General features: G+C 37.0%; 54 protein-coding genes (2 of these 54 cut by a window edge). 35 read left to right on the top strand and 19 right to left on the bottom strand.

Annotated features, from left to right (window positions below; translation table 11 throughout):
* The 19 genes from ACTS4L_RS00565 to ACTS4L_RS00475 all read left to right on the top strand — a co-directional run.
* A protein-coding gene (locus ACTS4L_RS00565) for a hypothetical protein (RefSeq protein WP_440616495.1) crosses the window boundary here: on the top strand, positions 1–460 show its end. 980 nt of this gene lie to the left of the window's left edge; only the last 460 of its 1440 coding nucleotides appear in the window; its start codon lies beyond the left edge, outside the window; the stop codon is at positions 458–460.
* Positions 450–956: a hypothetical protein gene (locus ACTS4L_RS00560; protein ID WP_440616496.1), complete on the top strand. Its 507-nt coding sequence runs from the start codon at positions 450–452 to the stop codon at positions 954–956. The genes ACTS4L_RS00565 and ACTS4L_RS00560 overlap by 11 nt, the downstream gene beginning before the upstream one ends.
* 20 nt (positions 957–976) lie before the next feature.
* The gene (locus ACTS4L_RS00555; RefSeq protein ID WP_440616497.1) at positions 977–2605 is read left to right on the top strand and encodes a GspE/PulE family protein; all 1629 of its coding nucleotides are present in this window, start codon (positions 977–979) and stop codon (positions 2603–2605) included.
* Positions 2602–3747, top strand: a complete 1146-nt coding sequence (locus ACTS4L_RS00550) for a hypothetical protein (protein ID WP_440651589.1) — start codon at positions 2602–2604, stop codon at positions 3745–3747. The genes ACTS4L_RS00555 and ACTS4L_RS00550 overlap by 4 nt, the downstream gene beginning before the upstream one ends.
* A gap of 106 nt (positions 3748–3853) precedes the next feature.
* Positions 3854–6229: a hypothetical protein gene (locus ACTS4L_RS00545; RefSeq protein ID WP_440616499.1), complete on the top strand. Its 2376-nt coding sequence runs from the start codon at positions 3854–3856 to the stop codon at positions 6227–6229.
* 146 nt (positions 6230–6375) lie between these two features.
* Positions 6376–7410, top strand: a complete 1035-nt coding sequence (locus ACTS4L_RS00540) for a hypothetical protein (protein ID WP_440616500.1) — start codon at positions 6376–6378, stop codon at positions 7408–7410.
* A 309-nt stretch (positions 7411–7719) separates the two neighbouring features.
* Positions 7720–8508, top strand: coding sequence for a DotH/IcmK family type IV secretion protein (locus tag ACTS4L_RS00535; RefSeq protein WP_440616501.1), 789 nt, complete (start codon positions 7720–7722; stop codon positions 8506–8508).
* A gap of 3 nt (positions 8509–8511) precedes the next feature.
* Positions 8512–9654 (top strand): TrbI/VirB10 family protein, encoded by a 1143-nt coding sequence (locus tag ACTS4L_RS00530; protein ID WP_440616502.1) that lies wholly within the window; start codon positions 8512–8514, stop codon positions 9652–9654.
* 78 nt (positions 9655–9732) lie between these two features.
* Positions 9733–10521, top strand: a complete 789-nt coding sequence (locus ACTS4L_RS00525) for a hypothetical protein (protein ID WP_440616503.1) — start codon at positions 9733–9735, stop codon at positions 10519–10521.
* 44 nt (positions 10522–10565) lie between these two features.
* On the top strand, positions 10566–13487 hold the full coding sequence (locus ACTS4L_RS00520; RefSeq protein ID WP_440616504.1) for a hypothetical protein: 2922 nt from the start codon (positions 10566–10568) through the stop codon (positions 13485–13487).
* Positions 13480–13950: a type IVB secretion system protein IcmW gene (locus ACTS4L_RS00515; protein WP_440616505.1), complete on the top strand. Its 471-nt coding sequence runs from the start codon at positions 13480–13482 to the stop codon at positions 13948–13950. Before ACTS4L_RS00520 ends, ACTS4L_RS00515 begins: the two co-directional genes overlap by 8 nt.
* Positions 13940–14566, top strand: a complete 627-nt coding sequence (locus ACTS4L_RS00510; protein ID WP_440616506.1) for a DotI/IcmL family type IV secretion protein — start codon at positions 13940–13942, stop codon at positions 14564–14566. Before ACTS4L_RS00515 ends, ACTS4L_RS00510 begins: the two co-directional genes overlap by 11 nt.
* A 56-nt stretch (positions 14567–14622) precedes the next feature.
* Entirely contained in the window at positions 14623–15078 is a 456-nt protein-coding gene (locus ACTS4L_RS00505) for a hypothetical protein (protein ID WP_440616508.1), read from the top strand.
* Entirely contained in the window at positions 15075–18080 is a 3006-nt protein-coding gene (locus ACTS4L_RS00500) for a DotA/TraY family protein (RefSeq protein WP_440616509.1), read from the top strand. The genes ACTS4L_RS00505 and ACTS4L_RS00500 overlap by 4 nt, the downstream gene beginning before the upstream one ends.
* 147 nt (positions 18081–18227) lie before the next feature.
* A complete protein-coding gene (locus tag ACTS4L_RS00495; RefSeq protein ID WP_440616510.1) occupies positions 18228–19247 on the top strand; it encodes a hypothetical protein in 1020 nt (339 codons plus the stop codon).
* A 107-nt stretch (positions 19248–19354) separates the two neighbouring features.
* On the top strand, positions 19355–19591 hold the full coding sequence (locus ACTS4L_RS00490; protein WP_440616511.1) for a hypothetical protein: 237 nt from the start codon (positions 19355–19357) through the stop codon (positions 19589–19591).
* A gap of 108 nt (positions 19592–19699) precedes the next feature.
* Positions 19700–20836, top strand: a complete 1137-nt coding sequence (locus tag ACTS4L_RS00485) for a hypothetical protein (RefSeq protein ID WP_440616513.1) — start codon at positions 19700–19702, stop codon at positions 20834–20836.
* A gap of 36 nt (positions 20837–20872) precedes the next feature.
* Positions 20873–21631, top strand: a complete 759-nt coding sequence (locus ACTS4L_RS00480; RefSeq protein ID WP_440616514.1) for a hypothetical protein — start codon at positions 20873–20875, stop codon at positions 21629–21631.
* Positions 21632–21791: 160 nt separating this feature from the next.
* On the top strand, positions 21792–22583 hold the full coding sequence (locus ACTS4L_RS00475) for a hypothetical protein (RefSeq protein ID WP_440616515.1): 792 nt from the start codon (positions 21792–21794) through the stop codon (positions 22581–22583).
* 16 nt (positions 22584–22599) lie between these two features.
* Here the strand turns inward: ACTS4L_RS00475 and ACTS4L_RS00470 are convergent, their stop codons facing one another.
* Together ACTS4L_RS00470 and ACTS4L_RS00465 are read right to left on the bottom strand one after the other, a co-directional pair.
* Positions 22600–24105, bottom strand: coding sequence for a hypothetical protein (locus ACTS4L_RS00470; RefSeq protein WP_440616516.1), 1506 nt, complete (start codon positions 24103–24105; stop codon positions 22600–22602).
* A gap of 68 nt (positions 24106–24173) precedes the next feature.
* Entirely contained in the window at positions 24174–24932 is a 759-nt protein-coding gene (locus tag ACTS4L_RS00465; protein WP_440616517.1) for a hypothetical protein, read from the bottom strand.
* Between the two features lie 289 nt (positions 24933–25221).
* On the opposite strand from ACTS4L_RS00465, the gene ACTS4L_RS00460 reads away from it, so the two are divergent.
* The 3 genes from ACTS4L_RS00460 (at position 25222) to ACTS4L_RS00450 (ending at position 27639) form a co-directional block, all read left to right on the top strand.
* Positions 25222–25941: a LuxR C-terminal-related transcriptional regulator gene (locus tag ACTS4L_RS00460; protein WP_440616518.1), complete on the top strand. Its 720-nt coding sequence runs from the start codon at positions 25222–25224 to the stop codon at positions 25939–25941.
* A gap of 77 nt (positions 25942–26018) precedes the next feature.
* Entirely contained in the window at positions 26019–26885 is an 867-nt protein-coding gene (locus tag ACTS4L_RS00455) for a helix-turn-helix transcriptional regulator (protein ID WP_440616523.1), read from the top strand.
* Positions 26833–27639, top strand: a complete 807-nt coding sequence (locus ACTS4L_RS00450) for a helix-turn-helix transcriptional regulator (RefSeq protein ID WP_440616519.1) — start codon at positions 26833–26835, stop codon at positions 27637–27639. The genes ACTS4L_RS00455 and ACTS4L_RS00450 overlap by 53 nt, the downstream gene beginning before the upstream one ends.
* A gap of 22 nt (positions 27640–27661) precedes the next feature.
* Here the strand turns inward: ACTS4L_RS00450 and ACTS4L_RS00445 are convergent, their stop codons facing one another.
* From ACTS4L_RS00445 to ACTS4L_RS00390, 12 genes are all read right to left on the bottom strand, one after another.
* Complete coding sequence (locus ACTS4L_RS00445; protein ID WP_440616520.1) at positions 27662–28873, bottom strand: PAS domain-containing protein; 1212 nt, start codon at positions 28871–28873, stop codon at positions 27662–27664.
* A 29-nt stretch (positions 28874–28902) separates the two neighbouring features.
* Complete coding sequence (locus ACTS4L_RS00440; protein WP_440651587.1) at positions 28903–33432, bottom strand: non-ribosomal peptide synthetase family protein; 4530 nt, start codon at positions 33430–33432, stop codon at positions 28903–28905.
* Positions 33433–33589: 157 nt separating this feature from the next.
* Complete coding sequence (locus ACTS4L_RS00435) at positions 33590–34168, bottom strand: hypothetical protein (RefSeq protein ID WP_440617338.1); 579 nt, start codon at positions 34166–34168, stop codon at positions 33590–33592.
* Positions 34155–35234 carry a secretion/conjugation apparatus DotM-related subunit gene (locus tag ACTS4L_RS00430; RefSeq protein ID WP_440617337.1) on the bottom strand — a complete coding sequence of 360 codons (1080 nt, stop codon included), beginning with the start codon at positions 35232–35234 and terminating at the stop codon, positions 34155–34157. Before ACTS4L_RS00430 ends, ACTS4L_RS00435 begins: the two co-directional genes overlap by 14 nt.
* Positions 35234–35521, bottom strand: a complete 288-nt coding sequence (locus ACTS4L_RS00425) for a hypothetical protein (RefSeq protein ID WP_440617335.1) — start codon at positions 35519–35521, stop codon at positions 35234–35236. The genes ACTS4L_RS00430 and ACTS4L_RS00425 overlap by 1 nt, the downstream gene beginning before the upstream one ends.
* The gene (locus tag ACTS4L_RS00420; protein ID WP_440651585.1) at positions 35518–37869 is read right to left on the bottom strand and encodes a type IV secretory system conjugative DNA transfer family protein; all 2352 of its coding nucleotides are present in this window, start codon (positions 37867–37869) and stop codon (positions 35518–35520) included. Before ACTS4L_RS00420 ends, ACTS4L_RS00425 begins: the two co-directional genes overlap by 4 nt.
* Positions 37862–38119: an IcmT/TraK family protein gene (icmT, locus tag ACTS4L_RS00415; RefSeq protein WP_440617331.1), complete on the bottom strand. Its 258-nt coding sequence runs from the start codon at positions 38117–38119 to the stop codon at positions 37862–37864. The genes ACTS4L_RS00420 and icmT overlap by 8 nt, the downstream gene beginning before the upstream one ends.
* A gap of 23 nt (positions 38120–38142) precedes the next feature.
* The gene (locus ACTS4L_RS00410) at positions 38143–39264 is read right to left on the bottom strand and encodes a type IV pilus twitching motility protein PilT (RefSeq protein ID WP_440617329.1); all 1122 of its coding nucleotides are present in this window, start codon (positions 39262–39264) and stop codon (positions 38143–38145) included.
* Positions 39265–39273: 9 nt separating this feature from the next.
* A complete protein-coding gene (locus ACTS4L_RS00405) occupies positions 39274–40029 on the bottom strand; it encodes a type IV secretory system conjugative DNA transfer family protein (protein WP_440651583.1) in 756 nt (251 codons plus the stop codon).
* Between the two features lie 2 nt (positions 40030–40031).
* Positions 40032–40517: a DotD/TraH family lipoprotein gene (locus ACTS4L_RS00400; protein WP_440617326.1), complete on the bottom strand. Its 486-nt coding sequence runs from the start codon at positions 40515–40517 to the stop codon at positions 40032–40034.
* A gap of 51 nt (positions 40518–40568) precedes the next feature.
* Positions 40569–41003: a hypothetical protein gene (locus ACTS4L_RS00395; RefSeq protein ID WP_440617325.1), complete on the bottom strand. Its 435-nt coding sequence runs from the start codon at positions 41001–41003 to the stop codon at positions 40569–40571.
* Between the two features lie 85 nt (positions 41004–41088).
* Positions 41089–41676: a hypothetical protein gene (locus ACTS4L_RS00390; protein WP_440617324.1), complete on the bottom strand. Its 588-nt coding sequence runs from the start codon at positions 41674–41676 to the stop codon at positions 41089–41091.
* A 281-nt stretch (positions 41677–41957) separates the two neighbouring features.
* Here ACTS4L_RS00390 and ACTS4L_RS00385 point away from each other — a divergent pair, with 281 nt between their 5' ends.
* A complete protein-coding gene (locus tag ACTS4L_RS00385; RefSeq protein ID WP_440617323.1) occupies positions 41958–42560 on the top strand; it encodes a hypothetical protein in 603 nt (200 codons plus the stop codon).
* A gap of 52 nt (positions 42561–42612) precedes the next feature.
* Here the strand turns inward: ACTS4L_RS00385 and ACTS4L_RS00380 are convergent, their stop codons facing one another.
* A complete protein-coding gene (locus ACTS4L_RS00380; RefSeq protein WP_440651581.1) occupies positions 42613–42768 on the bottom strand; it encodes a hypothetical protein in 156 nt (51 codons plus the stop codon).
* Between the two features lie 302 nt (positions 42769–43070).
* Complete coding sequence (locus tag ACTS4L_RS00375) at positions 43071–43820, bottom strand: response regulator (protein WP_440617322.1); 750 nt, start codon at positions 43818–43820, stop codon at positions 43071–43073.
* A 413-nt stretch (positions 43821–44233) separates the two neighbouring features.
* On the opposite strand from ACTS4L_RS00375, the gene prfB reads away from it, so the two are divergent.
* The 3 genes from prfB to ACTS4L_RS00360 all read left to right on the top strand — a co-directional run bounded on the left by prfB (position 44234) and on the right by ACTS4L_RS00360 (position 47863).
* Positions 44234–45329 (top strand): peptide chain release factor 2 gene (gene prfB, locus ACTS4L_RS00370; RefSeq protein ID WP_440617320.1). Its coding sequence is split into 2 segments (ribosomal slippage): positions 44234–44305 and positions 44307–45329, totalling 1095 coding nucleotides; the frame shifts between segments, so codons are not numbered across the junction.
* A gap of 142 nt (positions 45330–45471) precedes the next feature.
* Entirely contained in the window at positions 45472–47010 is a 1539-nt protein-coding gene (gene lysS / locus ACTS4L_RS00365) for a lysine--tRNA ligase (protein ID WP_440617319.1), read from the top strand.
* Between the two features lie 190 nt (positions 47011–47200).
* The gene (locus ACTS4L_RS00360) at positions 47201–47863 is read left to right on the top strand and encodes a hypothetical protein (protein WP_440617318.1); all 663 of its coding nucleotides are present in this window, start codon (positions 47201–47203) and stop codon (positions 47861–47863) included.
* Here the strand turns inward: ACTS4L_RS00360 and ACTS4L_RS00355 are convergent.
* Positions 47860–48555: an HAD family hydrolase gene (locus tag ACTS4L_RS00355; protein WP_440651579.1), complete on the bottom strand. Its 696-nt coding sequence runs from the start codon at positions 48553–48555 to the stop codon at positions 47860–47862. The genes ACTS4L_RS00360 and ACTS4L_RS00355 overlap by 4 nt on opposite strands.
* A gap of 95 nt (positions 48556–48650) precedes the next feature.
* Between ACTS4L_RS00355 and bla the strand changes: the two genes are divergently transcribed.
* From bla to ACTS4L_RS00315, 8 genes are all read left to right on the top strand, one after another.
* Positions 48651–49526: a class A beta-lactamase gene (gene bla / locus ACTS4L_RS00350; RefSeq protein ID WP_440617316.1), complete on the top strand. Its 876-nt coding sequence runs from the start codon at positions 48651–48653 to the stop codon at positions 49524–49526.
* Complete coding sequence (locus ACTS4L_RS00345) at positions 49523–49903, top strand: hypothetical protein (protein ID WP_440617315.1); 381 nt, start codon at positions 49523–49525, stop codon at positions 49901–49903. Before bla ends, ACTS4L_RS00345 begins: the two co-directional genes overlap by 4 nt.
* Before the next feature lie 178 nt (positions 49904–50081).
* The gene (locus tag ACTS4L_RS00340; RefSeq protein WP_440617314.1) at positions 50082–50270 is read left to right on the top strand and encodes a hypothetical protein; all 189 of its coding nucleotides are present in this window, start codon (positions 50082–50084) and stop codon (positions 50268–50270) included.
* A 1-nt stretch (position 50271) separates the two neighbouring features.
* Positions 50272–51204 (top strand): RluA family pseudouridine synthase, encoded by a 933-nt coding sequence (locus tag ACTS4L_RS00335; RefSeq protein ID WP_440617342.1) that lies wholly within the window; start codon positions 50272–50274, stop codon positions 51202–51204.
* A gap of 391 nt (positions 51205–51595) precedes the next feature.
* Positions 51596–54415 carry an excinuclease ABC subunit UvrA gene (gene uvrA, locus ACTS4L_RS00330; protein ID WP_440617313.1) on the top strand — a complete coding sequence of 940 codons (2820 nt, stop codon included), beginning with the start codon at positions 51596–51598 and terminating at the stop codon, positions 54413–54415.
* Between the two features lie 17 nt (positions 54416–54432).
* Positions 54433–54591, top strand: a complete 159-nt coding sequence (locus tag ACTS4L_RS00325) for a hypothetical protein (protein ID WP_440617312.1) — start codon at positions 54433–54435, stop codon at positions 54589–54591.
* Positions 54592–54698: 107 nt separating this feature from the next.
* Positions 54699–54953, top strand: a complete 255-nt coding sequence (locus ACTS4L_RS00320) for an AbrB/MazE/SpoVT family DNA-binding domain-containing protein (protein ID WP_440617311.1) — start codon at positions 54699–54701, stop codon at positions 54951–54953.
* Positions 54937–55311, top strand: a complete 375-nt coding sequence (locus ACTS4L_RS00315) for a type II toxin-antitoxin system PemK/MazF family toxin (protein WP_440617310.1) — start codon at positions 54937–54939, stop codon at positions 55309–55311. Before ACTS4L_RS00320 ends, ACTS4L_RS00315 begins: the two co-directional genes overlap by 17 nt.
* Here the strand turns inward: ACTS4L_RS00315 and htpX are convergent.
* Both htpX and ACTS4L_RS00305 read right to left on the bottom strand, forming a co-directional pair.
* Positions 55308–56366, bottom strand: a complete 1059-nt coding sequence (htpX, locus tag ACTS4L_RS00310) for a zinc metalloprotease HtpX (protein WP_440617309.1) — start codon at positions 56364–56366, stop codon at positions 55308–55310. The genes ACTS4L_RS00315 and htpX overlap by 4 nt on opposite strands.
* 3 nt (positions 56367–56369) lie before the next feature.
* On the bottom strand, positions 56370–56948 hold the full coding sequence (locus ACTS4L_RS00305; protein ID WP_440617308.1) for a LemA family protein: 579 nt from the start codon (positions 56946–56948) through the stop codon (positions 56370–56372).
* Positions 56949–57085: 137 nt separating this feature from the next.
* Here ACTS4L_RS00305 and ACTS4L_RS00300 point away from each other — a divergent pair, with 137 nt between their 5' ends.
* Positions 57086–57671, top strand: the 5' portion of a protein-coding gene (locus ACTS4L_RS00300) for an alpha/beta hydrolase (protein WP_440617307.1). Its footprint extends 107 nt past the window's final position; 586 of the gene's 693 nt are visible here — the first part of the coding sequence; it begins with the start codon at positions 57086–57088; the stop codon falls past the right edge of the window.

The raw sequence follows: 57671 nt of genomic DNA, 5'->3' as shown, positions 1-57671 counted from the left end.
TGATGTAAGTGCGGTTTATGTGTTAAACAATAAAAAGCATAAAGCTGCTCTAACAAAGGCAGCATTTAATCATATTCAATCATTACAAGCAACTTCAGTGACTGAGTCGGTTGATAACATGACTAATGTGGGCTTGAAGTTTGTATCTGATGATCATTCTTCCACTAATCAATTGATATTAGGTTTAAAAGAGACAGTGGCTGCAAGTGGCTATCGTTTTAATCGATTTGTAGAGGAGTTGAAACTAAGAGGGATAGATTTCAAATTAGTCCCTCCTCAGTCATCTTATGGCATTGCTAAACATGGGATAACTGTTATAGGGCATAGCATGCGTGAGCTTATAACATTAACAGCAATGGCAAAGGAATTAAGTACATTTGTTATAGTCAGTATTGAAATACAGAACAATCAAGGCAAACCAGTTTCTTGGATTGTTAAAGGAGAAATCTATGAAGCATAAACAATCATCTGCTACTTATCTGCGCTTTTTGCGATTTTCAACTCTTTTATTTGCATTGAGCGCCGTCACGATTTATGGGCAAACAAAAAACTCGGAACAAACCTATGCTATTGATTCTAGCAATCACTATTATCAGAGCATTCAAGCACAGGATCACTTACATGCGCAAATTCAGCAGCAGGCGCTCGAAAATCAGGTGATGCAACAAAAGATAGCAAATCATAAATTGCAGCGTCAACTAGCTGCTGCCAGTAAATCTAAAGGAGTGTTGAACACTACTTCAGTTAGATATGGTCATGGTGAGTTAAGTGTCAGTGAGATCTCACAAATTGGTGATATATGGGAAGCTGTTATATGGTTTCAGGCAAAAAAGTATGCGCTTAGTGTTGGTCAGTTAGTTGGTAAGCGTTACAAGGTGGAGTCTATTCACCCTGACAGCGTGACTTTTGTCGATCTTGCAAATAATACTCAAACCTTTAGCGTTAATATTGATTAAATTTTTGGGTGTGTATGGTTATGAGTAAGAGCTATCAAACGATCGATGATATTTATGGTGATATTTATCAGTCATTAGAAAATAGTAATGATCGTCCTGCTACTTCGGTGCATGAACTAGATTTTGTGATTCAAGATGTGATTCAAGCATCAGCTAAAAAAGAGCAACATGTTTTTGCAAAGGCGCTTAAAAACGGACAGCAAGAAATTGGCGTTGTATTTATTTCTAATGAGGTTCCCAAGGCGCGATATGAACATATTAAAAAGCAAGGGAAAAACTATCTCAAAGATGATCTGACCATTACGGTTCAGCCTGTTGTTGCCTCATTACTAGATGAACTTATTACGTTGTCTTTGAGAGATGAAATTGACACAGGTATTTTAAGTGAATTTTATACCATCGTAAAAGAAGCAGTAGATCACAAAGCATCTGATATCCATATTGAAGCAACGGCGACACGAGTTGAGTTAAAGCATCGTATTAATGGGCTGGTCTATCTGCATAAAGCGTATGATGCCGAGGTGATGCTTAAGATCTTGCGAGCAATTTATAATACCAAAGGACATTACGGTACAGTTGATAAACAGTTAGATCTATACAACAAAGCACAACAGGCTGTCATTGATCAGCATATTGATGGAGTCGTTTATCGCTTGCGTTTTCAAAGTACGCCACTATACCCATACGGTTATAATGTGGTGATGCGAGTGTTATCTATGGGGAAAAAACAGAACCAGACAATACACTCGTTAGGCTATGCACCTGAGCAGGTTGAGCTGATGGATAAGGCACTGGTTTCACCAGAAGGCGTGATTATTTTCTCAGGTGAAACTGGTTCAGGCAAAAGTACATCATTATCTGTGGTTCTGAAGCTAATGGTAGACCGCAGTCGTCGTCAGAAGAAAATACTAACGATTGAGTCGCCGCCTGAATATATTATTGATGGTGCTTGTCAAATCCCCGTGCATGAAACAGCGGATGATACCAGTCAAATGACATTGGAGAAATTTAACCATACGTTTAAAGCAGCCATGCGCCTAGATCCAGATGTTATTATGGCGGGAGAAATACGTGATAGATCATCTGCCGTATTATTGCAACAAGCCGTGCAATCTGGACATAAGGTCTTGACAACCCTGCATGCCCAGAATGCTTTTTTGTGTGTTGAGCGTTTAATGGGTATTGGCATTGACAAGGAGGTGTTATTGTCACCTAAATTCTTATCAATGATTGTTCATCAAACACTTGTGCCAATCGTTTGTCCTGAGTGCTCTTGGGGTTATGAAAAATATCGATCGATTTATCCAGATTGTAAGGTGCTGTATCGACTAGAGCACATTATTCATCAATATGGCAATGATGATAAAGTGCTTCAAAATGTACGCTTTGCCAATCGTGAAGGGTGTGACCACTGTGATCATAAAGCCGTTATTGGTCGTGAGGTTGTTGCTGAGGTGCTTATACCCACAGAAGCGTTATTGGAAAAAATGCGTTTAGGTCGAATGAGTGAGGCAAAAGAAATATGGTATCACATCGGTGGGCAAAATATGGCTGCTCATGCTTTTGCAAAGGTGTTATCAGGTTTACTGTGTCCGACGATGTATGAGTATAAAATGGGACGTCTGGATGAAATGGAGGTAGGGCAATGAAAGGCTTTGCCATGAAGTCAATCTTTGATCGCTTCAAGTTGAAATTTGGGCAAGATAAAAGTCAAATGAATGTTAGAAATATTAGAAATTACAATATCTTCTTGATTTTTGTTTTGCGTTTATTTTTTTCTAATCGTGTGCGAGCCTCGTTATATCAAAATATTATTCTGGTGATGAGCAATAGTAGCTTGAGTATTTACGGCACACTGGTGGCTCTTAAAGAGAAGTATACATACTATCGATCGTTTAATAACAGCATATTGTCAATGATTTTAAATGATTGGATTAGACGAATTGAGTATGAGGGAATGGCGTTTGATGAGGCGATTAAATCTTATGTTCCAAGAAATGAGCATATGATGATTAAGGCGAATTTTGATGACCCTATTAATGCGCTTGATTATGCCAGTACATTGACAAGAAAGTTTGCATTATTAACTAAGAAAATTGCAATTGGAATGATTATGCCAGTCATTGCAACATTGATTTTAATTGCGGTCATTATTGGTTGTTCGCTTAAGGTCATTCCAATGCTATTGGAATCACTACCTGCTGATAATTTATCTGGCAATATTGCAGATTTTATTGCATTGAATAACGCTATCACCAGTCATGCATGGTATATTGTTTCGATCGCTATTGTGTTGATTATTACAGTGCCAATAATAATTAAGCGCTGGACTTTTCGCATGCGCTATCGCTTATTCGATAAAATATGGGGGTTTACTGAGTATAAGAGGATTCAAGCGACAAGCATTCTGATTTCATTAGCATCACTGCTGAGTTCTGGCAAAAGTTTTAATATGGCATTTATGTTGATTGAAACAAATTGTTCATATTATCTCAAACCATATATTGTCAGGATAAGAGAAATGATGTCGCAAGACGGGCTTTCAGCTGGTCGCGCGCTAGCGAGTGTGAATCTTTTTAATAACAATACATCACTGCTGTTGGATATTTATACCGATGCGGGGGCGATTGAGGAGGGGTTACTTGCGTTGAGTGACCGTGTTCTGGAAACTGAAATCAATGCGATTGTGGCAAAGATGAAAATGCTAGGGTTTGTGATTTTAGGTTTATCAATGGGCTACATCGGTTTCTTTTATTTTTCAGTGGCGACATTATCAGACAGTATGCGCTAAAAAGTTCTTAAGGATGGGGTGTTTATTATAGGGGAATTGTCTATAAATGGATGGCGTGGAATTCTTTAGCGCTGTCTTTATTACTAATTTCATTATGGGAGCTATTATGAAAAAAATATGTATAGTATTGTTTGCATTAGGCGTAATGCCTCTGGGTAACGCAATTGCCTTAGAGAGTAAAGCAGTGGGAGATGAGATACGACAGTTGCACTTGGATGATAGTGCATTAAATACCTTGGAGGGTTTAAATAAGATTAAAAACAATCAATATTTACAGAATTTGCTATATAGCCGTGTTAGTAAAATGGATAAAGGAGATCAATACAATTGGTATCAGCATTCAGAGTTTGGTAAATTTATCTTATCTAATGCAGGTCAGTATTGGATAGAGACCCATGCTGGTGATGAATGGTTGAAACAGGCTCAATGGCTTCATTGGCTGCAAGAAAATGCAAAAAACACTTGGGTTTTTAACAACGCAGCCATTAGTTGGCTTAATTCCCCTGCTGCTTTGAGATGGGTTGATAAACACTTTGGAAAAAATCAGTTTTCCAAATTAATGGCATACTGTGCTGATATACAAAGTGCTCAGTATAAATCAGATTGTGAAATATTAAAAAACACTAAAGCGGGCAAAGCTTTTTATGATCATTCAGAGTCAAGGTCTTCAGATCATTTATTCACTTCTAATGCCCTGCAAAATTCATCAATGCAAGATAGTGGGCAAACTGATAGTGGTTTTGATAATAAAGGGTTTGATGATGGAAAGCCTTCTTTTGGTGAACTAGATCGTAATACGTCACCTTACAAAGCAGATATTCTTAATGCGAGTAATGTATCAATAACAGGAGGAGCAGTTGCGGCGTCAGCGGCTATTCCTGCAGCAGTTGTCTGGGGTAGATTGCAGGATAATAGCCAAACAGAGCAATCAGAGCAAGACGCTAATACCCTAGCTGCTGTAAATAAACTAAAAAAATGTCAGCGTAGTGCAGATACTGTCGAGTGTTCCTTAACAGAAAGGGCAGATGTAAGAACTTTAATCAACGACATTGAACGCTCATGGGATATCCGTATTAACAACCAGTCATTGACGGTTTTATTCAATAATCAGCTACTAGAAGGTGTTGGTAGGGAATATGACTTAGGTTCAGCGATGTCTCCTGTTCATATGTCAAACGTGCTCACGCTGATGTATAGTCAAGCAATTGAAAGAGCAAATCTAGCAGGGCAAAGCACAGTCAATATACCAGGCCCTATAGATAATGATGTTAATAATAGTGAAATTAATGATTTTCTGCGTGAACTTGGTGATGCTGCTAATGAAATTGGTGATGATATTGTTATTGGAAATAATATTATTAGGATTAGCCATGCTGATATGAATGACTCTGCTGGTAGTGTATCTGTGGCTGGGGCAATCAACAATATCGTTAATGTTGCCCATGGGCTGGAAGCCGATCAGACGCGATTGTTTCCAATATTAAGAGATGGTCATTTTTATTTGATTGCAATCCATAGGACTGAGAATGGTGATTATCAAGTCTTGGTATTTGACTCGGCAGGTATAAATACTCAAAACTCATCCTTAGCTAGGGGCGTTATTGAGCAACTGCAACAGCAAACTCACGAACGTGTGACACCATTGGTGTACTCTAGAGGAATACAGGCAGGTAATGATTGTGGATTCTATGTGACCTATCTTATGCATAGATTAATAAATAGAGGCTTCTCGCGTGTTGTACATGATCTGGGGCTTGTAAATGGTGCGCAAGATAGTTTATTTGAACTAAATCCGCAGAGTGTACAACAGCGTAATAGAGTATCTATTTGGTTGCGTAATTACTTTACTCAGTTGTATCAACTTGTTGAAAATTATAATCGTGATCAGCCACAAGATGAGGTCGGTATTAGTTTCCTTAACGATATACAAAGAACCATTGGCTTTAACGGTCTTACATCGCTTATATTATTGGCTTATCAAACCAATAACTCCCCCTATATTAACGATGCGCATAGTGATGATGTGCTTAGTGAAGTCGTTTTGCAAAGCATTGAAAATCATTTGAGTAGAAAATTATCTGAGCATGAAAGGCGTTTAATCTTAGAATCGCATCAAGGTGCTGTAGCACCGTTGACGAATACTTTTATTGAAAGTGCGTTCGCAAGGGGGATTGAAATTGGGCTAGATTCTACGAATAAAAAAGAAGTTGTCAATGTGGTTTTAGATGAAGACGCACCAAATAATAGTCATATCAAGTTAGGTCTGACTGTACCGATTATAGCTGCTGAAACGGGTAGTGCTGTTGGAGATCTCGTTGCTTCCACAAATATCTCTCTCGAGCAAAAAGCGAAGAAAATGACAAAGGGCAAGCACCAAAGAAAATCAAAAAACCAAGGTTATCAAATTCCCGTTAGACAAAGTCTGGTCTACAAAGATATCAGTATGCGCTTTGAGGCAAAACCGGATAGTCGGCGTGTATAAAAACCACTAGGACTGCTTGTCCGTTATATCGAAGTTAAAGGCTTTATTGAGAATAATCAGTGTAGGATAAGACCTGTGAGGTGTTGTTGATTGGCATAACTCACAAGGTTTGTCTTAAAATTATGAAATTATGGGAGAAAATTAAAATGAAGAAATTAATAGCACTGATTAATACTAGCGTTATGTGTGTCGTGTTATGTAATAGTGCATATAGTGCACACCTGAGGAACGTAACAAATTCAACAGATTATCAGCCAGCTTTAACAAAAACAGATATGTCAGACATATTGGGAGAAAATTCTAATATGTCTGATATAAGTGAGCTAATTGTAGATGCTTTAAATGGCAATAGATTGGCTCAAGAAATGGTTATGGATATGGTTAAAGATGATTGCTCATTATCATCGGCACAAGCGCGAGATGAGCAATGTTTAGCGCTATCACTCAATGTTTATGAAAGGCAGCCAACTTATTTTAAATCTTTGGTAAGTTTTGAGAGATTTAAATATATAGCAGTAGAAAATCAAGTTAACCTTCTATTAAACCCAGAAAATAAGGTGGTGAGAGACGTATATAACCAAATGATCACAGGAATATACGAACAAGAATTTAAAGAAAGGTTCTCACAAGAACATGCCAATGGCATGAAGCTCTCGCAAGCGACAATTAAAGATGCTATAAATGCTAGAAATAATACCAAAGTTGCTCTGCAGTCATTGACTTCAGTAACAGGTCAGATTGGAATTTATCTCAGAAATTACTATAAATATGGTTCAATTTATGGGCCACATACGAGCTTTTCTTTCGTTTGTGATAATGGTTATTTATGCTATGAACCTTCCTTTAGCTCGATCAATAAAGGGATTAAGATTGAAAAATTATTAAGTGAGACAGATGCCTACAAAGCTTTTAAAACTGATGGCGGTGATTTGGGTTTAGTTGGTAATAACTTTGGTGAAAAGATTGAAATTGCTAAACAGCTTAACAAAGAGTGCAGCTTAGGCACACGTATTTATCCAGAGGCAATATCTAATAGCTATATGAAGTGTTATCAAGAAGCCTCTCAAAATATAGATGCTTGCAATGATATTCACTTAAAGCCTTCCAAGGTGTCGTGTGCTAAAGATGGGAAAAACCGGATTATATATCGTGGAACACCAATAGATATACATGATTTGTAATATACCACTCGCAAATCATCTTACAGTCTTTAGTTACAAAGTCACGCACTTATAATCATCAATCTCATCAAACTGATGAGATTGTTTCCAAACGGAAGAATATTCATCAATTGACATCTAGTATACGTTGCTATGGAAGGTGTACTTAGTTTAAATATTATTGTGAAATCAGTCATGTATTTGTGCCGTGAGCAAATCATTTTGTGGTATCTAGCGGCAAAGCAGCCCATTAAAAGTCTATTGTGTAGTAAGTATCTATCTCTAAAAACTGCTTTACGATGTGTAATAGCCTTAAGTAGTTTATTGTGGATGAATATGGTATCTGCCAACGATCAGATGATGGTCAACAATATTGTCAACAGCATGTTTCCATTAACATCAACTGATATTGAGCAGTCAAAAACTGAGATTAGCTCAAGACAAAAGGCTGCAGCTGTTATGCCGGCCATGAGTAATGTTAATGGTGTTTCGCGCATTGTTATTGCCAATACCAAACCAGGATTTTCGACAGCACCTCCGAATGTGAGATTAGGCATTGGTGTGGTGAGTTCATTGATTTTCACTGACTCAAAGGGAGTTGTTTGGCCAGTAACAAGTTATGTGATTGGAGATGCAGAAAATTTTACCGTTAATTGGGATAAAAAAGGTGGCATTATTATGCTTCAATCGAAGAAACCCTATGCTAATACAAATATGGCAGTGATGTTACAGGGACGGGCAACACCAATCACTTTAATGTTGCAATCAACGCAAAAGGAGTGGGATTACGAGCTGTATGTTCGTGTCACTAAGCCAGAAGATGATGCGCAGCTTGGGGGTGTTCAGCAAGCATCGTATCTATTGTCTTTACTATCAGGTGTTGTACCAAATGGTGCCAAAAAATTATCTAACACTGGTGAACAAGGAGTGGGTAAGTTTTGGAGCTATAACGATCGATATCTTATTTTGACATCGGGCACACTGATTTCTCCAGGTTATACCAATCATATTGAGGATAAAACGATGGGTGCTACTCATGTTTATGAGATTAATCCAACTCCTGTGGTGATGATATCCAATGATTCAGGGTTACATAAAGTTAATTTAAAGGATGAGTAGGCAATGTTGAAATTTTTAAAAAATCATCCGCGATTACGTGTCTTGATTATTTTTCTAATTATTATTGTGATTTCAATTGGTATGTTGTCCATGTGCTCTAAAAATAGCCAGACATATTTGCGTTCAGAAGTAAGTGATAACAAAATTGAAGTAAATCAAAAAAATCCAATAGTAGATAATAAACGCCAAGAACTTATTGCTAAAGAAAGACAGCAACACATCCAGCAAGCTGAACAAAGTAGTGATAGTTATATTGAAGATGTTTTTTCATCGACAACTAAGGAAAAAACAGATAACGATATCAATAACAGCAGTCAAGAAAAGCAGATGGATCCAGTTGCATTTTATGATTATAAGCATCAGCAGAAAAAAACAGATGCTCAACAGGAGATTAAGAGTGCCAATAATCAAGAAAATCAGTTTCAAATTGATCCTAAAGTGGCACAAAAGAATTTTGAGGTTATTTTAAAAACTTGGAATAAATCACCATCAATGAAAGAAGAGCAAAGCGAGCTTAGCAATGGTGACTTTTCTGGTGGCATGTCTGCCGCTAGCAATGATCTAATGACCATGTTTAAAGCAGGTGATATCTTGATTGCTGTCATTGATACCAGTGTTAATAGTGATCAGCCAAATACGCCAGTATTAGCGCATATCGTTGTGGGGCCATATAAACATGCCAAGCTTCTGGGGAGTTTTGTTAGAGAAGAAGATCGATTAGTGGTCAGATTCAACACTTTATCAATTGAAAATCATGCAAAAAGTATTTCAATCAATGCGTATGCTATTGATCAACATACCGCGCAAACTGCTTTGGCAAGTGACGTTGATCATCATTATGTATTGCGCTATGGCAGTTTATTTGCGGCATCCTTTTTGCAAGGTTTTGGGACTTATTTTAGTAATGCACAGCAGAATAATAATCGCTGGTGTTATACAGATCGGATTACTGGTCGAGAAGTTTGCCAAGGTAGCGAAGTTGCTATGAGCGCTAAAAATGCAGCTTATTCGGGGCTTGGGCAGATTGGTACAGCATTAAGCAGCTCGATGTCAAAACAATTTGATAAACCACCGACTGTTACCTTAGATCAAGGTAGTGCGATCGGTGTATTAATTATGCAAGATGTTAATCCACTAAAAAGTTAATCACAACAAGATAACCGTTTTAAAAAGTTTGGTTTGTACATATAAAAAAGTAATGAGTAAAGCAAAGGATAAAAGTACATGAGCAATTATGATTTTTTTGAAGATGACGATAGGAAAAAGCAAGCTGACAGCGTGGCAGAAGAGTCTAAGCAATCAGATGGGAATATCTCTGTAGATAACGAGGTGGCATCAGGGTTAAAGGGAAAGTTAAACTCATTTAAATTTGAAAAAATTTATCTTGTCTATGCTGTGGCAGGACTGGTGTTTGTATTTGGTGCCTATTATGTACTAGGGACACTATTTGGCAGTGATGACAGATCTTCTAGTTCTGTAAAAGCTCAAGTTAAAACACAAGCTACTAACATGCCATCGTTTGTTAAAACAGAATCAAGAAAAATTCACACGGAAAATGCTCAGGTTAATGTAAAGCAATTACAGGAACTAAAAGCACAATTAAACACACTTAATGAGTTGCAAAGCAGTATCGGTAAGCGCTCTGAAAAGACAAGCATTGAAATCGCACAGCACATAAAAAAGCTTGAGTCACAGCAAGAGCAGTTACTAAAAGACATGCAGAAAATGGCGTCTGTTATTGACGATATGCAACAAAGCGATCAAAGCAAAACGTTAATTTCTCTTGTGAGTGAGCTGCAGCGACAACTGCAATACATGAATGCCAAAGAAATTAATATGAATGAGAAGCTTCATTTAACCGCAATTATTGATGGTATTGCGTGGTTAGAAGATAAGAAAGGTCGATCATTCACTGTTAAAGAGGGGGCACAGCTGGAAGGGTACGGCAAAGTGTTAAAAATTGACGGCCAGACTTATAAAGTCTACACAGCATCTGGCTTTGTATTTGAATAAGTTAGAGATAAATAATGAACTTCTTGTATAACACTGTCGAGGGAATGTTTTCCTGGTTAAATAGTATCAGCAACAAAAGTATCTATAACTATTGTGAGCTTGAAAGTGCTGATGATGAGCACACTCTGATTACCAAAGATGGTAGTTTGGTCTCGGTGCTTGAAATTAATGGTGTCAAACACATGGTAGGTAATGATGAGTATCATCATTTATGTGATGAAATCACTGCTACTTTAACGCCGTTACTTAAAAAGCAAGGTGTAAAAATCAAATGCTTTTTTCGCTACGATGCACAAAGTACGGCGCAGGAAATAGATGAGTTATTATTGCCATCACAAAAAAGTGCCAAACGATTAAATTTAAAACTTGAAGATTATTTTGATGCCAAAAGACAAACGTTGGGACAAGCTTGTGTCTTTGAGAAGTGCTACTTGTGTATTTGGAGTTCATCTGATCTATTGACAGCGCCTGCACAAAAACAAGCATATCGAAATAAACTGGAGCAGCTTAAGAGCCACAATATAAAAATCTCATCAAAGGCACAGCATTTCTTACATGTCATTAATGAAGTGAGGTTACAGCATACTGCATTGGTGACTGTTTTGATGGAGTCTTTTTTTGCAATGGGATTAAGTGTCAAACTGATGGAAGTTGACCCTTTACTAAAAGCAGTTAAGCAGCAGATTTCACCTGATACAACAGATAAGGGTTGGCAGGCACATCTGCCTGGCGACAAACTACAGCTAGGTTGTGAAGGTAGTGATTGGACCAGTTGGTTGTGGCCAAGCTTAAGTTATCAGCTCTTTGCAGAGGAAAGTAACAATGTCAATATGTCAGAGTGTATTGTTGGCAATTACCGCTATGCGCCGATTACGATTAGTTTATTTCCCAAGCATATTCAGGCATTTTATGCATTATTCCAAACATTGAAAGAGTATCAGCTACCTTGGCAAATCTCTTTCTCATTGGCGCCAAATGGAATCAAAATAAGCCAAATCAAGTCGCTTTTAGCTCAATTCTTAACGTTTAGTTCGCATGAAAATAAACTAATTTGCCATGCGCATGATTTACTAAAGCATATTCAAAGTAATACCGATATGCCGGTTATCAGGCTTTCCGTGAATTTAATTACATGGGCAGATAAGTCTGACTTAATGACTTTTCAGAAACGCAAGGCGGCTTTACATAAAGCAATTCAGAATTGGGGGGGCGCGCAAACAACGGAAAATTTCGGCGATCCATTTGACGTGGTTCAATCAAGTTTCTTGGCTTTAAATCGTCGGGGTTTTCCTTGTGCTGTGGGTGCGCCATTAAACGATGCAGTAAAGCTGATGCCATTTTTTAGACCTGCTCTTTCATGGGACTATGGTGCAACTTTATTTCGTACACCTGATGGCAAATTGTGGCCATATCAAAGTGGTTCGTCTAAGCAAGTGAGTTGGATTGAGTTAATTTATGCGCGATCGGGTTCGGGTAAGTCAGTATTATTGAATTCACTTAACCTTTCTGCGTGCTTATGTAATGGTTTGGAGGCATTGCCATATATTTCAATTCTGGATATTGGATCTTCTTCAAAAGGTGTGATTGATTTATTAAAAGCTGTCGGAGGCAGCTCGGTGGCGGAGCACTATCAATTTACTTTTAGTCATACGGATGCGATTAATCCCTTTGATACTCATCTTGGCGCACGCTATCCAGGACATGCACATAAAGCATTTTTAGTGAATTTTTTGACAGTACTATTGTTAGAAAATATACAAGAAAGCTTGCCAGATGGCATGGAAGCTATGCTAAGCTTAGTTATTGATGAGGTTTATAAATTAACAAGTGACGATCAACAACCCAAGCGATATCAGCTAGGAGTTAATCAAGAGATTGATAGCAAGTTGCAGGAATTACATGTTGATACTCAAGGCAGATCATGGTGGCAAATTACTGATGTACTCTTTCAAAAAAATGAGATTCGTTTGGCACAAAAGACGCAACGTTATGCTATGCCTTTGTTATCAGACTTAATTAATGCAGTGAATCAAACAAGTGTTATCGATCTATATAAAGGATTAAATCTAGCAAGTAGTGAAGATTATATTCAATATTTTTGTCGCAATATTACCACGGTAATAAAAAACCTGCCGTCTTTGAACCTTGTGACACGGATAGATGTTGATGCAAGGGTGGTGGCGTTTGATTTGGCATCAGTCATGTCGGCGGTTTCTGCGAATGATGCACGTATTTCAGTTATTGCTTATATGTTAGTGCGTCATTTAACGGCGGGCTACTTTTTTGTGAAAGTCCAAGATTTAGAGCAGTTATCAGTAAGCTATCAGGGGTATCACAAAGAAAAATTGCAAGAACTATATAATATCCCCAAACGTATTGTTTTTGATGAATTTCACCGTACGCGAGGCTGTGCGCCAATTTTAAGGCAAGTGCTAACCGATATGCGTGAGGGTAGAAAACATAATGTACAAATTGCATTAGCTTCACAATCATTGAGTGATTTTAGCCATACGATGCTTGAGTTTGCCACTTCAATTTTTATCTTAAGTGGAGGAAATCAAAGCACATTAGAAACCACTCGCTCACATTTTGGTTTAAATCAAACAGAGGCTTCCGCATTAAAATATGCGGTACATGGGCCAACAAGTGAAGGGATGAATTTTATTGGTCAGTTTCACACGGTCAATGGTATCAATACCCAGTTACTCAATTTATGTTTAAGTGCTTATGAGTTGTGGTTATTTACAACAACAGCCGAGGATTGTTATTTGAAAGAAAAGCTCTCTGAGCATATAGGTGTGATGCCAAGTTTATTGCTGTTAGCTCAGAGCTTTTCAACTGGGAGCGCCAAAGCTTATCTTGAAACTCAATCGAATTTACAGGTGGATAGATCAGTCAAAGAGATCGCTAATGAATTAATAGAAAATTTTATTGAGCAATATTACAGGAGTGTCAAACATGGATAATAGAAGTGAGATGCATCATTTTAAAGCAGAAATTATCAATTATTGGCATGGATTTGGTAAGCCTGAGTTGGTGGATATGTTAACGGTTTATGATATTAAAGAAAACAAGGAGTCTGAATCTGAGTTGTCCAATGAGATTTATGATCGGCTATACGAAGTTTATCTTGAGGCTCGTCAACAAAAAGAACCTAGTGAAGAGTATGCTGATGCCATCATTCATTTGTGTGACAAGCTGCCTACGGCACTAATGATGTTCATGATGCAGAATATTAACAAGAAAAATGGGGATTTATTTCAGATGATTTATCAAAGACTCAGCAATAATCTAGATTATGAGTTGTTGTATAAGCGTTGCATGTCATTTGAGAAAAATCTGATTTTGGTCAGAGTTTGTAGTGAGGCTCGTTTATTAAAGGTAGAAAATGTATTAAATAAAGTGCTGGATGAAAATTATGCAAACTAATGTGCTTAAAGTGATTGCTAAAAGGGCAGAATTTTATAAAAGTAATTTTAGGCTAATCATTAAAGTCTTATTTATTAGTATTCTATTGAATGTAATTTTATTCACTTGCTTATGGTATAGCCATAAGGATAATGAATATTACTTTTTGGCAGTTAACGATCAAGGGATAGTTAAATCACTTGATCTACCTAAAAAAGTAGTGGTTACTGATGACATGTTGGTTAATTGGGTCAGTTTAAATACTGCTAAGTTGTATAAGTTTGATTTTTTAAATTATAAAGAACAAATTCTAACACTAAAACCACTGTTTACTCAACAAGGATGGTATGCCTTTAATGAAGCATTTAAGGAGACAGTTGATCAGGTGGTGGAGCACAAAATGGTCGCAAAAGCGGCTTTAGATGGAGTACCAATCATCACCGCCGTAGGGCATATTGCTGGCGTGAGCAGTTGGCAAGTTCAAGTGCCGGTATTAGTTACCTTCTCTCAAGGAGCTGAGGTGTCAAACAATCACATTATCTTAAAACTAACCATACAGGAAAATAGTAGGATGCAGGATTTGGCAAAAGGTCAATATTTTGGGATCGCGCAGATTATTCAGCTAAATAGTAAATAATTATTTTTAGCTAATATCTACCTATTTATCACAAGCAAACCTTGAGTATTTTTGATATGAAAAAAACAAAAGAGAAGAAAACAAAAGAGAAGAAAACAAAAGTCAGATTTCGTCGAACGAAGCGCATGTTTTTAATCGATGCTTTTCATAAGCAACATCATTTTATTGGCAATGTATTTAAAAGCATTTTAAAGCTAAAAAAATCTGAACATGACATGGCTTATGCAGATTTGGCAAAATCTGGTATTGATGAGACCAGCATAAGTTATATTATAAAAAAATTCACCTTTCTGCTGCGTCTATGTTTATTAGTTGCGGTTATTATCTATTTTTATGCGCTTTATTTGTTTATCAAAGGTTATATATTGGTTGGATGTATTGCTTTATCATTAATGATGCTCATGCTTGCCAATGCGTTTAAATATCATTTCTGGCGCTATCAACTGTATCGAAAAAAACTCGGTTGTACCTTTCATGAATGGTTTGTTGATTTATTTAAAGGAGTGAAATGATGCTGTCAGAAAATTGGAGTGCGTGGCAGGTTTTAAATCAGCTCTTTGCTTTTGATCCGAATAACACATCCGCGTCAGCTGTATTTTCTGGGCAAGCCTCAGATGCTGCTTTTCGAACTTTGATTTACTACTTTAACGTCGGTATTTTGATGGCAGTCATAGCCATTTATGCCTTTATACTAGTGATTGGTACGATCAATACGGCGAAAGATGGGACTTTTCTAGGTAAAAATTGGAGTTCATATTGGATTCCTTTGCGCGTTATTCTGGGCTCCACCTTTGCTATTCCTTTAAAGTCAGGGTTTTGTATGGCGCAATACCTGATCTTCTTGATGGTGTCCGTGAGTATCCAGTTTGCCAATGATGTGTGGAAGGAAACTTACACAAAGTTGGATCAAAACAAGGTCCCACCCATTGCCAGTTTTGAAATTTCAGATGGCATTAAAAGTGATATTGCACTATATCTTTTGGCAGAGATGTCGATGAATATGTTAAATAACTCCGCACATCGAACGCAGACGGGTGAATACCAAGTAGAAATGAGCCGCAAGCCTGATCACATGTCATTTGTACAGGGTGCCTCACAGATTGAGAAAAATATTGACATAAATAGGGTAGAGGGTGCATCATTTCTCTGGGATGAGAATCAATCACTGAAGATTGGAAATTTAAACAAACTCAAGCAAGGTATGCAGCAATTCTCTGAAATATCCACAAAAGATGATAAGACTCAGTCCATTATGTATTACTCGCAATACTACGTTGATAGCTTAATTGATCAATATCGCTTTAAACTTAATCAAGATAAAGTAGATAACTCTCGGGTTAAAGGTTTGTTCGGGGGTTATTGTAGTGCGATTATTGATACATCGGCTTGTGATACCTTTAAGCAAAGCAAGGGTGGTGAAAATGATAGCAATGGGAAATACGAAAAGTGCATTCAGGAGCAGTGGGACTTAAAGACACAATGTCAGCACTATGCAGATACAAGTTTGAATTTAAATAATGTTATAAACTGTACAGATGATAAAGGCTTGTTTAAATGCAGTACAATAGAGGGTTTAGCCTCTTTAACGATGCAGGGCTTCCAAAATAACATAAAGTCAGAATCTGGTTCTGACAAAGGAAAAGATAAAGTTGATTGGTGGAATGCCGATCAAGAGTATTTTCGTTTAGATAAAGGGTTTACCAAAGTTCTTACTCAGTTTCATAATGATTTCGCATTGTTTGATCAATTGTTTTATCAGGGGCAGCAAGATAAAGTTCAGTTGCATCGGACACAAATTACGTTGAAATACCTTGAAGATAATTTTGCTATAGATGATTTGATAAAAGATATAGATGATAACTTGATAAGTTATACGGTATCGCCTGATAGTAATAACAATGGTGATAAATATAAAGCATTAAAAGTACCTCTAAAGCCAGTATCTGCTGATGATAAAAGTGATAAGTTTGCAAATGTAGACATGTCCGAAATCAAACAGAAGATGGTATCTATTCTACAGAAAAATTATATTTATAAGCCAAAGAAGGGGGATGATGCATGCAGTCTGCTGCAAGGGATGCTGTTTTCAGACAGTCCAGGAAATATGACAGCCACTGCAAATTGTCAGAGTTTGGTCAATAAGCTTATTCCAGCCTCTATTTCGCTTGATATTGGCAAGTATTTTTTTGTTATTAACGCAGCGTTACAAAATGATCAAACCAATATCGGCAAAACACAATTAGATGATATTGAGAAGCTATTAAAGCTTATTCGTGTTTTTCAGCTAAATCATGTCAGCTTTTTTCATGAAGGTGCCTTGGTTTCAGACTTAGCAACGCCAGCGGAATCATTTCTTGATGAGATTTTTGAAAAAATGAGCCTTAATGCAAATAGTGCTGGCGTGTTTAACCAAATCTATAATATTGGCGAAACTGTTAATGGAGATGTTGCTACTACCAATCCGTTTTCAGCACTGAGGCAAATTCAAGGTGTTGGGCAGTCCCTAATCGCAATGGTAATTAATACTTTGCAGAGTATTGTCACGAGAGTGAAGCAAAAAACGGATGATATGATTGAGAATGTTATAATTACTCAAGCTACGTCTAAAGGCGCTGCGTTAGTAGCTGCTTACGCTAGCTACTGGGTGCCGGGATTGCCTGGCGTATTATCTTCAATTGGAGATATGACAAGCCAAATGTTAATGGTTCAGAATATGTTCAGCCTGTCGATGGATCTTATATGGTTGCCATTAGTGTTTTTTGTTTTGGTTACATTATTTACTAATGCGGTTTTATTTGCACTCATCATCCCGATGGCGCCTTTTATCTTATTCTGGGCGGGAAAGATTGCGTGGTTACTGCTGATTATTGAGGCATTGGTCGCAGCACCCGTTGTCGCGCTTGGGCTGGTTTATCCAGAAGGGCATGAGGTGTATGGTAAGGCAGAACCTGGTATTCAAATCATGTTGAATCTCGTATTAAGGCCGGTGTTGATGATATGTGGATTAATTACGGGGATTATTTTGACTTATCTTGTCATTGCTATTTCGGCAAAAGGTTTTCATGCTGTGGCAACGCAAATTGCCAGTGTGTATGGCACATCAAGTGATAGTTATGTCACTGGATCATTAAATATTCTGTTGGTGTTTATGTATGCTGGATTTATTAGTTTAGCCTTTTATAAGTGCTTTTCGTTGATTTATATCCTACCAGATAAGATTCTGCATTGGGTGGGTGGTACACACAATGAGCGTGCTGGTGAGCAAGATATGCAAGAGATGAAATCATCGAGCATCCAAAGCGCTCAAGGTATGGCGCAATCAGGCACACAAACTGTTGAAAAAGCAAATCAAGCTCATACAGAGCATGCACAAGGTGTCCAAAATATCGGTCAAAGTGCAGGTGGGGTGACCCATGCTGTTGATACTGCTTATGGCAATTATGGTAATTATAAAAGGAATAAAGAAAAAAAATCAGATCCAAATCCAAATCCAGAGAATGAAGGTGGTGGCTAAGGTGAACGTAACATACTGGGCATGAGGAAGTATTATAAGATGAGTTAAGTTCAAGTGCTTTTTTATTTGTCACGGCAATAGGTACGCTTATCACCCAAGTAAATCGTGCCGATATTTATATTTAACATGCGTTATGGAAATACAAAAATGAAGAAAAAAATAAAAAATTTATTAGCGATCACAGCAGCTTTGATATTATTTGCAAATGCTTCTAGAGTTTATGCTTATGATGATTCGGGAAGAAGTGCTCATTTTAATTTTAGACCAGATAAATTAATAAAGAATGACAAAGAAAAAGGTACAATTAAGCGTATAAGTTTTAAAATATCAAGTTTTAGCCCTAAGCAAGATAGTGATGGAAAAAATATTGACCCTGTCGTTGAATCAAAATTTGAATCGGATGATGCGGTCATAGATATTCATAATTTTGGCAATGTTGATTTCAATCAAAAAAGTAAAGAAGAAGACACTCTTGGAATAGCAACTCAATTTCTGAAGGATCAGCATATAAAACTAAACAACACAAATTATGGTGGGGATGGTTTTCAGCAAGAGCTATATTATGTTGCCATGGGAACTCTAACAGTAGAAATGAAATACGATAATTTTGACGAAGAATACAAAATAGATGACATGATTCTTGCAAAGGATAGACTTAATGGTCTTTACTATCAGGTTATGATCGGTGGGAAAAATTGTCAATATATTTCAAAAAATGCAGGAGCAATATCGGAATATACAGTTCAATGCATCGATAGAGACCACAGATCAGTTTACTTTCAACGTGGGAATTCTAGTGATTTAAACACAATATATGTATCTGCTCAAGATGGATTAAATGCAGGAAAAATAGTTTCAATAGGTCTTGGAGATGTAAAACTATCTAGTTGTGAGTCAAGAAAAGGAAAAAATATAGTGTTGACCTGTAATGCAGTGTATAACTATAATCGAGTTGTTACGGTGAGTTTCACTAATACAAGCTCTAAGTGCACAGTGACGATACCGCCAGGTAAAAGATCTATTGATGAAGACTCATATATTACATGTGATTACGGAATAGATTATCGTATAACGAAGGATAGTAACAATTTACTTTTCTTATGTGTAAACAATAATTGTCCATGGGTAACAGTTAAAAATAATAATTTTAGTGAAAACATTTTTTGAGAGCGTAAATGTCATCAAATTGATGAATATGCAGTAACTATGTAGCCTCTTTGGTATTATGTGCCTATAATTGCAATATAGCAAATGAACGCACTCTAGGGGGAAACATGAGTGATAATAAAGATAGATACAGAGTGAATATTGTGTCAGACGAAGCGGCACACAAAGCACTAACAGAGACTTTCAAAAATGCTGCCAAACTTGAACAAGATGGCATTAACAGTACATCAAAGCAGAGTTGGTATACTCAGTCCTATCAACAGCAGGTTGAGGCAGGTCAATACAACGGTAGTATGTTTAATAATAATTTGAATGGTAATGTCAATAACACACCTAAAAAGTAGAAACTGTTTAGCGTTTTGAGATCTTTCAAACACATTTATTATATAACTCCGTGAGCCATTTTGCGGTAACGATATGTTATAAATCTATATTAAATACAGGAGCTTTTTATGCCATTTCAGCTTGAAAATACTTTTTTTTATGCGATAAAAAACAACAGCGGCAATTATACAGTTCATGCAATAGACGATGCCAAATTTTATGCGAAAGATCATTGGCGTTATCAACGTCATGAGGGCTATTCACTCAATGTTAAAGCATTGCAAGAAGGCAAGCGTAAAGAGATAGTTGAAAAACGGGAAAACAATGAATTTGAGTTGATTCGCAAAGAGTATACAGCAGAAAAATTAGCGAGTATCTTTGGTATCAATTGGCAGGCGAAAGAAAATACAATCGAGTTTGAAAAAGGCATTGACTATAACCTCGTTAAGCTGCTGAATTTAAAACATATCGATACAGAAAAAGAAGCCCAATCGTTGGTTGATATTCTAAATGTACGGCTAAAGGACAAAAACACACCAAATATGGCAGGTGGCTATAAGCTTGAAAAATTTACCCATGATAACAAAGAAAATAAAACAACATATCAGTTAGCTGCAGGGCAGACAATGTATCAAGTTATGCAAAACAGCGATGGATCAACACATATCGAGTCAAAGGGTGATCCAATGCAATTTTCAAAGCATTTGCTTGAAACGGTAGATTTATTGCGTGCCAATACTAAGGCAAGTTTAAAGTCAAAAGTTATGGATGGGATAAAAGGTATCGACAATTCAAATGAAAAGTATCAGCGTGCAAAGCAAATGCTCGGCATTCTAGCGCAACCGACGCAAGCAACAGAGAATGATTCACTGGAGTCACCATCCTCAAATGCATTGAACAAAAACAATGCAAATGACAAGAAAGCCGAAGAAGCAGGCATTTCAACGCCAATAATTACATTTACGCGTCTAGCGCCAATCTACAAGAAGAAAGATAATAACAAAGATGATGAGTATTTAGATTATGACAAATATAAAGAGATTGCAGAGGATGCATTTAAAAGGGGCTACCTTGTGAATGCCAAATCAATGATTGAGCAAAAAGATGAGCAAGGTCATTTTGTGTTCTCAGAGCAAGCGCGTCAGAAATTGACCGATATTTTTAATATAAACCATAAAGATAACGAAAGTAAACTTAAAACATTTTGTGATTACTACATGGGGAGCAAAGACCAAGAGGTATCAGCAACTACTTCAATAAATTGAAATTGCTATGAACCTATACCTAATTGAGGGGGTGTTATGTCATTATTACAGTCAAAAATTAAGAATATATATCAAGAGCTATTATATCAGCAGCAGGAATTTGAATTTAAGAAGCCATTGCTTGCCTTCTTAAACCAGTTGCATCAAGAGCATGATAAAATAAAGCATTTAAAGCAGCAATTAGATCAGCTATTGACTCGGTTGCATCGTTATCTTAAGGCAGCTGCATTAGCGCATCGTCACCAAGAGGCTGTTAGTGAGGAAATGCAAGAAGTGTTAGATCAAAATCTTGAAGAGATCAAAACTTTTTATCAACAATTAAGAGTCGCTTATGAGGATAAGCGAGGAGAATTTCAGGAGCAGCTAAAGCAAGAGCGCGTTGATGCCATACATGCTGAAACTTTTAATGACAGTGATAATCAAGCGATAACATCAATGATGGATATTCCTAAAGATGCACCGATGACGATTGAGCAGATAAAAGATTTTGTTGGTGCACTAGATCGGCATACTCCTTGTCAGTTATCCTTTGACCTAACTGAGCATGTTTTGCAAAATACAATTGCCGTTGTGCGTGAGATGCTCAGCTGTCAATGGCGAAAAGAGAATATTTGTTTAAATCCATGTAAAAGTCAGCGTACTAAATTAAATGATAAATGCCTTGCGTATATTGATGAGTTATCTTGTATGTTATCACCAAATGATGAGCACCAGTCCCAATATACTGCGTCGTTATTTAATAGTGATGATCAATTCAAGTGTAAATTGAATGTATTTGCTTGCACACAAGGTTAGTGTGGTTTTAACGTAATCAAAGCAACTTCTTTGGTCATTGACATTTGTACACGATGATTTTCTCATTTGCGTTGAAATTATATTGAATGTAACGTAATATTCTTATATCTCTAGTTTATCTATTTTTAGTTGAATGCCGTCGATACCTCATAAAGGAAAAGTGATTCAAGATGATACCGTCACGATGACAAATAGTCTGGAAGTGGTTAGTCAGTTTGCTTTGGAAGAAAAGCTTAAACAAGTAATGAGTACTTTCAATTGCTGTGGTATTGACTATGCATTGGTTAATGAGTCTTTCACATGGTGCGCACCTTTACAGCTGCATAAATATGCTTATCGTTTTCATAGCAATAACCACTACCGTTATGAGGATCCTTATTTTAGCTATGAGTTGATTGGATTACTGCCACGACTTTGTCATTTATCTGAAATTGCGGTGCATGCACAAGCTTGGCAGAGTCTATTTACACCAGAGCACTCTAAATATGGCGATTGTTATGCGGTTTCTTATTATTTTTGGTTGGAAAGTAATGCGCATCGCTTTGTGCTATATTTTGATAGTATACACAATATAACTTCACTTTACCTAAAGGTAGCAGAGCTATATCACATGCTACATGATCTAGTAGCTGATATTGCGCCTTTAACCATAAAGTATTATGCCCAATTCGCGCTACATCCAGAGGATCTTGTTCTGCTGACTTTGCCACCGCATTGGCTTAAACCGCCGCAAGATAAAAATATTCAGGCAGCACTTAATTTAAGTGATAAAGAAATGCAATGCTTTATGCTTTTAGGTCATGGCGTAACTGAAAAGAAAGTTTTAGCTGAGAAAATGCAAGTCTCTCATCGCAGTGTTGATAACTATACACAGCGCCTTAAGCAATTACTTGGGTTTAAAGAAAGTTATGAGCTGTTTGAATATGCAAAACGCTATTGGTTATTGCTATAGAAGGGGTGTTGTGTTGTTATGAGAAGGGTGTATATCCGTCATTCAGGTCGCCATTTGTCCAAACTTGTAGTGGGCTTCCATCTTTATTTTGAGAATTAAGAATAATAAAATGTGAGGGTCCAAAAGGACTACCGCATGCTATCTGGCCACCATAATTTTTATTTGGTTCATATGTATAGTTTGCAACACTATTCACAACTTCTAAAGAGGTTGCGGTTGTAGTACCATCTCCAAGGCAAGAGGGATAAACAAAGCCAATAATAGAGTTATAGATAGATGCAGAGTCAACTTTTGGGTCAATGCCAGCGTTATTATCCCCACCACCAAAGAGAATAATATTTTCAGGGGAATGCAAGGCGCTTTGAGTTTTAACATTATTAAAGTATAGATGCATTTGGCCAATAGGCTTAGCATATTGACTACCTGAGTCATTAACTTGACTATCATCACTGCGTGTGATTAAAGAGATTTTTGATAACTCGTTGGCATTTTCAAATGCAATATTGACATGATTAAACTGAATTTTAAATTTATCATTTTCTTTTAAGTCAACCTCAATGATATAACTTCTATAGCCTTCATCCACTTTTCTATCGAAGCGAAAAGATAGATTCTTGAAGGTAACGTTACCTGTAACAGTATAGTCTAATCCTGTGGAGGTCAATATCGCCCAGTTTTGCCCATCAATAATTATTCCATCAGGAATTGTTGTTCCTTGATATTCTTTGGCAGCTAGTTTAATGATAACTGGATTGTTAGCACTTAGATTATTAAATTTTGTTTTGGCAATATTGATAAGTGAGTCTAGTGACTTGTCATTAGAGGCATAAAGTACACGACTATTAGTTTGTTGGTTGAGGGAAAGGTCTATTTGATTTATGTGATCACTAACGTCTTCAATTTTTTTACTGTATTTGTCATCCAGCTCTTTAGTATATGTTTTTGATGACTCTGCAGTATTATTGGCTTCTTTGGCATTCTCTTGTGCTTCTGTAATTCTTTGATCAAACTGGTCCACCCTATCTGCTGAGGACTTAGCGCTATCTGCTGTTTGTTTAGCCGTATTGGCAGTTTGTTGTGCTTCTGAGGCGTTCTTCTCAGCTACGCTAATGCGATTTTCATAGCCATTAGCTTTATCAAAAGCTGCTTGAGCTGTTTGTGATGCATTGGCTGCTTGCTCATTGGCAGAAGAAGCAGTTGTCTTAGCTGAAGTAGCATTGCCTTCTGCAGTAATTAATCTTTGGTCAAATGTGCTAACCGTTTTTGCTGCTTGCTGAGCGGTTGAATTGGCGCTTGTTGCTGTTTGAACTGCTGAATTTGCATAAGACTCAGCATTATTAGCATGCGTTTCAGCATTTGCTGCTTGTGAGGAAGTTGCATTAATTGGACTTTCCCAGTCATTAAGTGCTTCAATTAAACTTCCAAGTGTTGGTAAGGCATGAGGGTCAAGATGTGGGACGTTAGCATTAGCCATAGTGCTAATTCCAAGAGTGACCCCACTGATCAATGCTTTAATTTTCATCGAGTTTTCTCCTATTTATTATGATATTTTATGAATTATAAAATGATTTGTAAGTGCTAGTGATGTTATTAAAAGTGATATCCTATGCTTAATGACAGATTGAACATATTAGGTACATAGCTACCGCCGTAATATGGTGAATAGATATTTTTTCCAATGCCAAAAATATATTGTGCTTCTAATCCAAGTGTTAATGAATATGGCAATAAATATTGATAGCCTACTGCAACAAAAGGGCGGATGTTTGTGTTGTTTGTCTTTTTCAGCGCCGGGTTATCATAGCTGGCAATAGCTGTTGCTGGATTAAATTGAGAGAAAATAATTGCAGGCCCCGTTGACAATATAATTTCACTGTTAATTGCAGGAAGAGTTAAGTGCGCACTGACTAAAATATTAATTCCGGAAAAGGATATCTTAATGTCACCATTAGGAAAACTGTCCGTGCCAGTATTATCAATCAGTTGAGCATTGGTGTTGAACGTATTCCAATACCTTATGCCAAATGTTAGATACTTCCATGGGCGTATTCCAAACTCAGCAGCAAGGTAAGGAGAAGAGCGCTTAGCTGGTTGGTAAATATCATAAGTCCCAACATCCGAGCGAAAAATTGTTTGTTCAGATTGTGGGAAAGCCTTATAAGACAACCCGCCATAAACATTCATATAAAACCAGTCGTTTGCAGCAAGTGTCGTTCTGCTGTCATCTTCGCTTAATGACATTTGAATAGCAGTATCTAGATCAGATGCTGAATTAATGGGTTTGCTATTTGCGTAGCTTATGCTTTGTATAAAGAATAAAGCCGGTAATATAAAATAAATTCTTCTCATCAAAAATCTCTACAAGGTTATAAAACAGAGGAGATTATTAGGGAAAAACACCATCGGAGCGATGATAGTCTCAAAAACCGGACAAAATGATGATTTTATAATGAAATGATACTTATTAGCGTAGCGCAGTACATAATTTATCCATCGGATGAGTGGACAATATTTTAATATTGCGTATAATACACCCATAACATCATCGTCACACATTAAATAAATGCCAACAATCCAAGAAGTGCACAGATTCAGCTTCGTAAAATATAAAAACATACTAAAGAGATTAATCTCTCCTATGATCGATACATTGTGTGTTACCGGATTATCTTATACGAGATTATTTGCAAATGGAGAAGTGATTGACGTACCGGTTCTAGAGCATGATATATGTGGTTCCTGGTTAGAAGGAAACCCGACCAAAGATCCTGCATTTTGTTTGAGCAACCTCACTAAAATTCCAAAAATGATATGGTATCATGAATTAAGTCCTTTTTTATCCAGTGACGATCAGTCTAGCTATGCTTTTATTAGAAGTATCAATAAATTTGATTATTGTTTGACTTACCTTAAATATAATGACGATAATTCAATCAGTAGGATTTCTGTAATTACCCGATGCAAATTTATGGGTTTTTTTAGCGATAAACAGTTTTTGTTAGATCAATGCATAGCGGCAATCGAATCCTATTTGTTTGACTGCAAGACACTTATTGCTATAGAGTTTGATATTTCCAGCGATATTGCTCCTATTATGTTTAAAGGAGCTAATGAAAATATGGTTATTGAGCTTTTATCTAAACTGACAAAGCAAGAATTGGCTTGTCTTAAATTAATTTATGCAGGACATTATGAGTCAAAGGAGATTGCGTTAAAACTGCATAAATCATACAGAACAGTTGAAGGAATCGTCGCGCGACTCTCACAGAAGCTCAGTTGCAATAACAAATATGAGTTAGCGGTGAAAATAAGCAAAATGCATGATGTGATGCGCTGTGTGGTAATGAAAGGCTGGTAGGCAAAAATAATCGCTATTGTTTTAATGATTACGATAAAACTAAAAAGTAAATCAACTTATGGAGTTTCTTGAATATAATGGAGTTTGCAAATCAACAATTTACCTTGCAAGACATACATCACTATCATTGGAAAAAATATGAGCATACTTTTAAGAAGATTGTTCAATCTATGGATTTCCCGTTTGACATTGAAGGTTTGACTTATACAGAAACTTTTAGTTCAGGAATGGCTATTAATATTCCACTAAAATATCTGGAGAGTTTTCATGATTGGGCTCAGTCTGAAAAAGCGCATATATCCTCTTTTCTCAACGTGCTTAATCGACCAAAAGTTATGACATTAGACGAATTAAATATTTGCTCTGAAGATAGTTACCCATATCACTTGTCTTTTGTAACACAAGAAGCATTTAATATGTTGCCTATTCAGTATTTCAAGGTAGGGAGTCAATCAATCGCCAATTTATGTATATTCATTAAAAAGAGTAACTATCTTGAGGCTAGTATTCAATATGCGCACCTTAATATTCTGGCGTTAACACGAAAACTATTTGATTCTTTGCGGCAAGAATATCATTATTTGGTCCATGATTTTTTGGTCAATACAAGACAGGATCAACTGTGTTTTAAACAGCATCACATGCCAAAAATATTTCCCAATTTAACACGATCAGAAAAGTCATTTTTATTTGCAATATCTCAAGGGTATTATGAGACAAAGCAAGTTGCAATATATTTAAATCTATCTGTTCGAACAATCGAAGGTTTAATGCGTAGTGTTTTACACAAGTTAGAGTGCAAAAATAGGTATGAACTCTTTGTGAAAATAGGGGGTGATTACTCATGTTTAAGCCATATAATGGCTGATAATGAAGGTTATGGAGTAGCAAATGAACACAGTAGAGGCGATCTACACAAAAAGTTACCAAAGATATGCGTATAAATTAAATAAAATCTTAAAGAGTGCAAATTTAGCTTTATCTGTAGAATCGTTAATATACCATCGCTGTTATTCTAATGGTAGAGTGCTTGCGCTACCCTTATTAGCAGATGATAGTTTGAGCGATTATTATACTTTGCCTGAGGCAGATAAAAGAATTTTTCTTGACTTTGAAACTTTGCTACTATCTCCGACGATTAATGATGTGGGTTATAAAAATGCAGTATATCAGTCATATAACCAGTCTTTTTGTGTTGATCATATTCTTACCAAGGAGGAAAGACACGCTTTGCCATGGCATTTACATTACCACCCTGACCATTCAATTAGTTTCTTGTGCATATTTGTAAAGAAAAAAGAAGTTCTTATTGCAAATACATTATTTTATGGAGGACATTTCAGGCAGCTACATCAAACGCTTGATCAATTAGTTTTGCAAAATACGTTTGATATTGATTTGAATGGATTCACATTTAAAAATGTAAACCCATCCAAAAATTTGCTTACAAAGTACATACCCACTCCGCAGTTTAGCGAGTTAACGTATACTGAGAACCTGTGCTTTTTAGCTATTTATAATGGCAATTACGAGGTGAAAGCACTTGCATTATGTATTGATCGCTCACCGAGAACCATTGAGGGACTGATTGCCTCAATGGTACAGAAACTAGGGGTGAACAATCGTTATGAACTCTTTGTTAAAATATCTCAGTCGCATGAGCACAGGAGATATTTAGCATACATTGCGTATAAATAACCTGAGATGCTTTTATGTCAATTTACTCGATGATCTCATCCATCTCGTCGTCATCTACTGTGACAAATGGTAGAGTAAATGAAAACTCAGATCCTTCAAATAAGTGATTATTTAACTCAACTTCATTTTCACAAAGTAACTTAACATAATGTTTAGCCAAAGCAAGATCATATGCAAACTCATGTTTATCCATGGCGACATTGGTGTTTTTAGGATCCGTGAAGTACTCTGCGCTAATATTATCATCTTCTAGCTCAATAAATGGCATAGTGCCTTTAAATTCAAATGTTATGTAAAGTTTGTCATGTGCTCTGTCTCTGGCGGTAATTTTTAAGTTAATATTCTTTTGAGCATTTTTACTGATTCCTTTTGTATAATTAGCAAGTAGTGTTCTAATAATGTGGCGAAGTTTTTTATAATCCACATAGACTTTTTGTTGTGATTGGTTATCCATTTCAAATGATACTTCAACATCAAATCTCGCACTAATTGAGGCATTTGCAATGCCAATTTCTGGTGCGATCAAACCTTTTAAGAGCATAGGTTTTGTACAAATCGAATTAAGTGAGTTAAGAGAATCATTTTCGCTGATAATTGTGCTATTAATCTTTTGATACATGGTATACATTTCAGATAAGCTTTCGTTGATTTTGTAGAGTTCATCATTCACAGCAATCTCAAGGCTTTCTGGAACAGTAGATCCTATTAATTGCGCCCCTATATTATCAATTGCGTGCGAAATATTTTTAAGGGCATCTACCCATTCATAACCATATGATCTAAGGTAGTTTCGTTGAAATGCTATTTTTTTCTCCAATTGATTCTTTTGGTGTATGGTTTCTTCTTCAAGGCGTTTGCGTTCGGTGATATCATAAGAAATACCACAAACCCCAAAAATGTTACCACATTCATCGAATAATGGTGAAAGTGCAACATCGAAATAAACAATGTTTCCAGACTCTGGATTTACGATTTGTTCTTGACAATAAACTTGTTTCCCTGTTTTTATTACTTGCTTGTGATGAGCAATAATTTCAGTACCCATATCCTTTGGATGCATTTCGAGTGGTGTTTTTCCTAATATATCTTCAAGTTTCATCCCTGCAGTTTTAAGTATGAAATCATTTGCACCCATTAACTCATGGTTTGTGTTAAGCCAATAGACACCACTGGGGATAAGATTTGAAAACTCACTAAATGATGAGGTTAAATCTTTTTTGTTCGTTATGAGCATCTCTACATCCTTGATCCTAATTTTAAGTTTTAAACAGTGTCATCCGCAAATTGTAGCATAGTGATTATATCTAACAGTTCTAAGGTATATAATAATGGCGCTATAATTAATACACTACTGATAACTGCAACCACTTTTTTATGTGTTTTGAATATATTTAACGCCTTAAGCTTGGCTTCATTTAACAATCTTCTGATACTTTTCAACCAGATGTGTACCTTAAAAGGTTTAGGTGCATTTGTTGGCGTTCCTAAATTTATATCAAGCATAGTGTTCAATTTCTCAATATAGAATTTTAATTGCATGTTACTAATTCTTGTCCATTGAAAATCTATCATCTTAAATACGGATCCCGTTTTGTTTTGCAAAATAGCGCTACCATTACTTCCAATAAAATGACCATTTTTACCATCGGCGTGCCATTCCATGCGTAACAGAAACCGTCCAATTAAATCACAATCATCATTATGCTGTAAATAGTTAACTAACCCATCAATAAAAGTTTCAAAATTTACAATGGTGATTGTGTGATTTTTCGTACTCAGCATTTGAGATAATTTGATCTTATTTGGATTAAATACATGATGTGTCTGATTGTTTAATTGTCGTTTATCAAACATTTTCACCATTGCTGTTGCCGTTATATCAGCAGGTGAAATCTCTATTTCATTCATATTATCAGCGATACAGCCCAATTTGCGGATAAAGGTAATATAGGTTGCAAATGCATTATCTTTGACATCTTCCTGCACCTTACCATTTTGTTGCATAAAAGCTAAGTTCCCGACACGATAGACGCTACTATTAATGCCTTTTTCGCGCCATTTAATGGTATTGATCTCACCGAGGTATTTGGTTTTGGTATATGGTGAATTCCATTCGCCATCAATCGTTAATTGATCATCCTCAGTCAGGACAGTTTCATTATCATTGACAACACCTGTCATCACAGAATAGCTTGAAATATAATGGAAATCTTTTAAATTGGTTAGCTCACAAAGCTTAAGTAAATTAATCGTTGATGTAACATTGGCTCTATAAAACGTCTGCTCAATACCAAAATGTTTTGCTAACGCAGCACAATGGATAATGCTATCGATATTTTGTATCAGTTGATAATATTGCTCATCTGATACACCGATTTGTTCTTTTTCCAAATCACAGGGGATATAAACTAGGCGATCAGCAAAATACTTTTCCAGAGTAATATCAAAATAAAACCGGTATTTATGCGCCATACGCTCCATGGCATGTGTCTTATCTTTGGCTCTAATGCATAGATAAATACGATAGGGTGTTAAGGTTAGTAATTGGTTGAGAAGGTTGCATCCTAAAAAACCGGTGGCTCCGGTTAATAGGACATTTTGGATGGATTTGGTTGTATATTTTACTGCGGGTATATTAGCTATTTGTGATAAATACTGCTCTTTTTTAAGTGACATCGCTGTGTTAAGTTTTTCATGTCCTTTAATCTTTTGGTTGGCATACTCATGTTTAATTTTTTCTAATTTGGAAATCAATAGATCATGGGTAATTTGCTTATTGTGCGCCAGTTTCCTAGGTGTGCGTAAATCAAAAATTTCAGCAACATCGACCTCAAGATTTGACTGTAACATCATAGCGAGTTGAATGGCTTTAATAGAATTGCCTCCCAACTTAAAGAAATCATCATCAATGCCTACTTTTTCAATAAGTAGTAAATTAGAGAATGCCTGACAAACAATTCTTTCCTGTTCTGTTCTTGCTTCAATATAAGCTTGATCGCTTTCAAATCTAATCTCAGGTAAAGCATTGATATCAATTTTGCCATTAATGGTGAGTGGTATCTCATTAATTTGCAAGGCAGCACTTGGCACCATGTAATTTGGCAGTTTGTTAGTGAGTTTATCTATTATTAATTCAGGATTAATTTGCTCATTGGCAGTGTAATAAGCAAAAAGGCATTGTTCATCATTCACTACTCTATTGATAACGATAGCTTGTTGAATACCTGTAATATTGATTAAGGCACTTTCAATTTCAGCCAATTCAATTCTAAAGCCACGTATTTTAACTTGGTTATCTTTGCGTCCAATATACTCTAGGTTGCCATCAGGCAGCCAGCGAACTAAATCCCCTGTTTTATATAAACGATCATAGCCATTGGCTTTGTCGGTTTCAGTAGCAAATGGGTTAGGAATAAATTTTTCAGTGGTTAATTCAGGTTTGTTAAGATAACCATGTGCTAACCCTGCCCCGCCGATATATAATTCACCAATAACACCAATTGGCACAAGATTGTTGCATATATCAACAACATAGCATTTATTATTATCAATTGATTTACCAATAGTGTTATTTAGGCTGTTACGGTTGCATTTATGTATAGTTGAACATACTGAAGTTTCAGTTAAACCATACGCATTCATAAAATACTCTTGTGCAATTAATTTTTGTAAAATTTTTATATTTAAAACTTCTCCTGCGGAGCATAAACAATTAGGTAAACATTTTGCATTCAAGTTTTCTATGAGTCTGGGTGGTAATGTAGCATGTGAAATTTTATTGAATAATAAATAGCTTTCCAGATATTTAAGTTGTAATTTTTTTGTGTCCGATAGAATATGTAACTGAGCACCAAAACTTAAAGCACCAAAAATCTCCCATACTGAGGCATCAAAACCAATTGATGCAAATTGCAAAATTTTTGATTTTTCATTGATCGTTAACTTTTTTTGCTGTGAAAATGCCATATTACATAAATTTTTGTGTGATATACAAACACCTTTAGGTTGCCCAGTTGTACCCGAAGTATATATCACATAAGCCAAATCATTGGCGGTGCTTGCTGGCATTAAATTCTCACTTGAGAGGCTTTCGTAGCAATCACTCTCAAGTGATATGATGGGTGCCTTAGAAATAGCTTGCAGTCTTGAGATGTAATGTGATTGTGATAATACCAAAGATGCTTGAGTATCATTAAGGATATACTTCACTCTTTCATCAGGGTAGATGGGGTCAAGAGGGACATATGCCGCTCCTGATTTCAAAATAGCCAAAATGCCAATAATCATTTCTAAGCTTTTATCTAGATATAAAGCGATTAAATCATCAGGAGAAATGGTATTGCTCGATCTGATATAGCGTGCTAGTTGATTCGCTTTGGCATTTAACTGCGCATAGTTAAGTTGTTCGCTCTCAAAAACAATGGCGATATTGTCAGGATTTCTTTTAACTTGCTCTTCAAATAGTTGGTGAATAGTCTCATCTTTTGGATAGGGTTTATCCGTATTATTCCAATCGCAGAGTAGTTTTTTTTTTTGATCAATTGACATTAACTCATATTCAGATACCTTTTTATCTGTGCTGGCTAAAATCTCATTGATCAAATTTTCAAAATACCCAATGAAATAGCTAGGGATATAGTTTGCACGATAAACGATTTCATAACACAAAACATTCTTATCATATGCAAAACTCAGTGTGGTTATTTTGTTACCATAGAAAAACTCTAAATGATTAACTGTAAGATCACTCAACTTTATTGGTTGAGATAAAAGACAGGTTTCGATTATTGATATATTGGGTTTTACATCAAACTTTAATGCTTTGCGTATTTCCTCAAAAGCAATTTCCTGATAATTTCTATCTTCTTTATACCGCTTTTTTATATTATAAAGCAAGCTAGCAAAAGTCATCTCTCCTGATACTTGCACACGCATAGGAAACATACTGACGAAATAGCCGACTATCTTGTCAAACTCCTTTGGTCGTATATTTTTTGGGTAAGATAACAGAATATCCGTTAAGTGAAAGCATCTAAAAATAAAGGCACTAATGAGTGCATTGAAAAATATAAAGGGTGTTGTCTTGTGTGTTTTAAGCAGTTTATTTAAAGCTTTTGAATCAATATTAAGTCGCTTACGATTGATTTGCCCGCCATCATTATAAGTGTATTTAGCAAGTTCATTTTGTTGACATCCTTTAAGGTGGTTTTGCCAGTACTTAATGGTTTCTTCCTTCTTCTTAGCAATCACCGATGTTTCGTACTGTAAATAGTCAGTTAGCGAATAGGTTTTGAATTGATTGATGGCTTCTAAGCCTTCGTTATAAAGTTTTTCAAAGGTTTCACTAAAAATAGTTGTCGTTAGTCCATCGGAAATAATATGATGCCAGACAAATTGAAAATAATGCGTCTTATCATTCGTCTTGATTAAAATAGCTCTAAATAACCAATCTTTTTCAAGGTTAAATGGCTTGGCTCTTAATGCTTCGATTGCGTCAAGGGCTTCTTGATCAGTTGAATTATTAAGTGTTTGATAGATAAATTCACCGTCAAAATGGTCACGTATAATTTGAGATACTCTACCATCTTTTTCAATAAAGCGTGTTTTAAATGCTTCAAAGTAATGACCGATAGTTAAATAAATTGACTTGAATTTTTTTATATCTAAGTTACCTTCAACACGATACAATACAGAAATATTATAGCTATCTGCCTTTGGATTGAGCTTGTAGGCATACCATAACTCATCTTGTTGTTTTGTTAACTGAAGGCACACCATTTTCCACCATATCATTCAGTGCTCTTATCGGTGCCTGACAGCATACTCTCAAACAGGATCATAATGCCAGTAACAAGTAGTCATATAATGTATACCGCTCGTGAATCATTTTGTGGGCGGTATAGCTATATCTCAAAGGCGATGAGGTATTGTGCAATTGATGTGTTTTGGTTTATGAATCAAAAAGTATTGTAGGGTCAAAAGATCTCAAGAGTTCAAAACTGGGTAGCCAGCGTAGGTGAGACAATAATGAATGTCCATTATCGTAGGGCTTGAGCAATAGACCTAGCTGATCTTTGAAATTAGTTTTAAATCCAATAATTTCATCGATTAATTCAGATCGCTCCGATAATTCAGAAATGGCTTCCTGAATAGCAAAAATATTCTGTTTTTGCTTAATCATATTCTGCCATTGATGATAATGCTGATTAAGTTCCTGTTGAGAAATATCAGGTAAATAAATAATATGTTGTAGCAGATGTTTGTATTGATCACTCAAATCCAGATGCTGAACATAGGTACAAAAATGGCAGGCAAGTGCGAGATTGCTAAAATGGTTATTAGTGTAATTAAGATCAAGATTGATAATATAGAGATCAGTTTGCTGTTGTTGACAAAAATAGCAACTGGTACTTTCCTCAAGTAGTTTTTGCTTGCAATTACTGTATTTTGGTGCTTTAAAGCGTTTTAGAAATGCATGGGTATGATTCGAAGAAGCTAGAAGCTTTAGTTTAATATCAGGATTTATCATGATGTAAAGACTCATAAAGTTGATATTCTTGCTGTAATGCTTTGGATACGTTGTCGATCATGGGTGAAGAAAAAGGCATGTTTAATGAAAGTTCAAATTGCCAATGTGAGATAACAGCAGCGCCTTCACTAAAAAGTGTTTTTCTGCCAACATTATTTAAAGCATACCATAAAGTTCGATTAACGGGTTTTAACCATAAGAATGATGAAGTAGGAACAATACCTCCTTTTCTTGCAGTACTTAACAGTGAGCATAACATGGTATAAGTGTAGTGATGTTTTGTTACAATTTTCTGAATATTATCGTGAGACATACATTCCATTAAATGTTTATTTAAATATTTGTTGAGTTTGTATCGATTGATAAAGTTTTTAAACTGATTGTTATGTTGGCTGAATTCGTAGTTTAGATAACTTAAAAGCGTGTCAGCTTGCTTGCGCTTATCCAGAATGTATAAGGAAAAAACGACAGCTAGGCCGGATATTTCAAGAGGCTCCTGTGCGATATTGATACAACGATTGCCAAGTTGTTGACTTAAATTACTATGTAGTGCAATAAGGTCAAGTTTTTTATTTGGGATCAAAAGATGATGTTGCAAATATTCAACGGGTGTTAATGCTGTGCCAAGGTTGGTTTTGGATCGCGTTTCATTTTTTGGCGTATAAACCTTATTAAAGCGTTGAGCAATGAATTGAGATAAACTCGGCATTGAGAAGGTTTGTCTATATTTTCTATTGGGATGGAAGAAAAATATGATGGTGATCAATGTTATGCCAACACCCCAAAAAATAGACATTAAAGCGTCACTGGTATTGTAGCCTAAATATTTGAGCTGCTTCAGTGTGACGGTCGATTCTAATACATGATTACACCAATTCATCAACATACTATAGTGGGCATCCCACAGCATAATAATCGATAACTCAAAGCGTTTTATGATAAATATTGCTTTAATAAGCTGATTGTGGAAAAGCCAGTAAAACAGGAGTAGTGCTAGCAGGATAATGACAACGATATAAGTTGGTGCCATTCCGTCATCATTACTGCTATTAGCAGAGTTAGACATTAATTATCTCCCAATAGTTTATCAATGTTGATAACGCCTTCATCAATCAGGTTAAGCAAAGCGTCGTAAATAAATAAAACCTGTATTAGATCAAAGTTTGTGTCACTAATACTTCTTGTCATTGAGCTATCAAAAACATAAAGGTAGTTATTATCAGCTTGTGATATTAATGCTTTGATAAAGATCTCTACCTGAGTTAATTTCCCAAAATCTTTTGTTTGTTGATTCTCAATAAAGGTTAGATGATGCTCTTGGATGAGATGTTTCATAATGTTAGTTAAAATCATTTTGCACTCTTTTTATTAGATGTTGTATTGCTCTCAGCTAATGTTTGTTGAAACAGATCCTTCAAATTGACTTGTGATTTTTGCTGTGAGTATTGCTTGGAAAGGTGGCTGATATGTTTGAGTTTCTCAAGAATTTGTGTTTTATTTTCATTGAGCTTAACGCCAAGCATGGTATTGAGTTTATAAAATAGCTTTTGCAATTCTTGAGCGTTAATCAAATGAAGTGTCATATTTGACTGTGTCAAATCAAAATAATCGTTATTGAGTTTATCCTCAAGATCGATAGCATCAAATAGTAGACTGTTTTTTATCAGAGAATTAATGTCAGCAAGTGGATCCTTTTTTTCATATCGTGTTTGATCAGGACTTTCTTGTGAACCATGATGAGCTTGCTCAGCTTCGGCCGTTAGAAATGACTCATCTTCTGCATGTGAAATGTTAATATTGCTAGCCATACCTTCTTGCAGTAAGGCCGAACTTAGTGGTAATGCGTCTAATTTCTTGTAATGATGTTTGCCAAAAGCAACTTTAGCTGATTCAATGAAAGCGATAGTATAAGGCTCTACTTTCAAGAACTGATTAATCGCAATATGTTTTGTTTTTTTAGGTGCAGCGTAAAATGATCGCATTCTGACAATGTTTGATTTAAAAAACACATGCGCCTCACCAGGTAATTGATCCTTCAAATCCATAAGGTCCAGTCGTGCTCGTTTTTCAATGCCTGCTTCTTTGGAATCTTTATAGCCCAAACTATTGCCATCTTGCCCCATGTTGTAACTTCTGACGGTTGATACATAGGCTTCTCCTGCTGTTTTGTTAAAAAAGTCCCATGTTTCAGTAGGGTCTTCTAATTTCATACACAACTTAATGTTTGTATTTGCAAAAATGGAAGCAGCTTCTTCTTTGGATGCTTTTTGGAAAGCAGGAATATCTTGTCCAGCAAACACCACAGAGAAACCAAGTGATCGCGCTTGAGCAGGAACAACAGCAAACCCTTCTACAGCATAATAGCCATACTCGTCTAAAATGCATAAGAAAGGCGTATCAGAATTAGAAGGTTTAGATTCGATAACTTCTTTATATTCACCTTGTATTTTTGAGCCAAGGCCTGCAGCAAGCATGGCTTTTAATGAAGCAATAATCAATTTTCCTAGATTTGACAACTCGTCTGGCGATTTCTCTAGTGCAGGCAATAAGACGACTAGAATGCGGCGATTTAGAATAACATCACTAAAATCAACATCTGCAAGGTTGGTACGCATAATATGTGCGTAAACATCGGCAAGTGAACCAAATATACGTGTTAATTGCATGGTGATATAGCCGTGTTGTTCATATGTTTTGTCAGATTGCTTACCGACGTTTTTTTCCTGATAACCAGGTAATGTTGCAAGGTAGTTATACATTGGATCGGTAACGTCAGTAGGAAGTTTTTCCCGTATGACAACTGTACTGTTATTGTGATCAAGGATTTTTTGCTTATGAAGTAAATCCTCGACAACATCAAGGATAAAATAGCGGCGAATCGTATTGGCTTCAAGCAGTAAGTAACCTTTGTCTCTAAGATAAACAAGCAAACGCATTAATGCTTCAACAAAGGATATTGCTCTTCCTTTCCACATATCCCCATCACCGCCACCGCTATCCGAAGAAGACATCATGCTAACAATTAATTGTGATAGCATGCTTGAGGAGCCTAAGGCAAATGGATTAAGTGTATTGGATATCATATCTTTTTGTGGCCCAATAATGTCCTCAGCACCAGTCATATAATTAATTACCAGCAAATCATCCTCGCGTCCCATGAATTTAGCCATTGAAAAAACTTGGGCATAGAGGGAGTTATCACCTTTTCCATCAACATAAATAAAACCTGAGCCTTGGGATAGTGCATTAAAAGCAATTGAAAGTAAGGTTTGAGTTTTACCAGAGCCTGTTGAGCCCAAGATTAATGCATGAGTACGCATATCTTCATCACTAAACCAAACTTCTTGTTTGCTGGCAATTTCATTGCCAAAAAAGTAAAGTCCAGAAGGTTTGGATATTTTTTTTTGCACTAGGTTGCTATTTGACAAATCGGGATGTTTGGCGCCTAAAGGTAAGCGAAAAGGCAATCTTGGAATTTGCCAAAATGCATTCCAGAAGATTACTAATATAAATACAAACAGTAAGTCACTGATAAGTGGTAGCCAAGTCAACGCGACGAGTGATAATATAATCACACAAATACTTCCTAAGCGTGATGAGCAAAGTTCATAAAGCTGGAAGATTAAGCCGCGAGTGTCACGAATGCTCTCACTTGGGCGTGCTTCTTGTGTGCGTGAGAGTCCTCTTAAACCTTTACTCATTTGAATAACGTTTCTCAGTTAGTTTTTCACGACCAAATGACCATTCGCGTAAGTTTAATAGGAATACCCATAGCGTTATTTGATAGCGATTGAGTATGAAAAGGAGAACACAGGTTCCAATACTTAGCGAGATGGTCCATACCCTAAAATGGAACAAGCATAATAGGATTGGAATAAATACTTGCGCTTCAATAATGAAAAATTTAGGCTTTCTACCTGAGTCTCTCCAGTGAGCTTGAGTGTTATACATTGAAAAACCTCTTTTTACTATTATTAATTGTGATGGTGTTGGCAATATAAGTTATAAGTTTGTGTGCTAATGTGTCCCTTGGACAATAATGTGGTTGCGTGGTCTGTAAGCGAGGTTTGGCGTTGTTCCATTGCTTGTTTGATAATAGGCGCCATCATCTCATTTGATGCAGATAATAACTTTGCTCTAAGTGCTGCATCAACTACGACATATTCCCTTAAAGCAACTCTTTTCCCATCATTGCTTGGAATAAGAGTTTGCCAAATAATGGCAGAAACCGTACTAAAAAAATCATAATAAATGCGTTGCTTTTCTTCGTGCGGAAAAAGCATGAGTAATCGATTAATCGCTTGTATGACAGATTGACTGTGTAGTGTGCTAAACACGCTATGCCCAGTAAGAGCGGCTTCGATGACTGCTGAGATTGTGGCATTGTCTCGTGACTCTCCAACCATGATTGCTGTTGGAGTGCGCCTTAAAGCATTTCTAATAGCATAGGCAAAGCTAGGTAGGCATCTAGGAACCTCGGATTGCGAAGTAATAGAGTTCTCGGTATATGCAGGTAGGATGTATTCTATAGGAGATTCAAAAGTGATGATCTTTTCTCCTGAACCACTCTTTGCTGCTCTTAATGCAAGCATGGATGCCAATAATGTCGACTTCCCTGAGCCAGTTGCGCCGCATACAAGGACAATGCCTTCATTAATGAAGCTTAACTTAACGAGCTCTTCAGATAACCGTAATGTATCTATAGGCGGTGGTGTTGTTGTTAACATACGCATAGAGACTTGAATCCCAAGCTTTTCATATTGGTTGATCAAACTTGCATTGATTCTGAATCTCAATTTATGATCTGAGTTGACTCTATGCGTATAGCTAAAATCCAAGTCACTCCCACTTAGTACCTTAGCTGCTGCATTGCTCCCATATAACAAGTTAATAAAATCTTCAATTTCACTGCCACTTAGCCCTCTATTGGTAAGCTTTATCTGCTGACCATAGCGAACAGCAAAAATCGGGCTATCTATTTGTAGTGTTAAATCACTAATATCATTTTCCGCAGTGTAAGTTAATAACATATCATAATGACAATGCAAAAAATAAGGTGGATCATGTGCAAATAATGTAGATATTGCTGTTGTCATAACCTCGCCTTAGTCAGTTGGTAAAAGGTTATGCAAAGGGTCAAGCATTGCTTGCCATCGTGCTGGGTTGTCTTGAAATTGAGGCACAACCTCCAGATTGATTTCTTTATTATCAATTGCTAAATTGCGTTGATCGGACAAAATGGCTTTTGTTGCTGTTGTAACATATGGGGAGGTAATCATATTGCGATTAATCAATTCATAGTACATCAGCATTCCGCTGAAGTCCCTGCTTAATTCGTGTATGTTTTGTTTAAAAATATCAATCGCTTGTTCAACACCTGTTTCCCAACCATAGTAAATAGCTAGCTTCCAAATCTTTTGTTCTTGAGCATTAGCAGGTAAAACTGAGCGATCTGGAACTTCCGGTCTAGAAAAGTTAGTGATCAGGTAATCCCTCCAAGTAGGGACATTTGAGACAAAATAAGCTTGCTTTGTAATATGATAGATTTGACCATTAAGTGTGATTTTACGATTATCTGTATTCATACTCGACTTATTGTATCCCGTTTCAATGACCGGCGGTAGAATATGTTCATTCAGTAACAAACCATTGAAGTTATAGGTTTGATACAACATGGCTGAAAGTTTATCAAGATATTGATTAATCATGCTTTGTCCTTCGTAAAGCCCGCTTTGGGTACCTAATTCCAATGCGGCTTCTTTAACTGCTTTTTGCCTTAATGTAAGGTTGGCTCTATCGTATTGAACAATAGGGGTATTGCTGGTTAAATTTTCTAGTTGATGTAAGTCCATTGCGATCATGCTTATAAATACCTGACACTGATAACTTTTGCTTCTGTATTAATGTTTAAGCTTGCTTGTTTACCTGTTTGAACAGCAAGGTTTCTTAAAATATTAATGGCTGAATCCTCAACGGGAGCATTAAGCTGACCAATGACCACGATAATTGGGAAGGGTGGTGTTTTGCCGAAATATTGCACTTTAAAGTTTACCGCTAAGCCAATTTGAGTGAGTACATTTTCCAGTGGACCATAATATGTAAGCGACAGTTTTTTCAAAAGCGCCTGATCTTCAATATTAGCAAAAGGAATTTCAGGATTTCCATAGCGAATGGTGTTTGAACGATTAAGTTCATTCAATGATTGTTGGACAGATTCACTGGCATCTTTAAGTTCATTAATAACAATGTTATTAACATATTCAGGGTGGTATTTTTTTGGTGAATTGCTGTCGATATGACTGCATGCACTAAGTAAGAGTAAGCTTAAGATTGATAAATGTGTTTTCATAAGTAAGTTTTTATCCAAATACAATAAGTTAATAGTAGTGGCGTTAATGATTTATCCTTGTTCACCTTTGTCAAAGATATCTTTTTCAATGGTAAATTCTTGAAAGGATTTTTTGTCACCCATATTCTTAGAAATCGTTGATTGAAACATTTGAATGCCAGGGGCAAGGCAAGTTAATAAAACACCAAGCACCAGATGACCACCACCATTTTTAATATGCTCGCCTTGGCTTTGTGCGCCTTGATTGTGGTGTTTCCTAAATAACTGGATTGCACTGTAGATAAACCACATACCAACTAATGTTGCTACGATGGTAATAAATGTTTTGATTTGGCTAAAAAAAGTGATGATACCCGTTGCCCACGCTTTGAAATCCCCCGTTGTCCCAGTGGTAGTATTTTCAGCATAGCTTACCGCACAGGTAAGAAATAAGATAGCGACTACTGCGCAAACTTTTTTAATTGTGGATCGATTGATTTTTGCCATTTTAGTTCTCCGTTGTTTTAGGTTTATGTCGTATAAATTGAGTCAAATGATTTATCCATTAATGTTGCAGCTTAAGTGTTGATTCTTAGCTACCATGCCAATACTTTTCAAAATCATAAACTTTATTTAAGATATCAAAGCAAGCCGCTGCATTCATGCCAATTACACCAGCAATAAGATGGCTGATAACCTGACCAATCCCGCCTTCTCTTTGTCCTTCAGAGACTTTAATTAGAAGAAAAATCCCACGGATCAAAGAAATAAAACCAACAATGGCAAGCAGAGAAAAAATCAAATATTTTTGTGCAATATCTACATCTTGAGCTTTTTCTGCAAGGGATGCATATTCACTGATTGTTTTAATCGGATCAAGTTTCTCGTGTTGGGGGAATAAAGTGATGCTAACCATGTCTAAAAAGCCACTCATTGATAGTAACACCACACCGGCAAAAAACATAAGCACCGTAGTGGAGGGCGCATAATAACGAAACATTTGCTGTGTTTTACCATGCTTAGATAGACGAATAATTGCAACAAATAATATACATACGCCCATAATGATGCCTATACCACGGACAAAATCGAAAACCGTAAAATCCATACCGCCTTCGCCTGTTGTGCCAAGTAGATTTTGGATGATATTAGCAATATATTTTATAACTTCGTTATCCATGCGATTACATGTGCTTTTGCTTTCTAATTTCGCTTAAAGTGAATTTTTCGCGACAAATGATTTTCTTTCAATCGAATTGAGGCAACTTCATCATTTTGTCTTAAGCAATGCAGCTTCGTTTCTTTGTTTTGCAAAATGACAATTATAGTTTCTTTAATTTTCTATAAATTATTAATTGTTACGTAGTTTTACGCTTTTTTTCCTAAAATCACTTATATATCATTTGTGGTTGCTAGAGAAGGTAATTATGTTTAAGATTTTTTGTCATTATGGGGAATATTATGGCGCAGCATGAATTTGCTTTTTTTGAAAAGGATAAACTTGGCAGATTAGTCAATATTAATAAGCAATATTTATCGTATCTTGGTGTTGAAGATGAGAAAGAATTGCAGGGAAAGAGTGAAGTGGATATAGCAGAGCTAAAACCATTTCATAAAATCTATTCAACGGGTGAAAAGGAAGCGCGCTTACTTAAAGGCGTTTCTATACAAAAAGAATTATTTTATTTCAGTGATAAAGGCCCGGAGTCAATTATTACGACAAGAACATATCTCAATTTGGAAAAAGTTGAGATTAGAGGCTTCTTTTTTAAAATAGCAAAGACTCCTGTAACTTGGGATGGCAAAAGCCTGACAATATGGAATTACTTTAAACCCGTCAAATTGTCACTTTTGAAGTTTTATGTACTCACATTAAAATGTAGAGGACACAACAACCTCGAGATTGCTAATCGCATCTTTCGTGCTGAATCCACAGTAAGAAATATTGTTCAGGATTTATACTGTCTTTTTGAGGTGTATGACTTTGTTACCCTTACTCGTTACTATGATTTAGGCTGCTGGCTTAATAAATTGACCATACATTTGTTGAGTGAAAATTTTTAGCCAAAGCTTGTGGGATGGTGGGGAAGCAAAAGGCTTTATTTTTCCCCATATCTCAAGCAGGCTTCATTCTTAAAAGGGCGTTCAAAGGTATTTCTTCAAATACCTTTGATACAATGGAAAGAGGAACTCCTTCTGCGAGCATAAACTCTGCACTGTACAGATTATTTTCGTGTACAGCCTGTGTTTGATAGGATAATAGCAAATGCATACATTATCTCCTTATTGTATTACATCCATTTCGAGCTTGTGGTTAAAGACACTAACCCATCTGATACTATACCGCCTGCGAATCATTTCACAGAATTTTTATTATTTAATCTATCGTACTTTTGAATGCTTGGATTTTGTTAATAGTCCTAGCTATTACCTGTAACACAATCATTCAGAAGCATCAAATTAAACATTGCAAAATGATTCACGAACAGCGTATTATCTCTCGTAATCTGTAATATATCCAACCAAGCTAAGTTTTTTAATGAAAAGGATAGTTATTTGTTGTAATTTTATATTTCATGGTTTTTCAGGAAGACCCCCTTCTGTTGAGTTTTCCCAGCGAATTGGGGAGCTGAACATATACCCTGTCCCATGTACGGTTTTAATTATTTGAGGGGTTTGAGGATCGTTTTCTATTTTCCTTCTAATCCTTAGAACCATCATGTCCAAGTTTCTATCCAAACCATTATATTCTCTACCGTATAGTTTCATAATGAGATTATCTCTAGACAACGGTTCCCCATGATGCTCAATGAGTAATTGCAGTACCTCAAATTCTTTTGTTGTCAGTTCAATAGAGATACCATTAGTGTGTGTTAGTGATCTCTCTTTAATATTGAAGCACCAATCTTTGAAATAGGCGTAGTGAGAGCGTTTTTGTTCTAATTTCAAGGTCTGTGATTCTAGTGATCGTCGTAGGACTGCTTTGATTGCAGCTATGAGCACTTTGGGGTTGAAGGGCTTTGTTATGTAGTGATCTGCTCCTACCTCATAAGATAAAACTCTGTCAATGTCATCGTCTGAAGCTGTGAGCATAATGGTTGGTATAGGAGATTCGGTATGCAGTTTTCTACAAAAATCGATGCCATTTTCTAGGGGAAGGTCGATGTCTAGTAGGATTAAATCAGGTGGATCCTGCTTAATATGTCTACTTGCATCATGGGCATTAGCTGCTGCGCATGCTTTAAAGTTGTTTCGAGTCAGCATATCGGATAGTAGGCTTCTAACTTCACCGTCATCATCAATGATTAAAATAGTTTCTTGCATTGTTTTGCTCTTTTATAGTCTAGTAAATTATATGCTTCAGGGCGGAATGTTTGCGCTTAAGTCAGCTATGCAGACACCGGGTACAGCAAACACAAGACTCAACAGTATTGGAGAACGCTCTCATTCAGCAAAGCATTACACTTAAGATGCAGAGTGTATAGAGCAAAAAATAAGAACTCAATAGTTGCAATCGGCTTTAAGACTCAATGTAACTAAAAAAGACAAAATGTGAATTTTATGCAAAAAAGCTTGCAAAGTGCTTTTAGGGGTGGTGTTACAGTTAGTCAACTTGTTTTAAACCTTCATATGGTTTCTGGCAATCGTTAAGGCAGGCAAAGAAACAATTCGCAGCTGAGTGGCGCTTGTGTTAGAATATCGACCACTTTAACGCCAATGAAATAAATTTTTCTGTAATGGAAGTAAATAGCTATAAAACACAATTAAAAGAGATGTCTTCTCGCCTAGATACACTTCGGGGGTATCTTTGACTTTGCTCATAAAAAAGAGCGTTTAGATGAAGTATTAATGGAGTTGGAAAATCCAGCAATTTGGAATGACCCAGAAAATGCGCAAATGCTAGGTAAAGAAAAAACAGCCCTTGAAGTGGTTGTTAATAATGTCATAGCTCTGGACAAGGGTATTACTGATGCGCTAGAGATGATTGAGTTTGCGCAAGAAGCTGATGATGAGAGCATCTTGCAAGAGGTAATTGTCGAAATCGATCATTTGGAATCCGCGTTAGCCAAGCTTGAATTTATGCGCATGTTTAATAACCCAATGGATCCCAATGATGCATTTTTGGATGTGCAGTCTGGCTCAGGCGGCACTGAAGCACAAGATTGGGCGCAAATGTTGATGCGTATGTATCTACGCTGGGGCGAGGCGCATGGCTTAAAAACTGAAATTATTGAAGTGTCAGATGGTGATGTTGCGGGTATTAAGAGCTGCACGATTCGTTTTGAAGGTGAGTATGCCTATGGATGGCTTAGAACTGAAACGGGTGTGCATCGTTTGGTGCGTAAATCACCGTTTGATTCGGGCAACCGACGTCACACGTCATTTGCATCGGTTTTTGTCTCCCCCGAGGTCAGTGATGATATTGAGATTGAGATTAATCCAGCAGATTTGCGCATTGATACTTATCGCGCGTCAGGTGCGGGTGGGCAGCATGTCAACCGTACAGATTCTGCTGTAAGGATTACGCATGAGCCATCAGGTATTGTCGTGCAATGTCAGAATGATCGCTCGCAACACAAAAACAAAGATCAAGCAATGAAGCAGCTAAAGTCAAAGCTATATGAGCTAGAGATGCACAAGCGTAATGCAGAAAAACAAGCGCTTGAGGAGTCGAAATCAGATATTGGTTGGGGCAGTCAAATTCGCTCTTATGTACTGGATCAATCAAGAATTAAGGACTTAAGAACCTCTGTAGAGAATACCAATACACAAGCAGTGCTTGACGGTGATTTAGATAAGTTTATCGAAGCCAGCTTGAAAATGGGTTTGTGATGGCCAAATTGCTAAAATTGATATGATACACCGTGGGGCGTATTTCATATAATTTAGCGTAAAGGGTTGTTGTATATAATGTAGCGTAGGGGCGTATTGAATACGCCCTTAGAGATTAAAATAAAAAATTGGAATAATAGCCATGACAGAACAAGTTCAAGATCAAGTAATGACAAAAGAAGAAGCGCAAATTGAGGAAAATAACCAAATTCAAGTGCGCAAAGAAAAGCTTAAAGAGCATACTGAATCAAATAACGGTATTGCTTTTGCCAATGATTTCAAACCTAATGCCGCAGCAGCGTGCTTGCAAGCAAAGTATGGAAAGATCGAAAAAGCAGAGCTAGAAGCGTTAACTGATAAACCAATCGTTAAAATTGCCGGACGCATTATGCTTAAGCGTGTCATGGGTAAAGCCTCTTTTATCACGTTGCAAGATATGTCTGGTCGTATTCAAGCATATATTCGTAAGAATGATTTAGCCGAAGGCGAGTATGATCGCTTTAATGCGCATTGGGACTTGGGTGATATTGTCGGCGTTGAAGGGACATTATTTAAGACTAATACCGGAGAGTTATCAGTGCATGCAGCCACTATTAAGCTGCTCACTAAAGCCATTCGTCCATTGCCTGATAAATTTCATGGATTGTCTGATCAAGAAACGCGTTATCGTCAGCGCTATGTTGATTTGATGACCAATAGTGACAGTCGCAAGGTTTTTCAGACGCGTTCCAAAATGATTCAATTTATTCGTCGTTATTTTGATGAGCATCGTTTTATGGAAGTTGAAACGCCAATGATGCACGTGATTCCAGGAGGTGCTTCAGCAAAGCCATTTGCAACGCATCACAATGCACTGGATATGCCGCTTTATTTGCGTATTGCACCTGAGCTTTATTTAAAGCGCTTAGTTGTTGGTGGTTTTGATCGTGTTTATGAAATCAATCGTAACTTCAGAAATGAAGGTTTATCAACGCGCCATAATCCTGAGTTTACCATGATTGAGTTTTACCAAGCCTATGCTGACTATAAAGATCTGATGGATTTAACCGAAGACTTATTGCGCAAGATGGCTGAAGACGTGCTAGGTACTACCGACATTCATTATCAAGGTCAGGATTATGATTTGGCACAACCCTTTTTGCGTATGAGTATGTTTGACTCGATTTTACATTTTAATCAAGAGATTACAAAAGAGCAGCTGGCTGACTTTGACCAAGCTGTAGCAATCGCTAAAAAGCTAGGCATTAAAGTGGAATCACACTACGGTTTAGGTAAAGTACAAACAGAGATTTTTGAAGAAACGGTTGAGCACCGTTTAATTCAACCAACCTTTATTACTGAATATCCGGCAGAGGTATCACCATTGGCGCGTCGCAATGATGACAATCCTTTTATTACCGATCGTTTTGAGTTCTTTATTGGTGGACGCGAGATAGCTAATGGTTTCTCTGAGTTAAATGACGCAGAAGATCAGGCGGCACGCTTTAAAGCGCAAGTTGCAGCAAAAGCTGCCGGAGATGACGAGGCGATGTTTTATGATGCGGATTATATCCGTGCTTTAGAGTATGGTTTGGCACCGACTGCAGGTGAAGGTATCGGTATCGATAGACTAGTGATGTTTTTCACCAATAGCGCATCGATTCGTGATGTAATCCTATTTCCGCATATGCGTCCTGAATAGACCTAAATTAATGACTATAATTGTATGTCTTATCTTGTTGGGAATAGTAGTCATTTCTGTTTTATTTGTTTTTGAGCAACGAATAATAAGGTTCTTTAATATAGATAGGCATAGACTGAGGAGAAGGTATGCTCATTATTTCTTTGTGTACTTCATTTTGTCACTTATTTCAGGAGGGGTTACGTTCATTGTGGATCACTACAATCGTAAATTCAATAAGGAACAAATTATTATTCAAAGTTACGCAGTACCTTTATCGAATGAAATTGCAAATTGTACTTATAGTATCAATGATTTTCAGCATATTAGTGAGCAAATGTATGATGAAGTAATTGAGTGCCTACCGACATCAACTGGCAATGTTTTTGTCGATACATTAGAAAATAGGGAAAAACAGCAACAATGTTCAAGGTTTCTTGAGACATATTATCAAAAGATTCATAAAAAATATAAATCTATATCGGTATGTGTTAATAGGATTGTATTAAAAATACATGACTATAGTTTACTAGAGTACGATGCCGCTATATATGACAAATTGATTGTATCAAATGACAAAATACGTAATGCATATGAAAATAGTAAGGCCTATGAATATAAAGTGAAGCAGAGCGAAAAGAATAAGAAAAAAGCGCTCGATATACAGAGGTTTTATGATGAATTTAGTGAGCATCATAATTATTGCTTAGCTGAGTTTTATCTCTTACCAGACAGAACTTTTTCTAGTTCAGTAGATTACTATTATTGGCTTGAAAGTAGGAAGTTAGCAACTCAGGACTTTGCTGACAAGACGATTGCTATGCTCAACTCTGCCTACATTAGCTTGTTTGGAAAAACTATTGAGAGTCTTTAGTTAAATAACGTGGCCTCTTGACCATGCATAGCCCAGTGATTTTTTTGCCATAAATTTTTAGTAGCCATATCATATAACTTAGGATCTGGATTCACGCAAATTGCTTTATCAACAAGCTTTAATAATGGCGCATCATTAATGGAGTCAGAGTAGAAAATACTTTGCTCAAATACTTTAGATTGTTCTTGAAGCCATTGTTGATAGTAGTGAACTTTACCGATACCAAAACTTAGTGGTTCGATAACGCCACCGGTGAGTTTGCCATTTTCTTTAATGCTTTGCACACCGATAATATTCTCTTGATCAAATCCAAGCAAAAGACCAATGGGGCGCACTAAGTCAATCAAGCTTGCGGATATTAATAAAATATGATCGCCCTTTGCTTGATGATCTTTAATTGCTTGGTGAGCTGCAGGGTAAGTGAAGTTCTTGACAATAAAGTGGGCAAAGTCTTTTAATGTGCCTTGCAATGAACTCTCACTATGTCCAATAAGAGGCTGTAAAATAAAGTGACAAAACCCGAGCATATCGACTTCACCAGCATGATAGGCGCGATCATAGGCTTCTTTGGTTGCCATAAAAGTTTTTGGATTATTAACAAGCTTGTGATCACATAAATATTTTGCCCACTCGTTGGAGCAATCAACAGAAATAAGTGTGTGATCAAGATCAAAAATAGCAATATCAGACATGGTATTTGGCATAGTGTTATGGTGAATTTGTCGATATGATGATAAGCGTTGTACACTTTGTCAAATAGAAATCAATAAGGGGTGTTGTGAGGTTGATGAATAAATATATGGTAGCTGCGTCTTTATCTTTAATTACGTTCACAAGTTTTGCAAATGCTGATAATAATTTTAAGGCACTTGAAAAACAATATGGTGGGCAACTGGCAATTAGTGCCATTGATACATCGAATGATCACGCGGTTGATTATCATGCGGATAAACGCATGCCGATGTGTAGTACATTTAAGCTGATGCTTGTTGCGGCAGTATTAAAAAAGAGTGTTCATGAGCCCAGGTTGCTTGAAAAGAAGATTGATTATACTCAAAAAGATATGGTCAATGCGTACTCGCCGTACACCCAAAAAAATCTGGGTAAAGGCATGAGCATTAAAGCGCTCTGTCATGCAGCAATGTTAAGTGACAATACGGCAGCAAACCTACTGCTTAAAGAGTTAGGTGGTCTGGATAAATTAAATCAGTTTGCGCAAAGTATTGGTGATACGACCTTTAGGTTAGACCGTTATGAGCCTTATTTAAATACTGCCATCCCAGGAGATAAAAGAGATACGACAACAGCAAAAGCCATGTCACAAAGTCTGGATAAAATTGTATTGGGTAATGTTCTTCCTACAATGCAGCGCGATTTATTGATCAAATGGATGCAAACAAATACCACGGGAGATAAACGCATAAAAGCAGGTGTTAACAGGTCTTGGATCGTTGGTGATAAGACAGGTACGGGTGATTACGGTACAACGAATGACATTGGCGTAATATGGCCAAACAAGTGCAAACCGGTTGTAATTAGTGTTTTCTATACACAGGATAAGCAAGATGCTAAAGCACAAGATGTGGTGATCCAAAAAGCCACTAGCCTTGCTATGGCTGAGCTTAGTAAAACCAATTCCTGCTTAGAGCAGACTGCCGAATGAGGGCGCAGTATCATTTCAGAAAGTCGGCTAAAGGACAGCTTTTAATTTGGGATGTGAAAAAGCTTGTTAAAGAATCACAGCATCTAAAAGCAATATCGATTAAAATCGATCAAATTAAAGAACTTGATGAGTGTTATTGGTATGAGTTGGGTGAAGCTAAGCCGACGTGTTTGAATATTATTGAGCATATGAAACTTATTCAAGCTGCCGATTTGAGTTATCCTATTTTGCTGTGTGCCGATGGACAAATTATGGATGGAATGCATCGGGTATGCAAAGCCAAGTTAGAAAATCGAGAAGCCATTCAAGCTATTCAGTTTGAGGTAACACCTGAACCAGATTTTATCGATATAGATCCAAAGGATTTGATTTATTAACGACAAACAGACTAAGACTAAACACTTCATAGAGGCTTCGACTTATGCTTATACAGTCAAAGTGGGTTGAAATATTGTCATCGCCGACAAACAGGATGCAAAAACATTGAAAGTCTTGGCGCTTTAAGGAGTTTCGCGCATAATAAGCCTCAATGTTTTGCAGTAACAAAGGATCAATATGTCTCATATTATAAAATCTAAAGCAGCCATTGCTTGGCAAGCTGATAAACCCCTTTCCATTGAAACTATTGATGTATTACCACCCCAGAAAGGTGAAGTACGTATTAAGATTAATGCCTCTGGTGTTTGTCACACAGATGAGTTAATGGCAAAAGGCGAAAGTATTCGTAGTGTGGTTAAGTTCTAAGATGGCAGGTGTTCAACATATTGAAGTAGATGCTGATCGCGAAGGTCAACGCATCGATAATTTTCTGATAGGACAGTTTAGTAAACTACCCAAATCTTTGATATATCGCTGGATTCGCAAAGGAGATTTACGCGTTAATAAAAAGCGCATTAAACAAACCTATCGTGTCGAGCCGGGTGATATCGTGCGTGTTCCACCATTTATCCTTGAGGAAGAAGCACCAGCTAAGGTAAGTGATGACCATTTAGCCTTTCTTGAATCACTTATTCTATTTGAAAATGCAGATTATATGATTATTAACAAGCCATCAGGTATTGCCGTTCACGGAGGATCAGGTGTTAATTCAGGATTAATAGAGCGTTTGCGTCAACTGCGTCCTCAGGCTAAAAAACTTGAGCTTGCACATCGCTTGGATAAAGAAACCTCAGGGTGTATGATCATTGCCAAGAAATACAGCATCTTGACTTATTTTCATGAAGCTTTGAAAAAGCGTGAAGTGCAAAAGACTTATCACGCCCTAGTGCATGGCAGTTGGTCAAATAAAGTCAAACAGATTGATTTGCCATTAAAGCGCCACTTATTATCACATGGTGAGCGTATGGTGCGTGTTGACAAAACAGAAGGTAAGGATGCATTAACTAGTGTTAGAATCTTGCAAAAATTTGATCAATACACTTTGGTGGAAGCAATGCCACACACCGGTAGAACACACCAAATTCGTGTGCATCTTGCGGCATATAACTGCCCGATCGTTTGCGATAAAAAATACGGTATTGCCGATAAAGACCAAGTGTTAATAAAAAAAGGCTTTAATCGCTTGTTTTTGCATTCTGCCAATTTATCGTTTAAGGATCCAAAAACTGGTGAAGATATGTGCTTTGAAGCGCCGTATGATCGTGATTGTCAAAAAATTGTTAATTCTTTTAAAACCTAATCCATTAGCTCGATTACTAACCATCCATGGCAGCTTCGCATTGGATCCTCACGCCCTCCTGGCTCAGGATGACAGGTCACAGGGTGTCATTGCGAGCATGGATGCGTGGCAATCCATTTTATCAGGGATGATAGATTTAAGTTCGTTGCAAAGCCTATATTTACAAGCCACTTCTTAAGGTGGTGCATTAAGGCATAAATAAGTTGCATCAGCTAGCACCTCTCCCCTCGCGGGAGAGGTCGTGCAGCTTAAGCTGCACGGGTGAGGGGGAATTAAAGCGCAACTTATTCTTGATTGATTACTTAACTTCTAGTTTGAAGTGCAACCGCATAATTCAACCCGCTGAATGATTGTGTTACAATCTGGTCATTCTTTTTTGCGGCATGACATCATGGATAAAATTACAATTAAAGGGGCGAAAACGCATAATCTTAAAAATATCGACTTAGAGATTCCTCGCGATAAATTAACGGTTATTACGGGTTTAAGTGGTTCGGGTAAATCATCATTGGCATTTGATACACTCTACGCTGAAGGCCAACGTCGCTATGTTGAGTCTTTATCAAGTTACGCGAGACAATTTTTATCGTTAATGGATAAACCCGAAGTTGAACATATTGAAGGTTTGTCCCCTGCGATTTCCATTGAGCAAAAAACCACTTCGCATAATCCACGCTCAACCGTAGGCACGGTAACGGAGATCTATGATTATTTGCGTGTATTATTTGCGCGTATTGGTGAGCCAATGTGTCCTGAGCATAAAGTTGAGCTAAAGGCGCAAACGATTAGTCAGATGGTCGATCATACGTTGAGTTTTGATGATGAGACAAAATTTATGATTGTCGCTCCCGTGATTGTTGATAAAAAGGGCGAGCATATTCAGTTAATGGAAAAGCTCTATGCTGAAGGGTATTTGCGTGCGCGTATTAATGGTGAATTATATGAGCTGAGTGATTCACCTAAATTGGATCGCTATAAAAAGCATACGGTTGAAGTAGTCGTTGATCGATTTAAACCACAAAAGAAAAACCAACAGCGTTTAGCAGAGTCCTTTGAAACAGCATTAGACTTATCAGCGGGCATTGCTAAGCTTGTGTTTTTAGATGGTGAGCAAGACGATATTATTTTTTCATCCAAACACGCCTGTCCACATTGTAATTACTCACTTAAAGAGCTAGCACCTAGAATCTTTTCATTTAATAGTCCGATTGGTGCTTGTCCAAGCTGTGATGGCTTAGGTACAAAGGCTTACTTTGATGCCGATAAAGTTATTGTTGATGATAATTTAAGTTTAAATCAAGGCGTAATCCACGGTTGGGATAAGCGTAATGGCTACTACTTCGCGCAATTAGAAGCATTGGCTCGGCATTTTGATTTCTCATTGGATACACCATTTAATAAACTCACGGATGCGCAAAAAGAGTTGGTACTAAATGGCTCCGGTAAAACTGAGATTAATATTTATTTCAAAAGCTCAGGTGGCAGAGAATATCGAGCACAAAAGCCATTTGAAGGTGTGTTAGCAAATTTTGAGCGTCGTTATAAAGAAACCGACTCAAACATGATTCGTGAAGAATTAAGTAAACTGATGAGTAATTTGCCATGCCCAAGTTGCAATGAAACGCGTTTAAATGAGGGGGCGCGTAATGTGTTTATTGCGGGTAAGAATATCGCGCAATTAACAGCATTATCGATTAAAGATAGTGTCAAATGGTTGGATGATTTAACACTTGGCGGTCAAAAGCAAGTGATTGCCGAGCGCCTGTTAAAAGAAATTCTGGCGCGCTTAGGTTTCTTAGTTAATGTCGGCTTGGATTATTTAAATCTCTCACGGCAAGCAGATACACTTTCAGGCGGTGAAGCACAGCGGATTCGCCTAGCCAGTCAAATCGGTGCAGGCTTGGTGGGGGTGATGTATATTCTTGATGAACCATCGATTGGACTGCATCAACGTGATAATCAAAAGCTATTAGACACCTTGCATCATCTGCGTGATTTAGGTAATACGGTAATTGTGGTTGAGCATGATGAAGATGCGATTAAACAAGCCGATCATATTATCGATATAGGACCTGGTGCGGGCATTCATGGCGGGCAAATCGTTGCTGAAGGGCGATTGAGTGAAATCATTGATAATGAAAAATCATTAACGGCAGATTATCTTGCCAAGCGCAAACAGATTACCATTAATGGCAAGAAGTTAAAGCCAAAAAAAGGGCAATATGTTGAGGTCTATGGCGCTAAAGGCAATAACCTGCAAAATGTTAATTTAAAAGTACCTTTAGGTTTGCTAACTTGTGTCACCGGTGTGTCAGGTTCAGGCAAGTCAACCTTGATTAATCGTACACTTTACCCCTTAGCGGCAAAGCTCCTGAATAAAAATAATAGCATTACAGCGCAAGCTTATGATAAACACAAAGGTTTTGAATTATTAGATAAGGTTATCGATATTGATCAAAGCCCGATTGGGCGCACACCGCGCTCAAATCCTGCGACCTATACTGGCGTTTTCACACCCATTCGCGAGTTGTTTGCGGCAACTGCTGAATCCCGTTCACGTGGTTATCAGGTAGGACGTTTTAGCTTTAATGTCAAAGGTGGACGCTGTGAAGCATGCCAAGGTGATGGTGTGTTAAAAGTTGAGATGCACTTTTTGCCGGATGTATATGTGCCATGCGATGTCTGTCAGGGCAAACGTTATAATCGTGAGACTTTAGAAATTCAATACAAAGGCAAAAATATCAGTGAAGTATTGGATATGAGCATTGAAGAAGCTTTGGCGTTTTTCTCGGCGGTTCCTCAGATTAAACGTCGCTTACAAACCTTAATGGATGTTGGTTTGTCATATATTACCTTGGGGCAAAATGCAACCACCCTGTCAGGTGGCGAGGCGCAAAGGGTGAAACTAGCTAAAGAGCTATCAAAAACTGCTACTGGAAAAACACTATATATTCTTGATGAACCGACCACAGGACTGCATTTTCATGATATCCAGCAATTGTTAAATGTCATTATGCGTTTGCGTGAGCAAGGCAATACCATTGTTATTATTGAGCATAATTTAGATGTGATCAAAGTGGCAGATTGGATTATTGACTTAGGTCCTGAAGGGGGTGATGGCGGTGGTCAGATTATTGCTGAAGGTGCGCCAGCAAGCGTTGTTAAAAATGCGCAGTCGCACACGGGTAGATTTTTAAAGATGATGCTTTAATATTCAAAGGGGAGGGTATGTTAAGACGTATGATTATTTTATTGGGGACTTTGGCAATTATTTTTTCAGTGTATATCCCATGGTTTAAACCGTCAAAATATAACAAAGCAATGCATAAAACGGTGATCTCCAGTGTCTATTCAGCCAGTGACTTGAAACAGTATTTACGTGGTTAGTGACAGAAATATCAGGTGAAGTTAAAATGCACTAAAATAGTGACTGCTGATGGTAATTTATCAAATAGTTGTTATACTATGTATAACTAAAATAACTGGAATCTATTATGCATACAAACGCAAAAATCCTCAAATGGGGAAACAGCCTTGGTATTAGGTTATCAGGTGCGCTCAGAGATTTAACAGACTTTAAAGCGGGGACTATTGTTGATGTTGAAATAAAGGCAGATGGCTTATTTATACGCAAAGCAAAACAAAAAACAATTTTGCCATTCTCGGAATCATCATTACTTAATAGCTTAGATGAAAGTAGTCACCAAGATTTAATAGCAAAACCACAGGGCAATGAGTGGCGTGACTAAACAGTACATACCAGAGCGAAATGATATTGTATGGCTTGATTTTGAGCCAACAAAAGGCAAGGAAATTTGTAAATATCGCCCTGCTTTTGTCTTATCATCCAAGGAGTATAACTCAAAAACAGCGACACTTATTTGCTGTCCAGTGAGCACATCTATTCGCGGTGCTGCTACTGAAGTTCCTATTAACAATATTGATAAACCATCTGTTGTGGCATCATCAATTGTGCAAACATTATCTTGGAAAGATCGCAAGTGCCAATTTATTACTAAAGCTGAAAAAGGCGTATTTGAAGATGTGATCCTTAGATTACTCCCTTTAATCGGTGCCGAAGAAATAATACGGGATATACTAAGCTAGCGCAGATTAGCACCAATAGAAGCCAAGCGTTTTTTTAAGCTTGGGTGGGTGGAAAACATATCATCCATGCCACCTGCAGCAAACTTGCTACTGGCTGGATCATACAGGTAAGAGGCGCGACGCATACGCTCATTGTTGTTGTGCGCATAGCTTTGTGCCGTCTGTGGTTCGTTGTGATTTTGACTGATTTTAATGAGGGCATTCGCCATCGGCTTGTTATCACGCATCAGTTCAACGGCACCAGCGTCTGCCATGTATTCACGTGTGCGACTTAAAAACAGCACCATCATGCTGGTAATAAGTGGCAATATGAAACGTAATAACATAATCACCATAAAGATAATCGCCATCGCATTGCCACCATTGTTATTATCACGACGGTTGCGATTGCCACCAAACAAGGTTGAGTAAAATAAAAACTCAATCATAAACATCAGCATATTCGATAGTACAACAGTAAATAGATTAAGCTTAATATCCTGATTGCGAATATGCGTTAATTCATGTGCCATGACGGCTTGTAATTCATCGCGATTTAAACGATTGGCAAGTGCACGTGTGACCGCAACCATTGATGATTTCTCAGAGAAGCCTGAAGCAAAGGCATTCATATAATCCGCTTCAATCAAATACACTTTTGGCATATAAGGCATGTTTGCTGCGATTTTCATCTCTTCGGTGACGTTATAAATGCGCTGACAAAGTGGGTCAGGGTCATTTGCTGTAATCTCGCGATACTGAGTGCCAGCAAGCATGATCTTATCATAATAGCTAAAGGTTGCCATAAGCCAAATAAAGGCAATAATAGTCGATATAATCGTCGCCCATGGGGTGAGCTTTAATGTGGCAACAAGATAAGCGATATCAGCAAAACTTAAACGATATCCAGCATAAGTCATCATGCCGCCGTATTGACCATAGCGCCAAACAAGATCAATCAAAAAACCAAGAGCAAAAAAGATAATTAAAAATAAAGCGATAACAATATACGATTTACGCGTGTTTTTTTTAACGACTTCGCGCCAATCGACACCGTTGACATCAATTGCAGACATGGCTTATAACTCAACGCGACTATCTTCAAGCACTTGACGTTTCTCATCACTGACTTGCCAGTAGATGAAATCTTCATCAAGCTTGCTTTTAAATAGATTAACAACCATTCCGGCAATCATTGATTTCTTGTGTGCATTGTACTTTTCAATACTATCATTAAAAGATTGCTTTGAAAAAGCCAGCTTATTCTCGGTAGAGGTAATTTCTTCCTGTAATTGCATGACGTTTTGATTGGCTTTTAAATCAGGATAATTTTCAAATTGGACATTCAAACCGCCGGCGATTTTTGAGATTTCATTTTCAGCTGCCATACGCGTTTCAGAGTCGCCTTTTTCCTTGGCGTGTATTGCTTGGTTTCTTAGAGCAGTGACGTCTTTTAATGTCGTTTGCTCATAATCCATATATTTCTTAACAACACTAATCAGTGAGTCAAAGACTTTGGCGCGACGATCTAGCTGAACATCGATTTGACGTTCAGAATTTTTAACGGCTTCAATTTCAGCAATAAGGCTGTTGTAAGTCATCAGCACATAGCCAAAAATCAAAGCGAGAATAACAACGATAATAATGAGGGTAACCATGGTCTTAGCTCCTAAATTTTATTGATTACTAAATTATCAAACGGTATTAATTTGCCACGTATGTTGCTAGCATTCAAGCGTATTGTGTTTCATAATGACAGCATTTTTAAAATTAAGTGTAATATAGATTGGGAAAAATGCTTGATTTAGTGATTGTTGAACCAAAACAAAAAGCGAAAAAAGCAACGCATGCTGTGATATGGTTGCATGGTTTGGGTGCTGATGGACATGATTTTGAGGCGATTGTGCCTGAGTTAAGTTTGCCAGTTGATGCAAGTGTGCGTTTTATTTTTCCGCATGCGCCTGTGCAGCCAGTGACGATTAACATGGGTATCAAAATGCGTGCTTGGTATGACATAAAACGCATCGATGATATTAAACGTGATGTCGATTGCCAAGGAATTGAAGATTCTTTGTCTGCATTAGATCAAATTATTCAAGCGCAGATGAATGACGGTATTGCTACTGAAAATATGATTATTGCTGGCTTCTCACAAGGTGGAGCAATTGCTGCGTTAGCAGGGCTTACGATGCCTTACTCATTTGCCGGTATTGTCCTTTTATCAACTTATTTACCTGATTGGGATTATTTTAAGACAAAGCTTAACAGTGCTAATCAGCAAACGCCTTTCTTTATAGGGCATGGCAGTCATGATCCTGTTGTGCCATTTGCTGCCGGACAAATGCTTAAAGCTAAGCTTGATGAATTAAGCATAAAGTATG

Source organism: Cysteiniphilum sp. 19S12-1 (assembly GCF_052030685.1).
Lineage (GTDB): Bacteria > Pseudomonadota > Gammaproteobacteria > Francisellales > Francisellaceae > Caedibacter.
The sequence above is the reverse complement of the archived record's forward strand: the minus strand, read 5'-3'. Positions and strand labels throughout refer to the sequence as shown.

Coding starts and splice junctions, on each gene's coding strand:
- bla (WP_440617316.1), top strand. CDS start 48,651: ATGAATAAATATATGGTAGCTGCGTCTTTATCTTTAATTACGTTCACA.
- ACTS4L_RS00510 (WP_440616506.1), top strand. CDS start 13,940: ATGCAAACTAATGTGCTTAAAGTGATTGCTAAAAGGGCAGAATTTTAT.
- ACTS4L_RS00480 (WP_440616514.1), top strand. CDS start 20,873: ATGTCATTATTACAGTCAAAAATTAAGAATATATATCAAGAGCTATTA.
- ACTS4L_RS00450 (WP_440616519.1), top strand. CDS start 26,833: ATGAACACAGTAGAGGCGATCTACACAAAAAGTTACCAAAGATATGCG.
- ACTS4L_RS00315 (WP_440617310.1), top strand. CDS start 54,937: ATGAGTGGCGTGACTAAACAGTACATACCAGAGCGAAATGATATTGTA.
- ACTS4L_RS00400 (WP_440617326.1), bottom strand. CDS start 40,517: ATGAAAACACATTTATCAATCTTAAGCTTACTCTTACTTAGTGCATGC.
- ACTS4L_RS00395 (WP_440617325.1), bottom strand. CDS start 41,003: ATGGCAAAAATCAATCGATCCACAATTAAAAAAGTTTGCGCAGTAGTC.
- ACTS4L_RS00550 (WP_440651589.1), top strand. CDS start 2,602: ATGAAAGGCTTTGCCATGAAGTCAATCTTTGATCGCTTCAAGTTGAAA.
- ACTS4L_RS00455 (WP_440616523.1), top strand. CDS start 26,019: ATGGAGTTTGCAAATCAACAATTTACCTTGCAAGACATACATCACTAT.
- ACTS4L_RS00525 (WP_440616503.1), top strand. CDS start 9,733: ATGAGCAATTATGATTTTTTTGAAGATGACGATAGGAAAAAGCAAGCT.
- ACTS4L_RS00435 (WP_440617338.1), bottom strand. CDS start 34,168: ATGATAAATCCTGATATTAAACTAAAGCTTCTAGCTTCTTCGAATCAT.
- lysS (WP_440617319.1), top strand. CDS start 45,472: ATGACAGAACAAGTTCAAGATCAAGTAATGACAAAAGAAGAAGCGCAA.
- ACTS4L_RS00460 (WP_440616518.1), top strand. CDS start 25,222: ATGATCGATACATTGTGTGTTACCGGATTATCTTATACGAGATTATTT.
- ACTS4L_RS00385 (WP_440617323.1), top strand. CDS start 41,958: ATGGCGCAGCATGAATTTGCTTTTTTTGAAAAGGATAAACTTGGCAGA.
- ACTS4L_RS00505 (WP_440616508.1), top strand. CDS start 14,623: ATGAAAAAAACAAAAGAGAAGAAAACAAAAGAGAAGAAAACAAAAGTC.
- ACTS4L_RS00430 (WP_440617337.1), bottom strand. CDS start 35,234: ATGTCTAACTCTGCTAATAGCAGTAATGATGACGGAATGGCACCAACT.
- ACTS4L_RS00405 (WP_440651583.1), bottom strand. CDS start 40,029: ATGATCGCAATGGACTTACATCAACTAGAAAATTTAACCAGCAATACC.
- ACTS4L_RS00410 (WP_440617329.1), bottom strand. CDS start 39,264: ATGACAACAGCAATATCTACATTATTTGCACATGATCCACCTTATTTT.
- ACTS4L_RS00520 (WP_440616504.1), top strand. CDS start 10,566: ATGTTTTCCTGGTTAAATAGTATCAGCAACAAAAGTATCTATAACTAT.
- ACTS4L_RS00555 (WP_440616497.1), top strand. CDS start 977: ATGAGTAAGAGCTATCAAACGATCGATGATATTTATGGTGATATTTAT.
- ACTS4L_RS00325 (WP_440617312.1), top strand. CDS start 54,433: ATGTTAAGACGTATGATTATTTTATTGGGGACTTTGGCAATTATTTTT.
- ACTS4L_RS00420 (WP_440651585.1), bottom strand. CDS start 37,869: ATGAGTAAAGGTTTAAGAGGACTCTCACGCACACAAGAAGCACGCCCA.
- ACTS4L_RS00445 (WP_440616520.1), bottom strand. CDS start 28,873: ATGCTCATAACGAACAAAAAAGATTTAACCTCATCATTTAGTGAGTTT.
- ACTS4L_RS00490 (WP_440616511.1), top strand. CDS start 19,355: ATGAGTGATAATAAAGATAGATACAGAGTGAATATTGTGTCAGACGAA.
- ACTS4L_RS00470 (WP_440616516.1), bottom strand. CDS start 24,105: ATGAAAATTAAAGCATTGATCAGTGGGGTCACTCTTGGAATTAGCACT.
- ACTS4L_RS00545 (WP_440616499.1), top strand. CDS start 3,854: ATGAAAAAAATATGTATAGTATTGTTTGCATTAGGCGTAATGCCTCTG.
- ACTS4L_RS00425 (WP_440617335.1), bottom strand. CDS start 35,521: ATGATTTTAACTAACATTATGAAACATCTCATCCAAGAGCATCATCTA.
- ACTS4L_RS00540 (WP_440616500.1), top strand. CDS start 6,376: ATGAAGAAATTAATAGCACTGATTAATACTAGCGTTATGTGTGTCGTG.
- ACTS4L_RS00305 (WP_440617308.1), bottom strand. CDS start 56,948: ATGGTTACCCTCATTATTATCGTTGTTATTCTCGCTTTGATTTTTGGC.
- ACTS4L_RS00390 (WP_440617324.1), bottom strand. CDS start 41,676: ATGGATAACGAAGTTATAAAATATATTGCTAATATCATCCAAAATCTA.
- ACTS4L_RS00515 (WP_440616505.1), top strand. CDS start 13,480: ATGGATAATAGAAGTGAGATGCATCATTTTAAAGCAGAAATTATCAAT.
- uvrA (WP_440617313.1), top strand. CDS start 51,596: ATGGATAAAATTACAATTAAAGGGGCGAAAACGCATAATCTTAAAAAT.
- ACTS4L_RS00340 (WP_440617314.1), top strand. CDS start 50,082: ATGTCTCATATTATAAAATCTAAAGCAGCCATTGCTTGGCAAGCTGAT.
- ACTS4L_RS00320 (WP_440617311.1), top strand. CDS start 54,699: ATGCATACAAACGCAAAAATCCTCAAATGGGGAAACAGCCTTGGTATT.
- ACTS4L_RS00465 (WP_440616517.1), bottom strand. CDS start 24,932: ATGAGAAGAATTTATTTTATATTACCGGCTTTATTCTTTATACAAAGC.
- icmT (WP_440617331.1), bottom strand. CDS start 38,119: ATGTATAACACTCAAGCTCACTGGAGAGACTCAGGTAGAAAGCCTAAA.
- ACTS4L_RS00335 (WP_440617342.1), top strand. CDS start 50,272: ATGGCAGGTGTTCAACATATTGAAGTAGATGCTGATCGCGAAGGTCAA.
- ACTS4L_RS00440 (WP_440651587.1), bottom strand. CDS start 33,432: ATGATATGGTGGAAAATGGTGTGCCTTCAGTTAACAAAACAACAAGAT.
- ACTS4L_RS00355 (WP_440651579.1), bottom strand. CDS start 48,555: ATGTCTGATATTGCTATTTTTGATCTTGATCACACACTTATTTCTGTT.
- ACTS4L_RS00500 (WP_440616509.1), top strand. CDS start 15,075: ATGATGCTGTCAGAAAATTGGAGTGCGTGGCAGGTTTTAAATCAGCTC.
- ACTS4L_RS00530 (WP_440616502.1), top strand. CDS start 8,512: ATGTTGAAATTTTTAAAAAATCATCCGCGATTACGTGTCTTGATTATT.
- htpX (WP_440617309.1), bottom strand. CDS start 56,366: ATGTCTGCAATTGATGTCAACGGTGTCGATTGGCGCGAAGTCGTTAAA.
- ACTS4L_RS00345 (WP_440617315.1), top strand. CDS start 49,523: ATGAGGGCGCAGTATCATTTCAGAAAGTCGGCTAAAGGACAGCTTTTA.
- ACTS4L_RS00485 (WP_440616513.1), top strand. CDS start 19,700: ATGCCATTTCAGCTTGAAAATACTTTTTTTTATGCGATAAAAAACAAC.
- ACTS4L_RS00495 (WP_440616510.1), top strand. CDS start 18,228: ATGAAGAAAAAAATAAAAAATTTATTAGCGATCACAGCAGCTTTGATA.
- ACTS4L_RS00535 (WP_440616501.1), top strand. CDS start 7,720: ATGAATATGGTATCTGCCAACGATCAGATGATGGTCAACAATATTGTC.
- ACTS4L_RS00375 (WP_440617322.1), bottom strand. CDS start 43,820: ATGCAAGAAACTATTTTAATCATTGATGATGACGGTGAAGTTAGAAGC.
- ACTS4L_RS00380 (WP_440651581.1), bottom strand. CDS start 42,768: ATGCATTTGCTATTATCCTATCAAACACAGGCTGTACACGAAAATAAT.
- ACTS4L_RS00560 (WP_440616496.1), top strand. CDS start 450: ATGAAGCATAAACAATCATCTGCTACTTATCTGCGCTTTTTGCGATTT.